Source organism: Hwanghaeella sp. LZ110, assembly GCF_048892525.1.
Taxonomy (GTDB): Bacteria; Pseudomonadota; Alphaproteobacteria; order UBA8366; family Aestuariispiraceae; genus Pacificispira.
On sequence record NZ_JBLZHT010000004.1, the window covers coordinates 401,742 to 458,131 of the forward strand.

At 55.2% G+C, this 56,390-nt stretch carries 56 protein-coding genes and 2 riboswitches (2 of these 58 cut by a window edge); of the genes, 34 read left to right on the top strand and 22 right to left on the bottom strand.

The genetic code is table 11. The features are described from left to right. Positions 1–215 carry the 3' end of a bifunctional riboflavin kinase/FAD synthetase gene (locus ACOSDM_RS10650; protein ID WP_420724494.1) on the top strand. The gene continues 736 nt to the left of window position 1, outside the view, so the window shows 215 of its 951 coding nt (coding positions 737–951); its start codon lies beyond the left edge, outside the window; the stop codon is at positions 213–215. A gap of 109 nt (positions 216–324) precedes the next feature. Here ACOSDM_RS10650 and ACOSDM_RS10655 read toward each other — a convergent pair whose 3' ends face one another. Beyond that, positions 325–588, bottom strand: coding sequence for a DUF6356 family protein (locus tag ACOSDM_RS10655; RefSeq protein WP_420724495.1), 264 nt, complete (start codon positions 586–588; stop codon positions 325–327). A 160-nt stretch (positions 589–748) separates the two neighbouring features. On the opposite strand from ACOSDM_RS10655, the gene ACOSDM_RS10660 reads away from it, so the two are divergent. The 3 genes from ACOSDM_RS10660 (at position 749) to hutG (ending at position 3,285) form a co-directional block, all read left to right on the top strand. After that, complete coding sequence (locus ACOSDM_RS10660) at positions 749–1,216, top strand: Lrp/AsnC family transcriptional regulator (RefSeq protein WP_420724496.1); 468 nt, start codon at positions 749–751, stop codon at positions 1,214–1,216. 48 nt (positions 1,217–1,264) lie between these two features. Beyond that, positions 1,265–1,927 carry a dienelactone hydrolase family protein gene (locus ACOSDM_RS10665; protein ID WP_420724497.1) on the top strand — a complete coding sequence of 221 codons (663 nt, stop codon included), beginning with the start codon at positions 1,265–1,267 and terminating at the stop codon, positions 1,925–1,927. A gap of 563 nt (positions 1,928–2,490) precedes the next feature. Beyond that, a complete protein-coding gene (gene hutG / locus ACOSDM_RS10670) occupies positions 2,491–3,285 on the top strand; it encodes an N-formylglutamate deformylase (protein ID WP_420724498.1) in 795 nt (264 codons plus the stop codon). Between the two features lie 22 nt (positions 3,286–3,307). Here the strand turns inward: hutG and ACOSDM_RS10675 are convergent, their stop codons facing one another. Both ACOSDM_RS10675 and ACOSDM_RS10680 read right to left on the bottom strand, forming a co-directional pair. Further along, positions 3,308–3,589, bottom strand: coding sequence for a TMEM165/GDT1 family protein (locus tag ACOSDM_RS10675; protein ID WP_420724499.1), 282 nt, complete (start codon positions 3,587–3,589; stop codon positions 3,308–3,310). 17 nt (positions 3,590–3,606) lie between these two features. Further along, positions 3,607–3,770, bottom strand: a riboswitch (yybP-ykoY riboswitch). A 37-nt stretch (positions 3,771–3,807) separates the two neighbouring features. Then, positions 3,808–4,161 carry a hypothetical protein gene (locus tag ACOSDM_RS10680; RefSeq protein ID WP_420724500.1) on the bottom strand — a complete coding sequence of 118 codons (354 nt, stop codon included), beginning with the start codon at positions 4,159–4,161 and terminating at the stop codon, positions 3,808–3,810. Positions 4,162–4,196: 35 nt separating this feature from the next. Then, positions 4,197–4,424, bottom strand: a riboswitch (cobalamin riboswitch). Positions 4,425–4,550: 126 nt separating this feature from the next. Between ACOSDM_RS10680 and ACOSDM_RS10685 the strand changes: the two genes are divergently transcribed. Then, the gene (locus tag ACOSDM_RS10685; protein WP_420724501.1) at positions 4,551–4,976 is read left to right on the top strand and encodes a tellurite resistance TerB family protein; all 426 of its coding nucleotides are present in this window, start codon (positions 4,551–4,553) and stop codon (positions 4,974–4,976) included. Between the two features lie 4 nt (positions 4,977–4,980). On the opposite strand, the gene ACOSDM_RS10690 is transcribed toward ACOSDM_RS10685, so the two are convergent. Genes ACOSDM_RS10690 through ACOSDM_RS10700 form a run of 3 tightly spaced genes read right to left on the bottom strand, consistent with a single transcriptional unit; the run spans position 4,981 to position 9,082 of the window. After that, a complete protein-coding gene (locus ACOSDM_RS10690; RefSeq protein WP_420724502.1) occupies positions 4,981–7,131 on the bottom strand; it encodes a hypothetical protein in 2,151 nt (716 codons plus the stop codon). After that, on the bottom strand, positions 7,082–8,404 hold the full coding sequence (gene purB, locus ACOSDM_RS10695) for an adenylosuccinate lyase (RefSeq protein ID WP_420724503.1): 1,323 nt from the start codon (positions 8,402–8,404) through the stop codon (positions 7,082–7,084). Before purB ends, ACOSDM_RS10690 begins: the two co-directional genes overlap by 50 nt. A gap of 36 nt (positions 8,405–8,440) precedes the next feature. After that, positions 8,441–9,082, bottom strand: coding sequence for a 2OG-Fe(II) oxygenase family protein (locus tag ACOSDM_RS10700; protein ID WP_420724504.1), 642 nt, complete (start codon positions 9,080–9,082; stop codon positions 8,441–8,443). Between the two features lie 231 nt (positions 9,083–9,313). On the opposite strand from ACOSDM_RS10700, the gene ACOSDM_RS10705 reads away from it, so the two are divergent. Beyond that, positions 9,314–10,636: an aspartate aminotransferase family protein gene (locus ACOSDM_RS10705; protein ID WP_420724505.1), complete on the top strand. Its 1,323-nt coding sequence runs from the start codon at positions 9,314–9,316 to the stop codon at positions 10,634–10,636. 419 nt (positions 10,637–11,055) lie between these two features. Here ACOSDM_RS10705 and ACOSDM_RS10710 read toward each other — a convergent pair whose 3' ends face one another. Beyond that, on the bottom strand, positions 11,056–11,664 hold the full coding sequence (locus ACOSDM_RS10710; RefSeq protein ID WP_420724506.1) for an HAD family hydrolase: 609 nt from the start codon (positions 11,662–11,664) through the stop codon (positions 11,056–11,058). 141 nt (positions 11,665–11,805) lie between these two features. Beyond that, on the bottom strand, positions 11,806–15,483 hold the full coding sequence (locus ACOSDM_RS10715) for a vitamin B12-dependent ribonucleotide reductase (protein WP_420724507.1): 3,678 nt from the start codon (positions 15,481–15,483) through the stop codon (positions 11,806–11,808). Positions 15,484–15,878: 395 nt separating this feature from the next. On the opposite strand from ACOSDM_RS10715, the gene ACOSDM_RS10720 reads away from it, so the two are divergent. From ACOSDM_RS10720 to ACOSDM_RS10765, 10 genes are all read left to right on the top strand, one after another. Beyond that, positions 15,879–16,241, top strand: coding sequence for an NADH:ubiquinone oxidoreductase subunit NDUFA12 (locus ACOSDM_RS10720; protein ID WP_420724508.1), 363 nt, complete (start codon positions 15,879–15,881; stop codon positions 16,239–16,241). Positions 16,242–16,304: 63 nt separating this feature from the next. After that, positions 16,305–16,799 carry an MlaD family protein gene (locus ACOSDM_RS10725; RefSeq protein WP_420724509.1) on the top strand — a complete coding sequence of 165 codons (495 nt, stop codon included), beginning with the start codon at positions 16,305–16,307 and terminating at the stop codon, positions 16,797–16,799. 32 nt (positions 16,800–16,831) lie between these two features. Beyond that, complete coding sequence (gene mlaD / locus ACOSDM_RS10730; RefSeq protein ID WP_420724510.1) at positions 16,832–17,281, top strand: outer membrane lipid asymmetry maintenance protein MlaD; 450 nt, start codon at positions 16,832–16,834, stop codon at positions 17,279–17,281. Between the two features lie 15 nt (positions 17,282–17,296). Continuing rightward, on the top strand, positions 17,297–18,055 hold the full coding sequence (locus ACOSDM_RS10735) for a class I SAM-dependent methyltransferase (protein ID WP_420724511.1): 759 nt from the start codon (positions 17,297–17,299) through the stop codon (positions 18,053–18,055). Beyond that, the gene (locus tag ACOSDM_RS10740) at positions 18,052–18,420 is read left to right on the top strand and encodes a DUF2155 domain-containing protein (protein ID WP_420724512.1); all 369 of its coding nucleotides are present in this window, start codon (positions 18,052–18,054) and stop codon (positions 18,418–18,420) included. The genes ACOSDM_RS10735 and ACOSDM_RS10740 overlap by 4 nt, the downstream gene beginning before the upstream one ends. Before the next feature lie 293 nt (positions 18,421–18,713). After that, complete coding sequence (locus ACOSDM_RS10745; RefSeq protein WP_420724513.1) at positions 18,714–19,385, top strand: vWA domain-containing protein; 672 nt, start codon at positions 18,714–18,716, stop codon at positions 19,383–19,385. Between the two features lie 12 nt (positions 19,386–19,397). After that, positions 19,398–20,177 carry a PP2C family serine/threonine-protein phosphatase gene (locus tag ACOSDM_RS10750; protein ID WP_420724514.1) on the top strand — a complete coding sequence of 260 codons (780 nt, stop codon included), beginning with the start codon at positions 19,398–19,400 and terminating at the stop codon, positions 20,175–20,177. Then, the gene (locus tag ACOSDM_RS10755; protein ID WP_420724515.1) at positions 20,174–21,994 is read left to right on the top strand and encodes a helix-hairpin-helix domain-containing protein; all 1,821 of its coding nucleotides are present in this window, start codon (positions 20,174–20,176) and stop codon (positions 21,992–21,994) included. The genes ACOSDM_RS10750 and ACOSDM_RS10755 overlap by 4 nt, the downstream gene beginning before the upstream one ends. 24 nt (positions 21,995–22,018) lie before the next feature. Further along, positions 22,019–22,447 (top strand): YeeE/YedE family protein, encoded by a 429-nt coding sequence (locus ACOSDM_RS10760; RefSeq protein ID WP_420724516.1) that lies wholly within the window; start codon positions 22,019–22,021, stop codon positions 22,445–22,447. A 4-nt stretch (positions 22,448–22,451) separates the two neighbouring features. Then, positions 22,452–22,865, top strand: a complete 414-nt coding sequence (locus tag ACOSDM_RS10765; RefSeq protein WP_420724517.1) for a DUF6691 family protein — start codon at positions 22,452–22,454, stop codon at positions 22,863–22,865. 48 nt (positions 22,866–22,913) lie between these two features. Here ACOSDM_RS10765 and ACOSDM_RS10770 read toward each other — a convergent pair whose 3' ends face one another. From ACOSDM_RS10770 to ACOSDM_RS10795, 6 genes are all read right to left on the bottom strand, one after another. After that, positions 22,914–23,378 carry an SRPBCC family protein gene (locus ACOSDM_RS10770; RefSeq protein ID WP_420724518.1) on the bottom strand — a complete coding sequence of 155 codons (465 nt, stop codon included), beginning with the start codon at positions 23,376–23,378 and terminating at the stop codon, positions 22,914–22,916. Beyond that, a complete protein-coding gene (locus tag ACOSDM_RS10775) occupies positions 23,375–23,695 on the bottom strand; it encodes an ArsR/SmtB family transcription factor (protein WP_420724519.1) in 321 nt (106 codons plus the stop codon). The genes ACOSDM_RS10770 and ACOSDM_RS10775 overlap by 4 nt, the downstream gene beginning before the upstream one ends. Before the next feature lie 140 nt (positions 23,696–23,835). Then, positions 23,836–25,281: a TrkH family potassium uptake protein gene (locus tag ACOSDM_RS10780; protein ID WP_420724520.1), complete on the bottom strand. Its 1,446-nt coding sequence runs from the start codon at positions 25,279–25,281 to the stop codon at positions 23,836–23,838. Positions 25,282–25,322: 41 nt separating this feature from the next. After that, positions 25,323–26,939 (bottom strand): malate synthase A, encoded by a 1,617-nt coding sequence (aceB, locus tag ACOSDM_RS10785; protein ID WP_420724521.1) that lies wholly within the window; start codon positions 26,937–26,939, stop codon positions 25,323–25,325. 116 nt (positions 26,940–27,055) lie between these two features. Continuing rightward, positions 27,056–28,009 (bottom strand): DMT family transporter, encoded by a 954-nt coding sequence (locus ACOSDM_RS10790; RefSeq protein ID WP_420724522.1) that lies wholly within the window; start codon positions 28,007–28,009, stop codon positions 27,056–27,058. A 54-nt stretch (positions 28,010–28,063) separates the two neighbouring features. After that, on the bottom strand, positions 28,064–28,432 hold the full coding sequence (locus ACOSDM_RS10795) for a response regulator (protein ID WP_420724523.1): 369 nt from the start codon (positions 28,430–28,432) through the stop codon (positions 28,064–28,066). A 170-nt stretch (positions 28,433–28,602) separates the two neighbouring features. On the opposite strand from ACOSDM_RS10795, the gene ACOSDM_RS10800 reads away from it, so the two are divergent. Beyond that, a complete protein-coding gene (locus ACOSDM_RS10800; RefSeq protein WP_420724524.1) occupies positions 28,603–29,181 on the top strand; it encodes a gamma-glutamylcyclotransferase in 579 nt (192 codons plus the stop codon). Positions 29,182–29,223: 42 nt separating this feature from the next. On the opposite strand, the gene ACOSDM_RS10805 is transcribed toward ACOSDM_RS10800, so the two are convergent. From ACOSDM_RS10805 to pdxH, 3 genes are read right to left on the bottom strand one after another with little or no spacing between them, the layout of a single operon-like run. Further along, positions 29,224–29,985 carry an SDR family NAD(P)-dependent oxidoreductase gene (locus ACOSDM_RS10805; protein ID WP_420724525.1) on the bottom strand — a complete coding sequence of 254 codons (762 nt, stop codon included), beginning with the start codon at positions 29,983–29,985 and terminating at the stop codon, positions 29,224–29,226. Then, positions 29,982–30,938 carry a cation diffusion facilitator family transporter gene (locus ACOSDM_RS10810; protein ID WP_420724526.1) on the bottom strand — a complete coding sequence of 319 codons (957 nt, stop codon included), beginning with the start codon at positions 30,936–30,938 and terminating at the stop codon, positions 29,982–29,984. Before ACOSDM_RS10810 ends, ACOSDM_RS10805 begins: the two co-directional genes overlap by 4 nt. Before the next feature lie 12 nt (positions 30,939–30,950). Then, positions 30,951–31,547, bottom strand: a complete 597-nt coding sequence (pdxH, locus tag ACOSDM_RS10815; RefSeq protein WP_420724527.1) for a pyridoxamine 5'-phosphate oxidase — start codon at positions 31,545–31,547, stop codon at positions 30,951–30,953. 180 nt (positions 31,548–31,727) lie between these two features. Between pdxH and ACOSDM_RS10820 the strand changes: the two genes are divergently transcribed. Continuing rightward, positions 31,728–32,231 carry an RT0821/Lpp0805 family surface protein gene (locus tag ACOSDM_RS10820; RefSeq protein ID WP_420724528.1) on the top strand — a complete coding sequence of 168 codons (504 nt, stop codon included), beginning with the start codon at positions 31,728–31,730 and terminating at the stop codon, positions 32,229–32,231. A 104-nt stretch (positions 32,232–32,335) separates the two neighbouring features. After that, the gene (locus tag ACOSDM_RS10825; protein WP_420724529.1) at positions 32,336–33,280 is read left to right on the top strand and encodes a DnaJ C-terminal domain-containing protein; all 945 of its coding nucleotides are present in this window, start codon (positions 32,336–32,338) and stop codon (positions 33,278–33,280) included. A 3-nt stretch (positions 33,281–33,283) separates the two neighbouring features. On the opposite strand, the gene ACOSDM_RS10830 is transcribed toward ACOSDM_RS10825, so the two are convergent. Next, a complete protein-coding gene (locus tag ACOSDM_RS10830; RefSeq protein WP_420724530.1) occupies positions 33,284–34,705 on the bottom strand; it encodes a YihY family inner membrane protein in 1,422 nt (473 codons plus the stop codon). A gap of 139 nt (positions 34,706–34,844) precedes the next feature. On the opposite strand from ACOSDM_RS10830, the gene fabI reads away from it, so the two are divergent. The 4 genes from fabI to ACOSDM_RS10850 all read left to right on the top strand — a co-directional run bounded on the left by fabI (position 34,845) and on the right by ACOSDM_RS10850 (position 39,616). Beyond that, the gene (gene fabI, locus ACOSDM_RS10835) at positions 34,845–35,687 is read left to right on the top strand and encodes an enoyl-ACP reductase FabI (protein WP_420724531.1); all 843 of its coding nucleotides are present in this window, start codon (positions 34,845–34,847) and stop codon (positions 35,685–35,687) included. Between the two features lie 30 nt (positions 35,688–35,717). Then, the gene (gene aroC, locus ACOSDM_RS10840) at positions 35,718–36,803 is read left to right on the top strand and encodes a chorismate synthase (RefSeq protein ID WP_420724532.1); all 1,086 of its coding nucleotides are present in this window, start codon (positions 35,718–35,720) and stop codon (positions 36,801–36,803) included. Between the two features lie 23 nt (positions 36,804–36,826). Further along, positions 36,827–37,414, top strand: coding sequence for a peroxidase-related enzyme (locus ACOSDM_RS10845; RefSeq protein WP_420724533.1), 588 nt, complete (start codon positions 36,827–36,829; stop codon positions 37,412–37,414). Positions 37,415–37,615: 201 nt separating this feature from the next. Continuing rightward, entirely contained in the window at positions 37,616–39,616 is a 2,001-nt protein-coding gene (locus ACOSDM_RS10850; RefSeq protein WP_420724534.1) for an adenylate/guanylate cyclase domain-containing protein, read from the top strand. A gap of 15 nt (positions 39,617–39,631) precedes the next feature. Here ACOSDM_RS10850 and ACOSDM_RS10855 read toward each other — a convergent pair whose 3' ends face one another. From ACOSDM_RS10855 to ACOSDM_RS10865, 3 genes are all read right to left on the bottom strand, one after another. Further along, on the bottom strand, positions 39,632–40,579 hold the full coding sequence (locus ACOSDM_RS10855) for a DMT family transporter (protein ID WP_420724535.1): 948 nt from the start codon (positions 40,577–40,579) through the stop codon (positions 39,632–39,634). Positions 40,580–40,662: 83 nt separating this feature from the next. Continuing rightward, positions 40,663–42,243, bottom strand: coding sequence for a benzoate-CoA ligase family protein (locus ACOSDM_RS10860; protein WP_420724536.1), 1,581 nt, complete (start codon positions 42,241–42,243; stop codon positions 40,663–40,665). Between the two features lie 38 nt (positions 42,244–42,281). Beyond that, positions 42,282–43,406, bottom strand: a complete 1,125-nt coding sequence (locus ACOSDM_RS10865; protein ID WP_420724537.1) for an FAD-dependent monooxygenase — start codon at positions 43,404–43,406, stop codon at positions 42,282–42,284. 95 nt (positions 43,407–43,501) lie between these two features. Between ACOSDM_RS10865 and ACOSDM_RS10870 the strand changes: the two genes are divergently transcribed. From ACOSDM_RS10870 to choV, 4 genes are all read left to right on the top strand, one after another. Next, on the top strand, positions 43,502–44,242 hold the full coding sequence (locus tag ACOSDM_RS10870) for an IclR family transcriptional regulator (protein ID WP_420724538.1): 741 nt from the start codon (positions 43,502–43,504) through the stop codon (positions 44,240–44,242). A gap of 136 nt (positions 44,243–44,378) precedes the next feature. Then, complete coding sequence (locus ACOSDM_RS10875; protein ID WP_420724539.1) at positions 44,379–45,311, top strand: choline ABC transporter substrate-binding protein; 933 nt, start codon at positions 44,379–44,381, stop codon at positions 45,309–45,311. A gap of 78 nt (positions 45,312–45,389) precedes the next feature. Beyond that, positions 45,390–46,229 carry a choline ABC transporter permease subunit gene (gene choW / locus ACOSDM_RS10880; protein WP_420724540.1) on the top strand — a complete coding sequence of 280 codons (840 nt, stop codon included), beginning with the start codon at positions 45,390–45,392 and terminating at the stop codon, positions 46,227–46,229. Next, positions 46,226–47,245 carry a choline ABC transporter ATP-binding protein gene (gene choV, locus ACOSDM_RS10885; protein WP_420724541.1) on the top strand — a complete coding sequence of 340 codons (1,020 nt, stop codon included), beginning with the start codon at positions 46,226–46,228 and terminating at the stop codon, positions 47,243–47,245. Before choW ends, choV begins: the two co-directional genes overlap by 4 nt. A 25-nt stretch (positions 47,246–47,270) precedes the next feature. On the opposite strand, the gene ACOSDM_RS10890 is transcribed toward choV, so the two are convergent. Next, the gene (locus ACOSDM_RS10890; protein ID WP_420724542.1) at positions 47,271–47,786 is read right to left on the bottom strand and encodes a TetR/AcrR family transcriptional regulator; all 516 of its coding nucleotides are present in this window, start codon (positions 47,784–47,786) and stop codon (positions 47,271–47,273) included. A gap of 510 nt (positions 47,787–48,296) precedes the next feature. Here ACOSDM_RS10890 and ACOSDM_RS10895 point away from each other — a divergent pair. The 7 genes from ACOSDM_RS10895 to ACOSDM_RS10925 all read left to right on the top strand — a co-directional run. Then, positions 48,297–49,313 (top strand): aspartate-semialdehyde dehydrogenase, encoded by a 1,017-nt coding sequence (locus tag ACOSDM_RS10895; RefSeq protein WP_420724543.1) that lies wholly within the window; start codon positions 48,297–48,299, stop codon positions 49,311–49,313. Positions 49,314–49,866: 553 nt separating this feature from the next. Beyond that, positions 49,867–50,907, top strand: coding sequence for a gentisate 1,2-dioxygenase (gene gtdA / locus ACOSDM_RS10900; protein ID WP_420724544.1), 1,041 nt, complete (start codon positions 49,867–49,869; stop codon positions 50,905–50,907). 39 nt (positions 50,908–50,946) lie between these two features. Further along, complete coding sequence (locus ACOSDM_RS10905; RefSeq protein ID WP_420724545.1) at positions 50,947–51,645, top strand: fumarylacetoacetate hydrolase family protein; 699 nt, start codon at positions 50,947–50,949, stop codon at positions 51,643–51,645. A gap of 353 nt (positions 51,646–51,998) precedes the next feature. Then, on the top strand, positions 51,999–53,204 hold the full coding sequence (locus tag ACOSDM_RS10910) for an ABC transporter substrate-binding protein (protein ID WP_420724546.1): 1,206 nt from the start codon (positions 51,999–52,001) through the stop codon (positions 53,202–53,204). A 447-nt stretch (positions 53,205–53,651) separates the two neighbouring features. Beyond that, complete coding sequence (locus tag ACOSDM_RS10915; RefSeq protein ID WP_420724547.1) at positions 53,652–54,854, top strand: ABC transporter substrate-binding protein; 1,203 nt, start codon at positions 53,652–53,654, stop codon at positions 54,852–54,854. A gap of 163 nt (positions 54,855–55,017) precedes the next feature. After that, positions 55,018–55,941 carry a branched-chain amino acid ABC transporter permease gene (locus tag ACOSDM_RS10920; protein WP_420724548.1) on the top strand — a complete coding sequence of 308 codons (924 nt, stop codon included), beginning with the start codon at positions 55,018–55,020 and terminating at the stop codon, positions 55,939–55,941. Between the two features lie 26 nt (positions 55,942–55,967). After that, a protein-coding gene (locus ACOSDM_RS10925) for a branched-chain amino acid ABC transporter permease (protein WP_420724549.1) crosses the window boundary here: on the top strand, positions 55,968–56,390 show its 5' end (the start). Its footprint extends 555 nt past the window's final position; only the first 423 of its 978 coding nucleotides appear in the window; it begins with the start codon at positions 55,968–55,970; its stop codon lies beyond the right edge, outside the window.

Sequence of the window (56,390 nt, forward strand, 5' to 3'; positions counted from 1 at the left end):
GCATGCGTCCCACTGTTGATGGCCTGAGTGAGAAATTCGAAGTGCACTTGTTTGATTTCGACCGCGATCTTTATGGCACGCATATGCGGGTAGCCCTGATTGAATTCATCCGGGGGGAACGTAAGTTCGACGGCCTGGATGCCTTAAAGGCGCAGATTACAAAAGACTGTCACGCGGCCAAAATCATCCTGGACAACCGCGCCGCGGGCGCGTGATAGTTTGGTTTTTTTTACGCTTACGCGGGCGCGTGATAGTTTGGTTTTTTTACGCTCACGCGGGCGCGTGATGCTGTGTTTATCTATGCTCACGCGTGCGCGTGATGCATTAGATCTCCCAGATCAGTTCTGACGGGCCAGACACAACATTCTGGCGATTCTGAGCCTTCACCCGGTTCGTCACCATACGCGTATGAAGCCCGGATATGATCCGACTGCCCGTCCTCTCAAAGGCAAAGGGCAACACCGCATGCACCAGGCAGCAAAGACCTGCCAGCAGCAAAGGGCCCGCAAAACTGAGCGCGGTTCCCATATGCTCTGTATATGTCTCCCCAACAGAGGATGGGTGCTGTGTGAAAGCGGTGCGGATCATCTTTTATCTCCTGTTCTGGCAGAACGATTTGTTTATTCAGAATAGTATCTACGATAATCGCTGGAATTTGTTTCTAAATATACTATTAAAAATGACTTTCTGTTAAATTTTATGCTATTATTTTAATATATAATGTAAAAATTCACCTAGGATGTATATCATGGATGCAATCGATCACCGAATTTTGGCCGCTTTGCAGGAAGATTCTGCGCTTTCTACCGCAGATCTGGCTGACAGGGTCGGCCTGTCCCCGACTCCCTGTTGGCGGCGGGTTCGACAATTGGAAACAGCGGGATACATTCGAAAGCGCGTCGCGCTGCTGGACCGTGACCTGCTGGGGGTTGGCACGACGGTCTTCGTGTCGATCCGCACCAAAACCCATGCGGCGGACTGGTTGACGAAATTTGCTAAAGTCGTTCAATCCATGCCCGAAGTCATTGAGTTCCACCGGATGAGCGGTGACATTGACTATCTGATGAAAGTCGTCGTGCCGGATATCCCCGCCTATGACGCCTTTTACAAGCGCCTGATTTCGGCCATTGATCTGTCAGATGTCTCCTCAAGCTTTGCAATGGAGGAAATCAAGGCAACGACAACGCTGCCCCTGACCTATTTAAAACAAGCCTGATGACCCTATATATAAGTGCAGATAACACAGCGATTAGGGAGAAAGACCATGGGTGATTTAATCAGCTTTACCTGTCCGGACGGGACGGAAGCCAAAGGCTATCTGGCGACAGCAACTGAGCCAAAAGGCAGCGTTGTCGTGCTGCAGGAATGGTGGGGCCTGAACGACCAAATCAAAGGTGTCGCAGATCGTTTCGCCGCAGCGGGCTATACCGCCCTGGCCCCCGACCTGTACGAAGGCCGGGTAACCCAGGATGCGGATGAGGCCAGCCATATGATGACCGGCCTGGACTGGGTTGGGGCGTCCGAACAGGATACCCGTGGCGCGGTTCAGTATTTGAAAGCCAAAACTGGCACAAAAACGGCTGTTATGGGGTTTTGCATGGGCGGTGCCCTGACCATCATCGCGGGCGTAAAGGTTCCTGAATGTGATGCCTGTGTATGCTTCTATGGCATCCCACCGAAAGAAGCCGCCGACCCCGCCAAAATCTCCGTGCCTTTCCAGGCCCATTTCGCCACCAAGGATGATTGGTGCACCCCACAAGCGGTTGAACAATTGCGCAAGGATATGGCCGGCGTGAAAAGCCCGGTTGATATTCACGAATACGACGGTGAACATGGATTTTTCAATGAAACCCGCGAGGTGTTCAATCGCAATGCAGCCGATGTAAGCTGGGAACGCACAATCAGTTTTCTAAACAAGGTTCTGTGACGCACCACAAACGGTATCAGGTGACAGCACCCCACCCGCCTCCGCGGGTATGAGGAGTGGGCAAAGGTTAACCGCAGAGGGCGTAGAGGAACTGGTGCCCTATAACTTTCCACGTCTGACCTTCAACACCACCCTCCCCCTTCGAGACGCTACGCTCCTCTGGGTGAGGGTGCCTTTGGCGTCAACATCGTCACCCCGGACACCGATCCGGGGTCCAGGGCGGCTGGCGCGATTGGTGCCTGTGGCTCTGGATATCAGCAGGGAACTGACAATCCCACCAATCGTCTCATTCTCATCCTGAGGAGGCGCGGCAGCGCCGTCTCGAAGGAGGGGCTGTAAGTTCGGTGCTTACAGAGGGCTCCCCCTTCGAGACGCTACGCTCCTCAGGGTGAGGGTGTCTTTGGCGTCAACATCGTCATCCCGGACACCGATCCGGGGTCCAGGGCGGCAGTCATGGGTGTTGGGGGTCGCGTGCGATATCAGCGAAACACAATACTACTGAGAGTCGAAAAAACACGACGTTAGGACATTGATTTAACGAATAATTCAAGTAATCTCCCGAAATGTCATCAAGCTATCGCCTTCACAGTGGCACAGCGCCGCTTCTCGTCAGTGTTCCCCACTCAGGAACAGCTGTACCCAAAGATATCTCGAATCGACTGACGGATGCGGCCAAGCCGCTGCCAGATACCGACTGGCATGTGGATCGGCTGTATGATTTTGCCGCCGACATGGGGGCCTCTGTGCTTGTCGCGGAATATTCGCGGTACGTCATTGATCTTAATCGACCCCCCGATGATGAAAATCTGTATCCGGGAAAGGCGACAACAGGGTTGGTTCCGGTTGATACTTTCTCAGGCGATGCGATTTATCAGGATGATATTGATCCTGATATGGCCGAAGTCATGGGGCGGATCGATGGGTATTGGATGCCCTATCACACGGCCCTTGCGAAAGAACTGGACCGCATCAAGCAGGAGCATGGTCACGCCGTCTTGTGGGACGCGCATTCTATTGCGTCGCGCGTCCCTCGATTCTTTGAGGGACAGCTGCCCGATTTTAATCTGGGCACCAATATGGACAAAAGTTGCGCGCCAGACCTGGCCCAAGCCGTGCTGGCGCAGGCAAAGGCCGCCACAGGTTTCACTGCCGTGCTGAATGGCCGGTTCAAGGGCGGATACATTACGCGCAATTATGGCATTCCCCGGGATCATGTTCATGCAATCCAGTTGGAATTGAGCCAGATCACCTATATGCAGGAAAGCGCGCCCTGGCCCTACCTGGACGATAGGGCCAACAAGGTGCGCCCCCATTTGCAACGCATGTTGGAAACCTGCCTGACCTGGAAACCTGCCTAGTGTGGTGCGCGGTTATTTGGAATCACCAGGATCCCTGAAAGTGATCATAGATACTCCACAGCCCCATGATTACGAATCCGCAGCCCGCGATCAGTTTCAAGGGGATCATGGTCAATGTGCGTTCGGCGACTGTACCCAGAAACACGGCCAGGGCCGTCGAAACGATAAGGGCGGCAGCGGCGGCACAGAAAACACCCATCGGCGTCATCGCCTTATCCGTGGCGAACAGAACCGTCGCCAACTGGGTCTTATCTCCCAGTTCCGCAAGGAAAACAGTGATAAAAATGGCAATAAAAGGCTGCATGAAACACTCCAAAAGGGGACCGGCGACAAGATGACGACTCCGAACGGCCGGTCCCTCCGAACCCGATCAGAATCGCCATAGGTCTTGCCAAACCGTGACTGGCCGCCTGTGCCATGGCAGTTGCCAAGTATGTTGACACAGGCCCCTATAAGAAGGGCGGCTACTCCCCTACGGAGTGCGTAGGGGATACCCAGCCGGAACCGGATCGTCAATAGCCTTTAGTTACGGGGGCGGCGTCGTCGACCGGATGCCAGTCTTTCCGCAGGATATTGGGCAATTTCCCGCAATAGCGTGGCAAGTCGGCCGGTTTCCCCCTGATCCGCCTGCGCAAAGAGCGGCATTCGTCCAAGAATCGCCGCCGCCCGTGCTGGATCCATGGCATCAGGCAGCGTAATCAACCAGGATAGCACCGCATCTTCTGCCGCCCCAACCGGAAGGGGTGTGCCGCATTGAAACAATCCGGACAGACAATTTTGAGGGTCTAACTTTGTTATTTTTTGAAAGTCTGTCGACTGAACCGTCGAGGTGAAATGTTCTAACGCCGCATAATCAGGATATGCCAGTCCACTCATCGTAACCTCCTCCGGGGCACCCCGCCCGGTCGTTTGGGTTTAATGTGAAGAGCGGCAGGTCTCCTGGCTTGCGGGTCAATGCCGAACCACCCTGCCTTCCCGACAAAAATTTGCCAGTGGCATGAATGGGCGATCGGCTCGCCGCTTACAGTTGCGGGGGCAGCTTCGGCTTTGGCAGCATCAAGATCAATCATGATCCAGACATCCACCGCACCGAATTCCCTTTTGATCCCCTAATGGGAACCGCTCAATGTTCAAACAGATTACCTGAAATTCAAATAACGACTAGAAAAAAAGCGACAGGCTTCCCCCTGCTACCGTCACTTGACCAAGGGGTATAAGCGCGGTCAAACTAGCGTTGCGATCGGGACCTATTATAGGGGGGTAGAATGCTGGACGGATTACGCCAATCATTGGCAGAGCGATATGAACGCCATAAGCATCGCCCATTCCTGGAAGCGTGCATGGCAACCTGTGCCTTGGTGGCGATTGCGGACGGAGAGGTCTCCCTTTCTGAACGGGGTCGACTGGATCAAATTATCGATGCGATTGACCGACTGAGCATTTTTGATGTGCACGAAGCGATTGATCTGTTCAATGAAACGATAGAAGCAATCAAGGCTGATCCCGCTCAGGGGCGCGAAGATGCCCTAAAACCAATCGCCGACTGCCGCAGCGATGCGGGCGATGCCGTACTATTGGTTAAGGTGGCGCTGGCGGTCGGTCAGGTCGACGGCGTGCTGCTGCCCAGCGAACGCGCCCAGTGCGAAATTATCTGCGAGGCATTGGGCCTCACTCTCAGCGACTTCGAATAAGCGGCTAGTTACCGGCTTCAGGCAGGGGCGCCAAAGTCGGCGCCTGTTCCATGGGTTGCTCCTGTGACACAGCAGGCGCACTCTCGGGTATCTGTGCGCCGGTTGGCGCCGCTGCAGCAGGCTGTTCCTGCGCCAGAGACTCGTAATTTGGGGATAACAGCGCCCCATCCCGAATGTCATTGATGACATCAATCAGATCTGCCGATTGATTCGACATCGCGATCGCAACAGCGGCAAGGCCCACCGCTTTGGCTGGATCAACCCCAATCTTATCCGTGACTTCCTGGCCAAAATTTGGATCACCCAATCGACCAGCCGCCGCCGCCACACGGATCAAGGCCTGATACCTAGGGACGTCAAACCCGCCATCTGGTGTACGCGGCAGAACCACACCCGATTGCGGTTCCGGGATGCGCGCCGCCGTGTCATAGGCCCCCAAGAGATCCCCCGCCGCCAATTGTGCCAGAGAAATTGCCAGCAGGGCAGAATTGAACCCCTGATCGCCCTTATTCTCAAAGGCAATGCGATAGGCTGCACTGATGGTTTTCTGGGCGTCTTCAATACGGCCGCGTCTTGCTTCTGCGATTGCGACCTGGACCAGGGCACGCACCTTTGCCAGATCCGTCTCCAAGACCTCTGATAAATCCCGGGCACGGCTGAAAATCGCCTGATCCGCGCTTTCCAGCCCAACCTTGATCTGGGCACTGAGAACGGCATCCAGGGCATCCGGGACATATTCAGGTAAGGTCGGGAAACCAGTCGGATCAAGCGATTCAGCCAATAATGCGCTGGCCCCTTCCGGGTCATTCTCCAGCCCCCGCCCCAATGCCACTGCGGCCATGATCTGGGCCCGCATCCCGATATAGGGAATATAATCTTTCAGCACCAAAGCTTCGGGCAATTTACCCTGATCGATCAAAACGCGCCCCATTCCCAGAAGGGCCTCAGCGCGGGGCACATCCTCGGTGATCTTGAATGCGGTTTCGAAGGCATCTTTCAGGCGTCCAATCTCTGTTTCCCGCGCCACCAGATATGTGATCGCGCGGAACCGGGCGGATTGATCTTCAATGCGGTCAATCTCTTCTTCAGCCAGTCTGAATAAAGGGACTGCCGCATCAATATTACGCCGCCCCAAAGCCGCAGATACCGCGCTTAATGCCTCCGCTCGATAGGCCCCTTCTGGAACCATGCGCACAACGATCATGCCGCCACGCTGATTGCCTGATTCCACCATTTTGGCAGCCAATTGAATAAGGGCTGGCATCCTGGCATCGCTGGGGCCGTTCATGATATCAAGCTGCGCCGTCGCGAAGGATACCTGCGCCCCGGCTGTATCCCCCGCCACAAGCTGTGCCGCCCCGATATCCATCAGCAGATATGCTTGCGACAGGTCTTGTGATTTGGGTAACAGGCTTGCCTCATCAAAAGTCTGGCGCAGAACGGTTGCGACGGCCTGTTTCGTTGCTTCATCATCGCTGGAATTCAAAATGACCGAGGCTATTTCCCGCAATGTTCTGACCCGGTCCTGACGGTCCGCAATCAATTTGGCCGTCGCCGTCGCGGCTTCGGCAGCCCCCATTTGAGCCAGGCGATTGGCGGCTATTCCATATGTATCAGTGACCTTGTCCGAAGGAGGTTGGTCTTTCACCTCTGCAATCGCGCGGTCCATCCACGCGCGTGCCTCGCTGGCGTCCTTCTGAACAATTCGAACATAGTCGGAAATCCATAGAAAGGACCGAGCACGCCAAACGGGATCAGCAATGCGTTGTGCGATCTCTATCGCCTTATCCATTTGCCGCCGGGCCAGATAAGCGCGCACGACCCCGCTTTGGGCCAACCCGACATCTTCCTCAGACTCAAGCGCAGCGACGGCCAGAAACTGAAGCCGCAACAGAGCGTCCGACAAAATGGCCAAGGTTACGGGATCAACCTCGCTGGCGCGATAGGCATCGCGTTGGGGGCTGAAGCTGGGCTTGGCGATATCATCGGCTGGATTGCCAGTTGATTGCGCAAAACCATGCGATCCAGCGACAGACAGAAAGACACCCAGGCCAAACAGCCCTGCAAAGAACACACGGGCTGTGCGACGACTGGGCATCCAGGCGTTAACCGGCGCTGTCTTGTGCAAATACGCGGTCCAGGATCGTGTCCACATGCTTAACGTGGTAGCCCATGTCAAAGAGTGCGTCGATAGCATCATCACTCAAATGCTGCGCCACATCCTTATCAGATTTCAGCAATTCCTGAAATGATGTGCCGTTTTTCCAGCTTTCCATAGCATTGCGCTGTACTGTGCGATAGGCGTCTTCACGGCTCATGCCCGCCTGAGTCAGTTGCAACAGGACGCGCTGGGAATTGTGCAACCCGCCAAGACGATTCAGATTCGCCATCATTTCTTCAGGATAGACCACCAGTTTTTCCACCACACCGGCCAAACGGTTAAGGGCAAAATCCAGCGTTACCGTCGAGTCTGGACCAATCATGCGCTCCACTGAAGAATGGGAAATATCCCGTTCATGCCACAGCGCGATATTCTCCAGCGCTGGCAGAGCATAGGCCCGCACCATACGCGCCAGGCCCGTCATGTTTTCCGTCAGCACCGGATTGCGCTTATGGGGCATAGCCGACGACCCTTTTTGCCCAGGCGAGAAAAACTCCTCCGCCTCGCGCAATTCGGTGCGCTGCAAATGGCGTATTTCAATCGCCAGATTCTCAATCGACCCGGCAATCACCGCCAGGGTCGCAAAGAAAGCCGCATGACGGTCACGCGGGATCACCTGTGTCGACATCGGCTCTGGTGTCAGACCCAGCTTGTCTGCGACATAGGCCTCAATTGAAGGATCAATATTGGCAAAGCTGCCAATCGCACCGGAGATTGCACAGGTCGCAATATCCGCGCGCGCGGCCAGCAGACGCTGTTTGCTGCGTTGAAAGGCGGCGAAATGGCCGGCCAGTTTCACGCCAAATGTGGTTGGTTCCGCATGAATGCCGTGTGAACGACCGATACAGACAGAATTTTTATGCTCAATCGCGCGGGCCTTCAGCGCAGCCAGAACCCGATCCAAATCAGCTAACAGAATATCAGCCGCCTGGGTCAATTGCACCGCCAGGCATGTATCCAGCACGTCAGAAGAGGTCATGCCCTGATGCACAAAGCGGGAGTCTTCCCCAATATGCTCCGATAATTCCGTCAGGAAGGCGATGACATCATGTCTCGTCTCGCGCTCAATCTCATCAATGCGGTCGATGCGCGCCTGCGTATAGGGTTTGTCACCATTCTTCCAAACCGACTCTGCAGCTGACTCCGGAATCACGCCGCGCTGCGCCAGGGCATCGCAGGCATGGGCCTCGATCAAAAACCAGATGTGGAACCGGTTCGACGGCTCCCAAATTGCGGTCATTTCCGGGCGACTGTAACGCGGGATCATATGAATTCCTATTCCTTGAGAAACAACAAGACCGATCTAGGCAGCGGAATCGCCACCATACAGACCAATGTTAAACGCGATGGAGATGCGGGTTCCCTCCCCACGGAAGGGATCGACGAAATGCTGAAGCCAACTTGGAAACATTAGCATAAGGCCAGGGTCAGGCTCAACTTTCAGCTTTTCCCCAAACGGGCTTCCCGGCAGCGGGATCATCTCAACCGCCAGCCGTGGATCCAGAAAAGAAATCGTCCCATTGAAATGCGTATCATCTGGGTCGGGCGTGCCTGTATCGACATAAAACACGCCAGACACCATGGAAGAGTGATGCGTGTGCAGTCGATGAAATCCACCCCGCCGGCTGACATTCGCCCAGGCGGTTACCTGCGCCTTGCCACTGAAGCCCTTGTCATTGTTCAGTTGCTTGATGAAATCGGCCAATCCAGCGCTGATAATGGATTTCAGTGTTTCAATGGACGGGTCCGGCCATTTCATTAAGTCCGTATCGGAATGCCAGCCATTCACCAGCGCACGATCAATCCCATCCGGATAGGCCTGTTCCCGGTCAAGAATGACGCGCCGCAGATCCGACAGCAAATCAGCATCCTGGATCCGGCGTGTCAGGATCGGTGTCGGCCATGCCAGCAGCATGCCATTAGACAGGTTTTGATGCAGCGCCATACCGGGAATCCTGTTTCGCCCTTCAAGGTGCTTTTTTAGCGATAGAGTCGGGTTGCCACAAGCCAGCGAATGGCGACCAACCAGATCGCACAATAGGTCACGACTGCTGTGAGAAAGAATCATCTTGTCTCGGGCAATAAAAAGGGAGTACCAAAATCTGGTCTTTTGAGGGTTCTAAGTGGCTGAAACACTGCCTGCCCTCACGGTAATGACTTTTTTTGGAGGAAACACATGCCCGACGGGATGCAGCAGAACGATCTTAGCGCCTTTTGGATGCCTTTCACCGCCAATCGCCGGTTCAAGGCTGATCCGCGCATTCTGGTCTCAGCCAAGGGCATGTATTACAAAAGTGCAGAGGGCAAGGATATCCTGGACGGCACCGCTGGATTGTGGTGCGTCAATTGCGGTCATGCCAATCCAAAAATTGTGGAGGCCGTGCAACAGCAGGTCGCCCAGCTGGATTTCGCCCCGACCTTCCAATTCGGCCATCCCAAGGCCTTCGAACTGGCCAGCCGCATGCGCGATATGTTCCCAGCCGGTCTGGACCATGTGTTCTTCACCAATTCCGGATCAGAGTCCGCTGATACCGCGTTGAAGATCGCGCTGGCGTATCAGCGCGCCCGCGGTCAGGGTACCCGTACCCGCCTGTTGGGCCGCGAACGGGGCTATCATGGTACCGGCTTTGGCGGTATTTCCGTTGGCGGTATTGTGAAGAACCGGATGTATTTCGGCTCCTTGCTGGCCGGGTCCGACCATGTGCGCCACACGCATGATCTGGAACATAATGCCTATACCAAGGGCGAACCGGAATATGGTGCCCATCTGGCCGATGATCTGGAACGCCTGGTCACGCTGCATGATGCCAGCACGATTGCGGCCTTCATCGTAGAGCCCATGGCGGGCTCAACCGGCGTGCTATTGCCCCCGAAAGGCTACCTGAAGCGCATTCGGGAAATCTGTGACAAGCATGGCATTGTGCTGATTTTTGATGAGGTTATCACCGCCTTTGGGCGTCTGGGTTATGCCACAGCCGCCGAACGCCTGGGCGTTATTCCAGACATCATCACCTGTGCCAAGGGCCTGACCAATGCGACCATCCCGATGGGCGCGGTTGTGACCAACAAGAAGATCCATGACACGATGATGGATTCTGCGGATGCCGCGATTGAGTTATTCCATGGCTATACCTATTCCGGCCACCCGGTAGCTGCCGCCGCCGGTGTTGCGGCGATGGACGTCTATAAGGAAGACGGGTTGTTCGAAAACGCGCTGGCTCTGGAACCCTATCTGGAGAATGCGATTCACGGGCTGAAAGGCCTGCCCAATGTGATCGACATTCGCAATATGGGCCTTGTTGCCGCCGTAGAACTGGCCCCCCGCCCCGGTGCCCCGGGAGAGCGCGGCTATGACGCCATGGTACAGGCTTTCAACAAGGGCCTGATGATCCGCGTCACCGCCGACATCATCGCCCTCTCCCCACCCTTAATTGCTGAAAAATCCCATATCGACGATATGGTCAGCATGCTGGGCGATGTGTTGAAAGACGTCGCGTAGGCACTATTCTTCACCGCTTGAGCGCGCCGCCCTGGATACCCGCTTCCGCGGGTATGACGAGGTCTATCCACCGCCGTCACCCCGGACATCGATCCGGGGTCCAGGGCGGCAGGTGCGATCCATGCCTGTGGCCCTACGCGGATGTGACGAGGGGTAAAGATCAACCGCAAAGGACGCAAAGAAGGCGCGAAGGGCGCTGAGGGACTGGTGCGTCATGGCGTTCCACTTCTGACCTTAAGCACCACTCTCATCCAGAGGAGGCGCATTTGCGCCGTCTCGAAGGAGGGACTGTAAGCGCGGTTCTTACAGAAAGATCACCCTTCGAGACGCTGCGCTCCTCAGGGTGAGAGAGTATTTGTCTAATACATCGTCACCCCGGACATTGATCCGGGGTCCAGGGCGGCAGGTACGCCTGTTTGCTAGTATAGGATCCCGGCCTCTGCCAGATACTGAGCCAATGCATCAGAGTCGGTAAACAAATGCCCCCGAAACCCACAAGCCTTTGCGGCGGCGATGTTTTCGGGGCGGTCATCGATAAAAAGGGTTTGGGCTGGGTCCACTGAAAAGCGCTGGACCACAAGATCATAAATCGCGGGATCCGGCTTAATCACCCCTTCATAGCCCGACACGACACGCCCGTCGAACGCCTCCAGAAACGGATACACTTTGACCGTCGCCTCAAAATTCTCCACCCCATAATTTGATAATGCATAGATCGGAAATCCTGCGGCCTTCAACTTGGCCATGATATCAACAGTGCCATGAATTGGCCCCGAAATCGTCTCCACCCAGCGATCCCGATAGGCCCTGGCCGTTTCCAGATGCTGTGGGCAATCCGCCGCAATTTCCGCCAGTTGGACTTTCCAGGTCTGACCACGATCCATTGCCAGAATACGATCATGGGTCACCGCATTTTCCCGAAAATCCTGAATCGCCGCCGCATCTGGTAGCAGTTTCTTTAGCAAATTGTCTGGATTCCAATCGACCAAAACATTGCCAATATCAAAAAGGACGTATTTGAAGGTCATCGATATAGCCTCAGCTCAGTCACGGAAAAACGCCCCCGACATGTGTCGGGGGCAGTTTAACAGGGAGCACCAGAGCGCAGCCTTACTACCGTGCAAGGCGGCTGCGCCAGAGGGCCCGACGAATAGGGTAGGGCCGGGCCCTTACGAGCACCCGCTTGTCGCGCCACACGTGACGCATTTCATGCAGGTGCCGTTCCGAACGAGGGTCATATTTCCGCAATCCCCACAGGGATCTCCCTCGTACCCTTTCGCGCGCGCCTCGCGGATTTTGTCCAGGCGATCCTCCACGGCAACACGCACATTTCCGTCGACCTTGACGGCGGTCTGCACCGTCCCGGTCTCCACAATTTGAACAGTGCCAGCCTGAGCAGCATCGGCAGGAAGCCCCCTACCCATCTGCGACATGACACTGGTATAGGCCGTCAAATCTGCCTTACGCACGAACCCACGGCTGGTAATACGGTTCAGCGCTTCAAGCGCATGCGCATTGACTTCAGGAAGATTGGCTTCCTTGTCCCCGCCCCCGGTCGTATCGGGCATCATATCTTCCGGCTGAACATGGGCCAGATCATCGCGCCCCAGATAGCTGATCGCAACTTCGCGGAACAGGTAATCCAGGACAGAGGTCGCCATCTTAATGGCCTCGTTGCCTTCGACCATGCCTGACGGTTCGAACCGGGTGAAGGTATAGGCCTCGACGAATTCTTCCAGCGGAACACCATATTGCAGGCCAATCGACACGGCGATGGCGAAGTTGTTCATCAGGGAGCGGAAGGCAGCGCCCTCTTTATGCATGTCGATGAACAATTCACCCAACGTGCCATCTTCATATTCCCCGGTACGCAGATAGACCTTGTGACCGCCAACGATCGCCTTTTGGGTATAGCCCTTGCGGCGATGCGGCAGGCGCTTGCGCTCCACCTGTTTCTCGATGATGCGCTCAACAATCCGCTCGGCAACCAGGGGGATTTGTTCCGCCTTGTTGGCCTCTGCCATTTCGTCGCGCAGGTCCTCATCATCCAACAGAGACGAGGCCAAAGGCTGCGACAGTTTCGATCCATCCCGATAGAGCGCATTCGCCTTGATGCCCAGCGTCCAGCTCAGCTTGTAAGCAGCCTTGCAATCTTCAACCGTTGCCCCATTGGGCATGTTGATGGTTTTGGAAATCGCCCCAGAGATAAAGGGCTGGGCCGCTGCCATCATGCGGATATGGCTGTCGGTGGACAGGTACCGCTTGCCAGTCTTGCCACAGGGATTGGCGCAATCAAAGACGGGCAGATGCTCGGCCTTCAAATGCGGCGCGCCTTCCAGCGTCATCGCGCCACAACAATAGATATTAGCTGCCTCAATGGCTTTGCGAGAGAAACCAAGCGCGGCCAGCATATCAAAGGACATAGAGTCCAATTGGGCTGCGCTGAGCCCCAGAATATCTGTGCAGAACGCCTCCCCCAATGCCCATTTGTTGAAGGCAAATTTGATATCGAACGCATTGGCTAGGGTCGATTCCAGCTTCGCCAGTTCTTCCGGACCAAAACCCTTTTCCCGCAAGGTTTCGTGGTTGATACCCGGCGCATTGACCAAGCTGCCATGCCCAACGGCATAACGTTCGATTTCCCCGATTTGTTGATCGTCATAGCCCATATTGCGAAGGGCTTCCGGAACGGTCCGGTTGATGATCTTGAAATAGCCACCCCCGGCCAGCTTCTTGAATTTCACCAGCGCAAAATCAGGCTCAATCCCGGTCGTATCGCAATCCATCACCAGACCAATAGTCCCGGTGGGCGCGATCACGGTTGCCTGTGCATTGCGATAGCCATGGGCCTCCCCGGCCTTTACGGCGCGATCCCAGGACTCCGCTGCCGCCTTGGCGATACGGGGATCCGGGCAATTGGGAACATCCAGCGGGACGGGCAACACTGCCAACCCCTGATAACCATCGGCCCAACCATGGGCGGCCATGCGGTGATTGCGCATCACGCGCAGCATATCCTGGCTGTTATCCGCATAGCCTGGGAAAGCACCCAGTTCAGCGGCCATTTCAGCAGACGTTTCATAGGAAACACCGGTCATCAAAGCCGTGATGGCCCCACAAAGGGCGCGGCCTTCATCGGAATCATAGGATAGGCCACAAGACATCAGCAGACCGCCAATATTGGCATAGCCCAGGCCCAATGTGCGGTAACGGTAGGAGCGTTCGGCAATGGCAACCGACGGGAATTGCGCCATCAGCACGGAAATTTCCAGGGTCAGCGTCCACAACCGCACCCCATGGGTGAAGCCTTCAATGTCAAAGCTGCGGTCATTGCTGCGGAACTGCATCAAGTTGAAGGATGCCAGATTGCACGCCGTATCATCCAGGAACATGTATTCAGAACAGGGATTGGATGCATTGATCCGACCGGATTGCGGGCAGGTATGCCAATCATTGATCGTAGTATCAAATTGAATGCCGGGATCCGCGCTGGCCCAGGCGGCATGGCCAACCTTTTCCCAAAGGTCTGCCGCCTTGACGGTCTTGTTGACCTTGCCATCGGTGCGATTGATCAGCTTCCAGTCCGCATCGGATTCCACCGCGCGCAGGAAGTCATCGGTGACCCGGACCGTGTTATTCGCATTTTGCCCTGATACGGTGTTATAGGCATCGGAATCCCAATCCGTGTCATAGGTGGGGAACTCAATTGCGGTATAGCCCTGCTGGGCGAACTGGATAACCCGCTGGACATAGTTTTCCGGGATCATCACACGACGGGCAGCGCGAATTTCTTCTTTCAGCGCCTTGTTGCGCTTGGGATCAAACCGCGCATCCCCTGTCAGAACCGCGCCGTCGTCCAGGCGCCCTTCATGACAGGCCGCCATGATCGCGTTCAGATGATGGGCGTGCAGTTTGGAACCCGTGACCAGGGCGGCAACCTTCTGCTCTTCGATCACTTTCCAATCAATGAAGTTTTCGACATCCGGGTGATCGATATCGACAACCACCATCTTTGCTGCACGTCTTGTCGTGCCGCCGGACTTGATCGCGCCCGCGGCCTTGTCCCCGATTTTCAAGAAGCTCATCAGGCCAGAGGATCTCCCGCCCCCTGACAGGGCCTCCGTCTCGCCGCGCAAGCGGGAGAAATTGGTGCCCGTGCCGCTGCCATATTTAAACAGGCGCGCCTCGCGGACCCAAAGATCCATAATGCCATTATCATTCACCAGATCGTCTTCGACCGATTGAATGAAACAGGCATGCGGCTGGGGATGTTCATAGGCGGTCTTGGACCGGGTCAGTTTCCCGGTCTTGTAATCCACATAATGGTGGCCCTGGCTGGGCCCATCGATGCCATAGGCCCAATGCAGCCCGGTATTGAACCATTGCGGGCTGTTGGGTGCCGCCATCTGTTTGGCCAGCATATAGCGCATTTCGTCAAAATAGCTGCGGGCATCTTCCGCGCTGTCGAAATAGCCACCTTTCCAGCCCCAATAGGCCCAGGTACCGGCCAAACGATCAAAAACCTGCGTCGCCTTGGTTTCGCTGCCACTGCGTTCACCTGCTGGCAGGTCCGCCATCGCCGCCTCATCAGGCACACGGCGCCACAGGAAATCAGGAACATCCTTTTCCTTAACAGCCTTTGTCACCGCAGGGACACCTGCCTTGCGGAAGTATTTCTGGGCAATCACGTCCCCTGCCACCTGGCTGAAATGGGACGGAATTTCAATATCCTTCAACTGAAAAACAATCGTACCGTCGGGGTTACGAATTTCAGAATTGGTCTTGCGGAATTGGATCGCCGCATAAGGCGACTCGTTTTTCTTGGTAAACCGTCTTTCAATACGCATCTGAAACCAAACCCCCTTGGCTAACGGGCAATCCGCAAAGCACTTCTTCCAAAAACACAGCATTCCCATGAAACTGGGGAACCCAATGTCCCATTGCTTTTCGGACGACCAACTCTACATGTTGTGAACTGATCAACAGAGTACACCATCTGTTGTCAGACACAATATGCAGTGGGCGATTTTTTTACATTTCTATATCTTGATTTCTGAAAGACTCGCGAGACTCATTGGGATTCCGGGCAAAATTATAATTTTCCATGGATTTAACCATCGCCATAGGCTAACCACTGCACCGTCGGGCTGGACGGATGGGAACGGTTTTGCCATAGTCCCAACCGTCCAGCGACGCGAGAGACATCGGTTAAGCATCAGACACAGACGGGACTTATCCAGCCATGGCGAATGCAATCACCCGGTTGATGACCTGGTTACATGGAGAGCGGGTCGGCGACGATCCACTTGGCAATGTGTATTATCAAGATCGCAAGACGACAGCAGGACGTCGGCGGCGTCGCTGGGTGATTTATTCCAATCCCCAGGATGAGGCATCTACAGTGCCACCCGACATGCATGCCTGGCTGCATTATACGGTCGATGCCTTCCCAGAGCCGAAAAGTGGCCATAAATATGCCTGGGAAAAGGATCACCTTCCAAACCTGACCGGCACGGCGGGGGCTTATCTGCCGCCGGGTCATACTTTAAAGCCGGGCAAACGCCCCGCCGCGACGGGAGATTACGAAGCCTGGTCGCCTGAATAATCGCCGTGCTGCATGGCGCATTGATGCCAATGGCACCGCGCGACGCCTTATAAGGAAGCCTGAATGGCCCGCATGTCCACCGATACCCGGCATATCCTGATTGGGGCCGCCACCTGCGTGGCAATCGCGCTGTTCTTTGTGCTGGGCTATAGCGGGAATCCAGCCAAGAGGGAAGGTAACGGCTATCGGTTGTTTGGCATTTATGAAGATGCCAGTGGTCTTTCCGCAGGCAGCCCCGTCCTGATGGCCGGCCTGCCCGTCGGGTCCGTGCGCACCTTGCTTTTGGATAAGAACACGAATGAAGCCGTGGTCCAGATGACTATAACAAACGGTTACGAAATTCCCGTCGACAGCGAAGCCAAGATTATAAGCAACGGCCTGGCGGGTGGAAAATACATACGCATTGTGCCAGGCGGCGATTTGACCATGCTGCAACCAGGCGAAACATTCCAATATGTGCGCGGGTCGATTGATTTTTTCTCACTATTTGAACGAATCATTAAAATGGGCGAAGCCAAGAAGGCTGAGAAAGAATCTAATGCAAACAGCACAAATTAACCCCTAAGACGACAGCCACGGATGAGAACTCTATGCAACGCAGCCTAATAGAAACCATCATGGGGGCGATCGTGTTGATCGTCGCGGGCCTGTTTCTGTATCTGGCCTATCAAACCACTGATATCGCCCGCGATAGAGATGGTTATACCCTGGTGGGGCGATTTGGCGCGGTCGATGGCCTGACGCTGGGGTCGGATGTGCGTATCGGCGGTGTTAAAGTTGGCACCGTGTCAAAAGAAGAAATAGACCCGGAACTGTATCAGGCGGTCGTTACCCTGACGATCGACGAGGGTGTTCAGATTCCAAAAGACACGACCGCTGCCATTGCCAGTGATGGCCTGTTGGGGGGGCAATTCGTGAAGCTGACCCCAGGCCGGGACAATACGCTGCTGAAAGACGGGGAAGAAATCACGGATACCCAGGACGTTGTGGCCATCGAAGACCTGTTGGGTCGCGCCATATTCCTGATTACCGATCAGTAACTTGAAGGATTGACCATGACCGCTGTTACCCAGACCTGGGATCCCGACCGCTATCGCAAGAATGCGGGTTTCGTGGCAGAACTCGGGATGCCTGTCGTTGACTTGCTGGCACCCAAGCCGGGTGAGCGGATACTGGACCTGGGCTGTGGCGATGGGGCCCTGACGCAAAAGCTTGTGGCGCTTGGTTGTGATGTCAAAGCCGTCGACGCCAGCCCGGATCAGATCCGGAAAGCTGTGGAAGAAGGTCTGGATGCACAGGTCATGAATGGTCAGGACCTGACCTTTGGGCCGGAATTTGATGCAGTTTTCAGCAATGCCGCGCTGCATTGGATGACAGGTGCGGATGCGGTCCTGGCCGGTGTGAAGCGCGCCCTGAAACCCGGCGGGCGCTTTGTGGCGGAATTTGGGGGGGCTGGCAATGTTCAGACCATTCGCACCGCCCTGCGGGTGGCCGTTGCCGCCAGGGGTGTTGATCCCGACAGCGCTGATCCGTGGTATTTTCCGACCCCTGAAAGCTATCGCGCAAAGCTGGAAGCCTGTGGATTCAGCGTCGCCCATATGGAACTGATCCCGCGCCCAACGCCCCTGCCCGGCGACATTGACGGTTGGCTGGCCTCTTTTGGCGAGAGCTTCCTGATGCGCCTGGACATCGCCCAGCGTGATGACGCGATTTCAGAAATCCGGGACTCCCTGCGCCCCATGCTGATGAATGAGGAAGGCATCTGGATCGCCGATTATGTGCGCCTGCGTTTCGCAGCTACGGTGCCGGTATGAGGATCGCCGCGACCATCCTGTTCGGGGCTGTGCTGGTATGGTCCAGCGCCGCCCAGGCCGATCCTAAGCAAATTGCCGTCTTGCAGGGCCTGGACAAGGTCACGGCCCGCACCTCCACCTTTGAAGTTCCCATCGATCAATCAATTGATTTCGGCGCCCTGCGCATCCGTGTGCGCCATTGCGACAAGACCCCACCAGAAGAACGCCCGGAAGCCACCGCCTTTGTTGAAATCGACGAATTGCGCCCCGGCCAGGAACAAAAGGTCCTGTTCACCGGCTGGATGTTCGCCTCCAGCCCCGGTCTGCATGCGGTGGAACACGCCGTTTATGACGTCTGGCTGCTGGACTGCAAGGACCCGTCCTGATCTTTAAAACCCATCGTCATTTTGCAGGATTGCCGTTCTGACCAACGGCATCCTCTGTATCCCTGTTTTCGGATAACCTTATCGATACGAATCTTTAACGAATCTGATTCGTATCAAAAACTCATAAACATTAATCTTTAAAGCTGAAGACTTTATAAGAATTCAGATTTCAATATTTACTGTTCAATATTTAATTAAACTTGTTATGCTGGCACGAAAGTTGCTGTAAAAGCCTTAGAAACGCCTGATTCGACGAATCGATATCGCTGACGACACCGCCAGAGGATGGAGACATGCGCTTAGGTCTGCCGGAATTCGTGCAAAACCCTGAAAACAGATGCCCGGTCATTCTGTTGCTGGATACGTCTGCATCGATGCGCGGTGAACCAATGGCGGAATTAAATGCCGGGCTGCGCGCCTTTCATCATCAGATCATGACCGACGACTTGGCCAGCCTGCGCATCGAACTATCCATCATCGCCTTTGGGGGAGAGGCCCGAATGGTGCAGGATTTCGTGACCATGGAAGAAGACGGCCCGCCGCATTTAGAAGCCGGCGGAGATACACCAATGGGCGCTGCGATGGATTTGGCCCTGCGCATGGTGGACGCCCGCAAGGCCGTCTATCGCGCCAATGGCATTCACTATTACCGCCCCTGGATATTCCTGATCACCGATGGCGCCCCGACCGATGGCGAGGCCTGGCAGCACGCGGCGATGGACATGCAAGAAGCGGATCTGACCGGACGTGCGACATTTTTCACCGTCGGTGTGCAAGGGGCAGATATGGATATCTTGCGGGAAATTGCATCACCCAATCGCCCGCCCCTGATGCTGCGGGGCCTGAAGTTCCGTGACCTGTTCCAATGGCTTTCGGCCAGTGTTCGCCGTGTCTCCCTCAGCCGGATCGATGGGGAGCGTCTGATGCTGCCGCCCGTCACGGGCTGGGCAGAAATTCACCCATAGAGGATCACTGCAATGTCCTGGATGGCCGCGCTGGATTATCGACAAGGCACCGCCCATCGCGCGGCGGGCATCCCCTGTCAGGATTTCGGTCGGCTGGTGCAACTGGATGAAGATACGGTCATCGCAGCCCTGGCGGACGGGGCCGGATCCGCGCGATTCAGCCATTATGGGGCCCGTGCTGCGGTGGATTGCGCCCTGCCCTGGCTGAAGGATCGACTAAGCAAGAATCGGGGCGTTCAGGGTCGACTAACCACTCTGTCGATTGACGTTTTATTCGATGGATTGGTTCAAACAATCCAGAAAGAATTGAACCGGATTGCCCATGAGAACCGTCATGCGCCGCGGGATTATGCCTGCACCCTGACGCTGATCGCGCTGTCTCCCAATGAAATCCACGCCGCCCAGATCGGCGATGGCCTGGTCGTCGCACGGCAACGAGAAGGGGACTATACCCTGTTGATTGCCCCGGATCATGGCGAATATGTAAATGAAACCAGTTTCATCACGGACCTGGATGCTCAGGATCACCTGCATCTGTCCTCGCTTGCCGCGCCGATCCGGTTCGTTGGGGCGGCAACGGATGGTCTGGCCGGTGTTTCTGTCGATAATCGCCAGAACAGCCCCCATGCACCGTTTTTCGCGCCGATGGAGACATTTGCGCGGCAATCCACCTGCGCTGGTGACGTGCACAACGGCATTCGGGATTTTCTGGCCTCTCAGCGGCTGGCAGAGAAAAGCACCGATGATCTCTCCCTGATGCTATGTGGTTGGCAGGGATATGGCAGCGCATGACAGCCCCGATCCCGCGGATAGACTTATTTGATACGGATGGTAGCCCCCTGGCCCTGGGACCCCGCTTGCATGACAGCGGCGAGGCAACACTGTTCCAGCATGGCGATGCCCCCGACCTGTTGATCAAACTGCATCACGCCCCAACAGAGGCCTTGCGCGATAAGCTGGCTCTTCTGCCTGATCTTGCGCCGGTTGATCCGTCATTGGATACACGACACAGAAATTTCGCCTGGCCGGTCTCTACCGTCTATAACAGTGCAGGGGCGGCAGTTGGTGTCATATTGCCGGTTGTGCCGGGCGCGCGCTCTGTCATCGCCATCAGCAACGCAAAATTACGGGCAAAGCGCGCCGCAGAGATGGATTGGCATTATCTGCACGCCGTCGCCGCAAATATCGCCTTTCTGTTTGAACGGCTGCACGATCAGGGCATCATCATCGGGGATGTGAAGCCTGAAAACATTCTAATTGATGACCGGGCGCTAGCAACCCTGATCGATTGTGATTCCGTTCAGATCGTGGGGCCGGATGGCACGCCTTATCTGTGTACGGTTGGCAGTGAAGGCTTCACCGCACCGGAATGGATCGGTCGCCGTTTTACGGAAGGGCCCAGAGACATCGCATCCGACCGGTTTGGCCTGGCAGTGGTCCTGTACCAATTGCTGACCGGCGCGCATCCCTGGACCGGTGAGTGGATGGGATCGGGAGAGCCGCCCAGTCGGGACCAATTGATCCGCAGCGGTGACTGGCCGTTCAAGCCTGGGGCTCGCCTGCGCCCTGTGCCCGGCATGCTGTCCCTGGATGCGTTGGCCCCCGGCGTCGCGTCCTTGTTTCGACAGGCATTCATTGCCGGGGCCAAAGACCCCAATGATCGCCCCAGTGCTGCAGAGTGGCATGGGGCCCTGTGTACCGCCCTGGCAGAGTTGGATGTGTGTGAGACGCACAGCCACCATCACTATGATGAAAGCCTGTCGGCCTGCCCCTGGTGCATCCGTGTGAAGGCAGGCCTGCCAGATTTATTTCCCAAGCCCGATACACCGCGCGACCCGTTTGCCCCGCTGATCCTGGCGTTTGAGCGAGCCTTAGCGCGGGGCGACACCCGAATGGCGGTTGACTTATGGCGTGGCAATCCGGTTCTGGCGCGATGCGAGGATCTGAAGCGCCTGATCCCCCAAATGCGCCAACTTGACGCCGCCATCACAGCCCTGGATCAATGGATTGAAGCCTATGCCCGCGTCCCACAGGATATCGGCGAATTGGCCAGTCTGGTGGAAGATTTTCCAATCCTCAGCGACCCTAGCCTGTTTGGTCACGAGGAAATAGACGGTCAGCCTATTGCAGAAACGGTCAAGTCGATAGCGGATGCAGCGGTAACGATCCCGCCAACGCCCTATCAGACAATTGAAATCACAACACAACCAGCACAGTCTGTGACAGCGATCCGCCCCTCCCCTGTGGCGGCCCCGGCGCAATCACTCGATCCTTTAATCAACGATTGCGTGGTAAGCTATACAATCGAAAATGGATGGCGTGGATTGCGACCAGCGCGATTGATCCTGGCCGTTGAAAAGTCCTGTGTGATTCCATCCCTAACTTTATCTGATGAAGAAACCGGCGACTGCGTGCTGCACATTCCGGCGCAACGATTGCGCGGCGCAACCAGCCTACCCTTCGATACGCCTGATGGTCGGATTACACTTATTTTGCACACCACACAGGACAGCGATAAGCGGCACATCAAAATAAACGGGCCGTCCCGGCGCGCCCGGACCCTGGGCATCACAGGCGCAGTCCTGCCGCTTTCAACGCAAATGGCCTAGCACGATTTATTGGAGTATCCGGATATGGAACACTTTACGCCTGTTACTGCGCTTGCCGGTGGCGCGCTGATCGGACTGTCAGCGACCCTTTTTTATCTGGGGCTGGGGCGCGTTGCAGGGATCAGCGGAATACTGGGCGGGCTGCTCACCAGCAGCCCGGAGCGGGGCTTCAGGCTGTGCTTTATTCTGGGTCTGATCGGGGGCGCAGCGGCGCTGTATTGGGGATTTCAACGCCCTCCCGCTGTCATCACTCAGGTATCCTGGCCCTGGCTAATCGTGGCTGGCTTGCTGGTTGGCTATGGCACGCGATTGGGATCAGGCTGTACCAGCGGTCATGGCGTTTGTGGCCTGGCCCGGGGCAGCCTGCGGTCCTTGATCGCAACAGGCACCTTTTTCGCAATCGCCCTGATCACGGTTTACATGATGCGCCATGTTCTGGGTTGGGGGGGCTGAGGTCATGAGAACCCTGATCACGGCAACAGTGTCTGGCATCCTGTTTGGGGCGGGTCTGGCGCTGTCTGGTATGATGAACCCGGCAAAGGTTATCGGCTTTCTGGACCTGTTCGGCGATTGGGACCCCAGCCTGGCCTTTGTCATGGCGGGCGCGATGATCGTGGCGATGATTGGGTATCGGATTGGGCGCCATCGATCCCAGCCGGCCTTTGACAGCACCTTTCACCTGCCAACCCGCACCGCCATAGATCGACATCTGATCCTTGGGGCGGTGTTGTTCGGACTGGGTTGGGGGATTGCCGGTCTGTGCCCGGGCCCAGCGCTTGCCGCCCTGGTCACGGGATCTACAGATATTCTGATCTTCACAGCCGCCATGATGCTGGGCATATACGGCTTCCGCGTGATCGGACCGCACTAACAAGCCCGGAACGACCCCCGCCAACGCGCTGGCGAGAGTCGAAGAGGATCATGCTGCCTTTGAACAGGCCAACATATCGAAACCAGTGCCAGTTTCCAGATAGGATTTAAGGCTGGAGAGCACCAGCGGCCAGCCCTTACTGACCCCCTCTGCCATGCCGCTGCCCGCTTCCAGTTCGATATGCGAAACACTTAACCGCACGCCATTTTCATGCGGGTCGATCTCGAATATCACACGGCTATAGCTTTCCGGATTATCGGCTTCCGATGCGCCCGCCCAGGTGATGACCAGCCGGTTTGGCGGAGTCACTTCGACGACTTCTCCAACGACTTGAACGGAGCGCGCATCATTGTCGCGAATATGCGCCCATTTCGATCCAGGTGTCCAATCCGAGACATTTTCATGCCCCCAATATTGCCGCGCTATTTCTGGGTTGGTAATCGCATCAAACACTTTTTCCGGTGTTGAGGTGATATAGGTCACATAAACAAAGCTGGTCTTTTCCCTGGTCATTCGTTTTTCCCTTCAAGCTGTGTTTTCAGGTCATGTAACAAACCAAGTCTCTGATGTTCGAATTTCCGGACCCATCTTTCATAGACTTCATACAGGGGTACCGGGTTGATAAAGTGATGTTTCTCCCGACCCCGCCGTTGGCTGCTCACCAGATTGGCATCTTCCAGTATTCCCAGATGTTGCGTCGCCGACTGGCGGGTCATGTCCAGCCTCTGGCATAACTGCCCAAGTGTCTGGCCATTGTTTTCACACAACATATCCAACAACAGTCTGCGAGTAGGATCGGCTAGTGCTTTAAAAACCTTATCCGTATGCATCAGCCGTTCTTACCTTCCGTCTTGCATAAAAATAATATGCAGGCATTTACCTGCATGTCAACAAACAATTTGAAGATGCAATACCAGCCGCAGCTGGATGTCATACTTTCGACAATGATGAAAAGATCCATGCACCCGGATCAATTGCGCCAGAAATCGCGATCAAATGCGACCAGCAGGGCCAATACTTCCAACCGCCCGGCCAACATCGCCACGACCAGCACCGCCTTCGCTGCATCGGGCAAGGATGCGAAATTCCCTGCCGGTCCAACAATTGGTCCCAGTCCTGGGCCAACATTGGTAATGGCTGTCAGGCTGGCGGTATAGGCGGTGACAAGATCCAGCCCCAACAGGCCCAGTATAATCGTAACAAACCCAATCGTGGCAATGAACACCGCCAGAAATGCCAAAACCGACATCGCAACGTCATTGGTCAGAACCTTGCCATTATAGTGGATCGGGATCACGCGATTGGGGCTGAACAGGCGCTTCACATGGGCGCGCACCACCAACAGCACGACCTGGAACCGATAGACTTTTATTGCCCCAGATGTTGATCCACTGCAGCCCCCAACAAACATCGCGAACAAGAAAATCGCCATCGCGCCGGGCCCCCAGACGCTATAATCCTCTGTCGCGAATCCTGTCGTTGTCACAACCGATGTTAGATTAAAGGAGGTCAGCGTTAAGGCCTGTCCAAAGGATATATCCCGCACGCTTTGCAGCCAAAACGCCATGCCAACGCATAAGACGACCAGAAAGCCGATGAACCCCCGGACCTGCTGATCCTTAAACAGAGCCTTTGGACGACCATAAATGGTTTGGATATACAAAACGAAGGGCAAGGCCCCTAAAATCATGAAAATCGTCGCCACCCAGTGCAGACGCAAATCCGTAAAATAGGCAAAGGACGCATCATGGGTCGAATATCCGCCCGTCGAAAGAGTCGCCATAGCATGGGTGATCGCATCAAACCCATTCATGCCAAATTCAAAGAACAAGGCAGCACACAGGGCCGTCAGGATCACATAGACCGATAACAGCGTCACAATCGTCTTAAGGGCAGAGGCGACCTTTTCCGGAGAAATATCGGAGCTTTCGATTTTAAAGAGCTGCATACCCCCGACCCGCAGCAAAGGAAGGATCAAGACCGCCACGGCAATGATCCCGATCCCACCGATCCATTGCAGGATCGCCCGCCACAACAATATACCGGGCGGCATGGTATCCAGCCCGACCAACACGGTGGAGCCCGTCGTTGTCACCCCCGACACAGATTCAAACAGGGCATCAACCGGCTCGATGGACAGGCTGAGAAAGGGAATCGCCCCCAGGACTGAAACCGCCAGCCAGCCAAAGATCGTTGCCAGAAAGGCCTGACGAAGATCCAGGGTCAGCGACATAGAACTTAGGGTGGAGAGCACCAGCGCCAATCCAATGAAAACCGCCAGTGCGCCAGACATGGCAAATGGCACCCAGTCGCGATTGTGGACCATCAAATCCGCAATGGCGGGCATCATCAGCAAAACGCCGACCAGTCCAGAAATCCAGCCCAGAATATGGGCGACGGGGCGAACATCAATCATGATAAGAGTCCAGAATTACCGCGAAGGGCACATTAACCAGACTATCCGCCCGCGCTCAACACCATCTCATAAGCCGGCAGCGTTAGGAAGGTTGGAAAATCTTCCGCCAGGGCCATTTTCTCGAACAGAGACGCCGCCTGTTCCAACTGAGTGCCCGAAAGATCACCGCCTGCATCTGCACGCATCGCATCTACTTCCTGTGCAATCATTTTTGAAATCACCGCGCGGCTTAATACTGTGCCTTCAACTGTCTTCGCCCCATGTTGCGCCCATTGCCATAACTGCGCGCGAGAAATTTCTGCCGTCGCCGCATCCTCCATCAGGTTGAACAATGGCACACAGCCATTCCCGCCCAGCCAGGCTTCGGTATAGCGGATGCCGACCTGGATGTTCATGCGCACACCGGCCTCTGTCACATCCCCATCCGGGACGGACAGAAGGTCTTTTGCCTCAACCGTCACATCATCGCGCTGACGATCAATCTGGTTGGGGGTTTTCATCACCGCATTAAACGCATCCAGGGCGATTGGCACCAAACCAGGATGGGCGACCCAGCTGCCATCATGCCCATCATTTGCTTCACGCTCTTTATCGGCCTTAACCTTTGCAAAAGCCTCCGCATTCGCAGCCTCGTCCCCTTTCACGGGAATCTGCGCGGCCATGCCTCCGATACAGGGGGCGCCGCGCTTGTGACAGGTTTTGACCGCCAGTAGTGAATAGGCGCGCATATTATGGACTGTCATGGTTACCTGCACGCGGTCGGGCATGACAAAATCCGGATTGCGACGAAACTTCTTGATGATGGAGAAGATATAATCCCACCGTCCGCAATTCAGCCCGGCAGAATGGTCCCGCAATTCATACAGGATTTCATCCATCTCAAAGGCTGCCAGGATTGTTTCAATCAGCACTGTTGCCTTGATCGTCCCGTTCGGAACGCCCAGCAGGGATTGGGCCTCAACGAAAATATCATTCCACAGTCGTGCCTCCAGGTGGCTTTCCATCTTGGGCAGATAGAAATAGGGGCCAGTGCCCCGCTTGGCCAATTCCGCATGATTGTGAAAGAAATACAGGGCAAAATCGACAATCCCACCTGATGCCGGCTGTCCATCCACCAGAATATGCTTTTCTTCTAGATGCCAGCCGCGGGGCCGCACCAGCAGAACCGCAGTCTTATCCTTCAGTGCATAGTGCTTGCCGGAATTCGGATCGGTGAAATCAATTTTGCGAGCCGCTGCATCGCGCAGATTGACCTGTCCCCCGATCATATTATCCCAGGTCGGGCAGTTCGAATCTTCCAGGTCCGCCATGAAGACATAGGCACCAGAATTCAGCGCATTGATCACCATCTTGCGATCCGTCGGCCCGGTGATTTCGACACGCCGGTCTGTCAGGTCCTCAGGTAGGGGCGCGATTTTCCAATCACCGGCCCGGATATCAGCAGTTTCAGGTAAGAAATCTGGCAGCTTCCCCGAATCGATCTCGGCCTGACGGGCCTCGCGGGCGACCAGCAGCTCACGCCGACGAGCGCCAAACTTACGCTCCAATATTGCTATAAAACCCAAGGCCTCCGCTGACAGAATTTCACCATAACCCGGTTTCATTTCGCCGGTCAGTTTGACGCCGGCTGAGGCGGTGGTAAGGCTTGATTGGGTCATAAAGCTCCCCCAAAGCGGATATGGAAACAAGGGTAAACCTACCGTCTGGCGGTACACTTTCCAAGTCCTGATGCACCATGCCCAGACAGGCCGATCACATTCAAGGCTGGATGCCCCTAAGACGGCACAGGGGGAATTCTGGTCCTGGACCGACCAAACCGGATGCCAAGCGCCAATACCATCCCCCCACTGACCAGTGCCAACCCCAAAAGATGCCGTGTGGTGGGGACCTCTCCCAATATCGGATAAGCGAACAGAGCGGAAAACCCGGGCACCAGTGCCGCGAACAAAGCAGCGCGTCCCGCCCCCAACACGGCAACCGTCTTGGTATAACAAATCAAGGCCAGCACTGCTGCGACAAGCCCCTGCGCAACCCCCTGCAGCAGCAATTCTTCAATGGGTGCCTGCAATAAGGCGGTTCCCTGCATCATCAGGTAGATCGGCCCGAATAAAACCAAAGACAAGACCGATACCAGCGCGGTCGCATGCAAGGGATCTGCCCCCCATTTCCGGCTGAAAACCGTATAGACAGCCCATAACATACCGCCGCTGGCAAACAGGATATGACCCAGCCACAGCATGGAAAATCCATCCCCCGCCATGGCACCAGCCGACCCGATGACAACCACGCCCGACAGAACAATCGCCAACCCGACAAGCCGCTTCCTATTCGGGCGGTCTTTCAACAGCAACCAGCCCCCCAATGTGGAACAGGTCAACATGACGCTGGGAATGATCAATCCACCATGCCCAGCCGGGGCATAGGAAAACCCGATAATCGTCACCAGGGCATAGGGAGCCCCTGCGCCAACCGCCAGAACAAGCGCCCTGCCCCAGCCCAGTCCGCCATGGCCGCGCCGCAGGACAAGGGGCAACATGATCAGCCCCGACACCAGAAATCGCAGCATGGCGACATCCACCGCCAACAGATTTTGCTGAACACCAAACCGGGAAAGGACCGGCCAAGTTCCCCAGATGATCGCTGTGGCCAATCCGAAAGATATCCCTTTCCAAGGAACGCCCGCCTCCGTTTGAGACAAGGCAATCGGATCAACGCCAGGGGATGTCATGAAACAAGGACTCCAAAAACGGCGGAAGGCACCAGATAAAACGGCAAAAACACGTCAGGACTTAAGCAATGTCGCAATCTTTTCCAACAATCGACCCTGATTGATCGGCTTGTTTTCATAAGCAGAACAACCAGCCTCAAAGGCTTCATCGCGATCCTGGGCGGAGGTATAGGCGGACAGCGCCAGGATTGGAATTTCTGTTCCCGCGGGATGGGCACGGATCGCCCGCACGACATCCCATCCAGAAACGCCAGTCATGCTGAGGTCTGTTATAATCAGATCGAACATTTCATCTGAAACGGCCATTTCGACCCCGGCATTTCCAGACGAGGCACAAACCACTGTGTAATTGTGACCTTGCAGGAGGGTCTGAACCAGCATTAATGTCGGCGCGTCATCATCAATCAAAAGAATCTTTGCCATTTGGGAGCCCTTCGTTCCGCACCTTAGCATCAGGTCTGGTTCGCACTATTCCGGCACTTTTGTCGCAAACATGCGGCTTTATAACAAGCCCGATAACCTCAGTGGGTTGACGTAACCCGTTATGACCCATCTGATCAGGTGCTTTTGCATATCGTAAAGAGAGGTCAGTTATGTGGTCGGAAGCGACCGACGAGGGAACAATCTGGGTATATGGCTACGGCTCCCTTATGTGGCGCCCTGGCTTCCCTCATCAGGAAGCCATAAAGGCGGTCCTGCCAGATTATTCCCGCAGCTTTTGCATCTGGTCAGAGCATCATCGCGGAACGCGCGACTGTCGCGGTCTGGTGCTGGGCCTGGCGCCACAGCCAGGCGCACAATGCGAGGGCATGGCTTTTCGAATTGACCCGAAAGACTGGCCTGAAACCTCTGTTTACCTGGAAGAGCGCGAATTGCGCGGGTATGCCTATCGACCAGACCATCTGCCAATCAGCCTGATCGATAATCGCACGGTTCTGGCCCATTGTTTTGTGGCCGATCCTAAACATCCCCATTTTGCAGGTGTCATTGCACCAGATGATGCCGCACGCATTATCCTGAATGCGCGGGGAGAGGCAGGCCTGAACCGGGACTACCTGATCAACACGATCCGCGCATTACAAAAGCACGGCTATCAGGATTTGCATTTACAGGACCTGCTTCAGCGGGTTCTGCGCCTGACCGGGGAACTGGACGCGGGCGCGGGAATATAATCTCTGAAACAATACGCGCGCCGCCACGATCTTCGCGTCAGTTCAATACAAATGTTGACCGCCGGTCACAAAGACTTCGGTGCCTGTGACATAGCTGAAATCTGAATTGCTGAGCTGGAACACACAGGCAGCGACTTCTTGCGCCTTGCCCATTCGCTGCATCGGGATGCGCGCGATCAGGGGTTCATATTCTTCCCCGATCATCTCTGTTTCAATCTCTCCTGGCGCAACAGCGTTCACGCGCACGCCCAACTGCGCAAACTCTACGCATAATTCGCGCGTCAGGGCGGACAAAGCTGCTTTTGAAGTCGAATAGGCGGATCCGGCGAAGGGGTGAATGGCATGTCCTGCAATGGAGGTGATGTTTACAATCGACGCCCCATTGCCCTGCCGTGATCCCCGCCCCAGGGCACGGGCAAATCCCCGACACAGGGTCAGGGGGGTGAAGAAATTCAACTCGAACACTTCGCGCCAACGGTCCAAATCCCCGTTCAAGCATCCAAGTCTTTCCTTGAAGGCCGCCTTGGGCGATACAGCGGCATTGTTGACCAGCGCGTGGACCGGCTCGTCCCCCAGAATTTCATTGGCCTTTTTCACAAAAGCCTCGACATCGCCCTTATCGCTGAGGTCTGTCGGGATATGATGGGTCCAGTTAGGATCCGCGCGACAATGGTCGGGAATGCCTTCACGAGAGCAAGTGATGATCCGCCACCCTTCGTCTGAGAAGCGCTGGACGGTAGCATGTCCAATACCCCGGCTTGCGCCAGTCAGGATCACAGTGCGGCGGTGTTGGGACTCGCTCATGGCTTTACAGTCTCGCTCTCTGAGGGTGTATCGGGTGCCGGTGATGCCGGGTCCTGATGGACGAAAACTTCTGCGCCGGGGAAGGCCTCCATGACCTCCTTTTCCACCGCATCGGCTGTCGTATGGGCACGATTGAGCGATAGATGCCCGTTAAAGTCCAGATGCATCTGAATAAAAGTATCAGGGCCCGACTTGCGGCTGCGCAGATCGTGAACGCCCAATACGTCCGGATAGGCCAGGGCGATGGCACGAATGCGTTCGCGGTCTTCATCCGGTAATTCATGATCCATCAACATCTGGAAGGACTCTGTGCCCACCTGCCATGCGCCATAGGCGATGAAGGCCGCAATCGCGATGCCAAACAATGGATCGACCAAAGGAAAATCAAATGTGCCCGCCACGACCAGAGCGGCAATCACCCCCAGATTTGCGTACAGATCTGCCTTGTAATGCGCGGAATCTGCGGTGACCGCTACGGAACTGGAGCGCGTGATCACATAGCGCTGAAACAAGACCAGTGCCAAGGTCGCGAAGATTGAAAACACCATGACAGCGATGCCGATGGTAGTTTCCTGTATCGGCTTTGGTGTGAACAGGCGATCAATTGCTTCAACCAGCAGCAACAGCGCCGACCCGGCGATAAACCCTGATTGCGCCAGCGCAGCCAGGGGTTCCGCCTTACCATGTCCAAACCGATGTTCGGAATCGGCGGGCACCATGGCCTGTCGAACCGCAAACAGAGTTATCAACGATGCAACAAGATCCAGCATGGAATCGATCAGGCTGGATAGCATCGCAACGGAATCCGTCAACACCCAGGCCCCCACCTTGGTGGCGATCAACAGGCTTGCCGTCGCCGCCGAGGCATAGGTGGCGTAGCGCAACAGCTTTTGCTGTTTCGAATGCCCCCTGCCGAGGTATTTTACCGGATCTGGTGTCGCTGGGTCGCTCATCGCCAATTAATTCTAGGGGAACAACCGCGTGATCGTCCAGGATTCTTCCGGGGTCTCGCGGGTGAATGTTTGGCGATCATGCAGCCGGAATGCCCCATCCTTCCAGAATTCAATATAGCGTGGGCTGACACGAAAACCGGACCAATGGGCCGGTCTTGGAACCGAACCAATCGCATATTTTGCCGCGTATTTCGCGACTCGCTTTTCCAGTTCAAACCGACCGTCACAGGGGCGCGATTGTTCACTGGCCCAAGCCCCGATTTGGCTTTGCTTCGCGCGGGACGCAAAATACTCGTCTGCTTCAGCATCTGTCACTGGAGAGATCGGGCCTTCGATTCGAATTTGCCGACGCAGGCTTTTCCAATGGAACAGCAGCGCGGCATTGGGGTTTTCCGCAAGCTGAACCCCCTTCTTGCTTCCCAGATTGGTGTAAAACACGAAACCGTCCGCATCATAGCCTTTCAGAAGGACCATGCGCACGGACGGACGCCCCTGTGCATCTGCAGTCGCCAAAGCCATGCCGTTGGGGTCGTTGGGCTCAGTGGTTTCAGCCTCTGCCATCCAGTCTGCAAACAGTTTTAAAGGATCAGTCTCTTTAAATTCGGTCATGTCATCGCCATAATTATGATGTGTAGTACCTATATAGAGGGCGGGATGCACAGTCTCAACGGGCGTGAAGGGCTTTACGGTCGGTCACGACGGAAATATGGATGTCAAACGTCTTAATCATGATGTCATATCAGGCAGACCCGTTGGGTTGGACATTCTATAGCGAGGAGATTTTAGATTATGATTAATACTAAGCGACTGCTCCCCAAACGGATTGCAAGTCAGGCCATAGCACTGGCGCTGGTAAGCGTGATCGGGTTGAGCGCTTGCTCTGGCGCGGGTCAGAAAGAAACCATCGGCGGCGCGAGCGGTGCTGTCTTGGGTGGAGTTCTTGGCTCCCAGGTTGGTAAGGGTAAAGGACAACTTGTCGCGGTCGGTCTGGGTGCCGTACTGGGCGCATTGGCGGGTTCTTCCATTGGTCGATCTCTGGACGAGGTGGATAAGATGAAGATCAACAACACAACCCAGCGCGCCCTGGAAACCCAACCGGATCAACAGGCTTCGACCTGGTCCAACCCGAATACCGGGAATTCCGGTGCGGTAACGCCCCAAAAGACCTATCAGAACACAGATGGCCAGTATTGCCGCGAATTCACACAGACCGTGGATATCGGCGGCGAGTCGCAACAGGCCTATGGCACAGCCTGTCGTCAGCCAGACGGAACTTGGAAAATCGTCAGTTAAGTCTTATATCCTTTCTGCTCTCGGAACGATTCTTGCTTGCCTTCGGGCGTAGGACCGGAATGGTGTGCCGGTGCGCGCGTTGCATGTGAAGGAGTCTGTGAAAAATGGCAGTCGGGACAGGTATGAAAGATCCCTATGATGTACTCGGTGTGAAGCGCACAGCAAGCGCCGATGAAATTAAACAGGCATATCGTAAACTGGCGAAGGAATTTCATCCGGATTTGAATCCGAATGATCCCATCGTCGAACAACGTTTCAAGGAAGTTTCCAGCGCCCACAGCATTTTGGGCGATAAGGAAAAGCGTGCCAAATTTGACCGTGGTGAAATCGGTGCCGATGGGGCCCCGCGCGGTGGCTTTGGCGCTGGCGGGTACGGCCCATCTGGTGCACGTGGACGTGGTCCGGGTGGGGGATTCGCGGGCGGCTTTGGCGGTGCGGCAGCGGAAGATATCTTTGCCGACCTGTTCGGTCGCAACCGCGGGCGCACCCGCACCATGGAGATGAAGGGCAAGGATGTCAGCTATTCGCTGCGCGTGTCCTTTTTAGATGCCGCTAAAGGCACGACACGCAGGATCAACCTGTATGATGGGAAAAGCCTGGATGTCCGCATTCCGGCAGGAACCGAAGATGGTCAGACATTGCGCCTGAAACAACAGGGCATGCCTGGTATGGGTGGCGGTCCGGCAGGCGATGCCTTTATCGAAATCCAGGTTGATACGCATCCATTCTTTGAACGCGACGGGAACGATATTTTTCTGGATGTCCCAATCACCCTGGCTGAGGCAGTGCTGGGTGGAAAGATCACTGTTCCGACGGTCCATGGTAATGTATCGGTCACCGCGCCCGCAGGATCGAACAGTGGAACCAGCTTGCGCCTGCGGGGCAAGGGCATTCAACCCGCTGGTGGCGCTGTCGCTGGCGACCAGTTCGCAAAGTTAATCGTCGTCCTGCCCGACAAGCCCGACAAGGCACTGGTCGATTTCGTCAAGGAGTGGTCGAAAGACTATGACTATGACGTGCGCAAACGCGTTGGCCTGGACAAACCCTGATTATCACCCGCTCTGCGATAAGGCCCCCAGTCCAATCAGTGCCAGGACTTTGGCGTTAAAGCTTGCCTTTGATTCCCCTGGGGGCCCTTCATCCTCCTCTTCAGAGGGCAACGCATCATGCTGTGGTGATTTTGATGTCAGGAAACTGCGCAGATCGGTGCTCATCACCTCATCCCGCGCCTTGCTGAAATCATCCAATATCTCGGTCAATTGATGCCCCCAATCCGTATTCAACTGGCCGCGTGGCATGCGACCGGACAGGTCCAGCTCTAAATCCTGATACAAGGTCGCCAGATCGACCTGGGACAGATCGCGGCTTAACACCCAATTATGACCATCGGCCCTGGCAATGTAGTTCAGGCTTTTCAATTTACGTGTGGCCCAACCCTGCGCCTGAGGGCCAACCTTGGCCAGCCGCGCCAGCCTGCGTTCTGACAGGGTGGTGCCATCCGTCGCAGCGGCCCGTTGCAGGGCGCTTAGAACAGACAGGGCAGCGGCCAATCGATGCAACGGGGATAGACCTTCCCGACGCGGATTGCGTTGACCGTGGCGCCATTCCGGCAATCCGGCAGTCACTTCTGCCCCGAACAGGACCACCATCCAACTGAGATAAACCCAGATCAGAAAGATCGGGATCGTCGCCATCGCGCCATAAATCGTCTCATAGGTTGGGAAGGCGGTGATATAGATGCCAAATCCCCGCTTCAGCAAATCCAGCAGCACACCAGCGACCAGCCCCCCGATCAGGGCATCACGGCGGCGAACGGGATAGTTGGGCATCACCAGATACAACACCGATAAGCCGGCTGTTTGCAGCAGGAAGGGAAAAACCATCGCCAATTGTGCCAGATTGCCTGTGACTGATTCGACATTGCTGGCCCGCGCCAGGGCGAATAAATACCCAGACAGCGACAACGACGCCCCAAACAGCATGGGGGCCAGGGTCAGTACCGCCCAGAATACCATCAGGCGGGAAACAACGCCCCGCGTCTGTTTGGTCTGCCAGATCATGTTCATCGTGTTTGATATTGTCATCAACAACATGATGGCGCTGAGTGCCAGAAACACAATTCCAACCGCGGTCAGGCGTCCCGTCTGGGCGGTGAATTTTTCAAGATACCCCTGCACTTCATCGCCAACCGATGGAATGAAATTGCTGAAAAGATAGCTCTGAACCTCAGTTTTCAGCGAATCATATGCGGGAAAGGCGGAAAAAATAGCAAAGCTGACCGCCAATAACGGCACCATCGCCAGAAGCGATGTAAAGGTCAGGGCCGCTGCGCGTTGTTGACACCCATCGATATTGAACCGGATGCCTGCATACACAAAAAACTGGAAAAAATGCTTCAGCACCTTGCCCAGACTGGCTTTAGGTGGGGCTTTCTTCTCTGGCATTGTGCTGTTGTTCCCTGTTACATCATTCATACTGCTTTCCCATCTGGTTGTAAGTTAGTATAGCGGGACTGAGTAAAGTTTCGATAGGGGCTTCGCTTTGACGGATTGAGACGTCGGGTCTAGAGTGCGGCTCTTTGCGATGAACAGTGATTTTTGGAGATTATAGGGCATGGGCCAAGTTGAATCCCTCATGGCGGGCAAAAAGGGCGTCATCTTAGGTGTCGCGAACGAAAAATCGATCGCGTGGGGCATTGCAAAGGCTTGTGCTGCGGCAGGAGCTGAATTGGCCTTTACCTATCAGGGCGAAGCGCTGGAAAAACGCGTGCGACCGCTGGCCGACAGTTTGGGGTCCAAGATTGTCCTGCCCTGTGATGTGACCAGCGAAGACAGCATGGATGCGGTATTTGAAACCCTGAAATCTGAATTTGGCGAATTGGATTTCATGGTCCATGGCATTGCCTTTTCCGATAAGGATGAGTTGAAAGGCCAGTACCTGCAGACCAGTCGTGCAAACTTCCTGCGCACCATGGATATTTCCTGCTATTCGCTGACGGCCCTGGCGCAGCGCGCGGTCCCACTGATGGCAAAGGGCGGATCGATCCTGACACTGACCTATTACGGTGCTGAACGGGTGATGCCCCATTACAATGTCATGGGCGTTGCAAAGGCGGCATTGGAAGCGTCCGTGCGCTATCTGGCATCTGATATGGGCCCGACGGGTATCCGCGTGAATGCGATTTCCGCTGGTCCGATCAAGACTCTGGCAGCCAGCGGTATTGGTGACTTCCGATATATCCTGAAATGGAATGAACTGAATTCGCCCCTGCGTCGGAATGTGACGATTGATGAGGTTGGGAATTCCGGTCTGTATTTCCTGTCCGACCTGTCTTCCGGTGTGACGGGTGAGGTGCATCATGTCGACAGCGGATATCACACGGTCGGGATGGTCGCGGTGGATCAGGCCCCGGCTGTGACGGAACTGTTGACCGGCCTGAATAAGAAAGCGGGCTGACCAGTCCGCTCGACTCACTAAGGCGGGCGCATGTCTGATAATACCTTTGGCACATTGTTTCGGGTGACAACCTTCGGGGAAAGCCATGGTCCCGCCATTGGCTGTGTCGTCGATGGCTGCCCGCCCCTTGTCCCAATGTCAGAGGCTGACTTGCAGCCCTATCTGGACAAGCGTCGCCCTGGCCAGTCTCGCTACACCACCCAGCGTCAGGAAGCCGATCAGGTGAAAATCCTGTCAGGCGTCTTTGACGGGGTAACGACCGGAACACCGATTGGTTTGCTGATCGAAAACACGGATCAACGGTCCAAAGATTACTCGGACATCGCACAGAAATTCCGCCCTGGTCATGCCGATTTCACCTATTGGGAAAAATACGGCATTCGCGACTATCGGGGGGGTGGACGCTCCTCAGCGCGGGAAACAGCCATGCGGGTTGCCGCCGGTGGCGTCGCCCGTAAGGTGTTGAGCCATATTCTGGGGGATGAATTCACCCTGCGCGCCGCCCTGGTTCAAATGGGTCCGCATCAGATCGATCGGGATCGCTGGGTTTGGGATGAGGTTGATAACAATCCGTTCTTCTGTCCCGATCCCGTCGCCGCCCAGGACTGGGCGAGCTATCTGGATGGTATCCGTAAGGCCGGGTCTTCCTGTGGCGCGGTCGTTGAGGTTGTGGCAGAGGGCATCCCGGTCGGCTGGGGTGCACCGGTCTATGGCAAGCTGGATTCCGATCTGGCATCAGCCCTGATGTCGATTAATGCGGTCAAAGGGGTTGAGATTGGCGCTGGATTCGGGGCTGCCGCCTTAACGGGCGAAGAAAATGCCGATGAGATCCGAATGGGTAATGACGGCAAGCCCCGCTTCCGGGCCAATAATGCGGGCGGCATTCTGGGTGGAATTTCCACCGGACAGCCGATCATTGCACGTTTTGCCGTCAAACCGACCAGTTCAATCCTGCAACCGCGCGACACCATCACCACAAGCGGTGAGGAAGCAGAAATCATCACCAAGGGTCGCCACGACCCCTGTGTTGGAATACGGGCTGTTCCCGTTGGGGAAGCCATGGTCGCGTGCACCCTGTTGGATCATTTGATGCGCCATCGCGCGCAATGTGGGTAACCCCCTTCCTGAAAGAGGCTGACATGACCAAATCTGAAAAGATCCACGCCCTGCCGGTGCCGGATGAGGCGACGCTTGACCCGGATTTGCAGAAGTATTTTGCAATTTGTCGCGAAAAGCTGGGCCTGTTACCCAATGTCCTGAAGGCATATAGCTTCCGACCCGCGCGCCTGCGGAAATTTATCGACAGCTATAATGAAATCATGCTGTCCGAAGGACCATTAAGCAAACTGGAGCGGGAAATGATTGCGGTCACGGTATCGTGCCGAAATCGGTGCCTGTATTGTCTGGTCGCCCATGGACAGGCGGTGCGTGCCCTGTCCGGGGACCCTGTATTAGGGGAAATGCTGGTGATGAATTACCGCATGGCGGAGTTAAGCGACCGCCACCGGGCCATGCTGGATTTCGTGTGGGACCTGACCGATGACCCTGAAAAAATCAATGAGGCCGCGCGCCAATCCCTGCGGGATGCCGGGTTCAGCGATGAAGGCATTTGGGACATTGCGGAGACGGCGGCGTTCTTCAATTACACGAACCGCATGGCCCATGCGGTCGAAATGATGCCGAACGAAGCCTATCACGGGATGAACCGGACTCCCAAGGATGGCTGACTCCGTATCCCGATGAGTATGCCCGATCACGGTGCCAGTCATGCCGTGCTATCTTGTTAACCATTCCTTCAAACTATTGTTTCATCCTGTTGTTCAGAATCCGGTATAGTACTGGTTCGTGGCGCAGGCCTTTGGGGGAGGATCTGTTCCAAGGGTGAATATGGGGCGCTATAACAGGCGGAAATTTGGGGCGGACATTCTATGTCAGGTGGCAGATCGGTCTCTTTTGAGGTCTACTACCTCCAGTATGGTCGATGGCAGATTCATCATCGCTATCCGCTGAGCGAGCGGGAGGCTGCGATTGATGAGGCCAAGCGTCTGGATACACAGGGACATTTCGATGCCGCCTGTGTTGTTCGTGAAAGCTTTGACAAAGCCTCTGGCACCGCATCAGAATCCGTCATTTATCACAGCCCGAAGCTGAAGACCAAACCTCCGGTAACCAGCATTACGGCTGGCGCAGATGGGTCAGCCAGCCCGACCGCCGGCAGGAACACGACTAAAGCCGTGTTACGCAACGCGCCCAGTGGCTCCGCAGCGGCCAACGCTGCCGCTTTGGCTAAGCAGCGCGTCGCCGGTCAAAAAACAGACAATGCGAAAAAAGCCACCGGGAAAGAACCCGAATTGCGTCGCCCCCCAAAGGCCAATGAGGTTCAGGGGGATTCGGATTGGTCGGCTGCCATACCGAAGTTGATGATCGGTTTCCTGCTGGCCTGTCTGGTCGGTACCGGTGCTGGAATTGGCGCATTTTATGTCCTTAAGGGACTGACAATGGCCGGCCTGTCCTTTGGCTCCAAGACTGGCCAGATCCTTCTGGTGGGGGCCTGGCTGGCAGGGTGGATCGTAACCTTTGTGCCAATCTTGCGCCGTATCATGCGGAATATGCAGACGTCTTCGGCTCCGCAACAGCACCCAGAAACAGCCCCGACAATTGCTGAAAAGGCCAGTCCTGAAGCAGCCGCCCTGGCGGCGAAGGCATTGGAGGATGCCGCCGCACAATATGAAGAGGCGATTGCCCCTGAACAGGAAAGCTTGGACACGGTTCCCCCTTACGACGCGATACAAGAAGCCGATCTACACTCTATCGACCAGATTGATCAGGAAGCCCAGGAACCGGATTTGGAAGATGAGGCGGATGATCTCGAAGAAGACAGCGAAACAGTGCCCACACCGCCGCCGACCCAGGAACCGACCGGTCCTGGCCCATTGAGGAGCGCCTTACAGGAAATTGTAAACGATGCGAAGGCCGCATCGGCCAATACGCTGGATAAGGATCATTTTCTGCGATTCGGGGTCATCCTGTTCCTGGCGGGTGCAGCCGAAACGCTGGCGCGTCGCTTTAAGGTCGCAGCGAAAGAAGTTCGCAATATCCTGTGTGAACAGATCGAAGCGATGGGCGCGCCAACCGCGATGGCTAAGGGGTTCGCTGCAAATATTGACGAATATCTTTTGGATAAGCGGTTCTTTGAAATGTATTCACTGGGACGCGGCAGCGCGCTGAACCAGGGGCGCGATCCCAATGCGAGCTCTGGTTTCGCCGACGCCCTGAAAATGTGGAAGACCCCAAAAGCCGCGCCGGGTCAGAATACTGAGGCGAAAAACGATCCAAAGCACTATGATGACCCGTCTGAAGGACCGGGATCCTATGGCTTTGTATCGGTCTTATTCACCGATATCGTCGGTTCAACCAAAAATCAGCAGCAAAAAGGGGACGAATGGCTGATGAATGTGGTGCGCGCCCATAATGATATCGTGCGCGAGGCAATCACAAAATATGGCGGTCGAGAGATCAAGCATACGGGCGATGGCATCATGGCCTCCTTCCCCGCCGTTGTGAATTCGGTCGAAGCAGCGCTGTTGATGCAGGATGGTATCGCTAAATTCAGCACGATGATGAGCGATCTGGCGTTTGAGATATCCGTTGGCATCAGTGCCGGTGAACCCATTCATGAAAGCGGCGATTTGTTTGGAACGCCTGTAAACATGGCGGCGCGCGTCCTGTCCAAGGCCGGCCCCAGGCAAACGGCGGTCAGCAGCATCGTCCGGGATCTTTGCCAGGGTAAGAACTTCACATTCGAAGAGCTGGGTCAGTTCAATCTAAAGGGATTTGATCAACCGCAGGCCATCTATCAGGTGATCGACCGGCGCAAATCCGCACGTCCAGTGACCTCCGCCCCCGCGATGGATACTGTTCGCCAATGATCTGATTGCCCTGTTTTAGGGTTGTCCCAGGGGCGCTTTGAACTTTTCGGACAGATAAATGCCGATCAATACCAGAACCAAGGCGACCCCGTGATATATTTCAAAGGACTCGTTCAGGACGACAACGGCCATGCCGGCTGCGAAAATTGGAACCAGATTCATAAACACGCCCGCCCGGCTGGGCCCGACACGGTCCACCCCCTGAATGAAGAAAAGCTGCGCCAGGAAGGATGGAAAGATCGTGATCAATCCAACCACCAACCAGCCAAAGGGCGTGGGCCATTGCGACGCCCCCAGCATATATTCTATCCCGGCAAATGGGATGGACAGGACGAAAGCACTGGCGGCCATAACGGCAAACAGGCTGAGTGGTGAAACCGCGGGGCGGTTGCGCAGCGCGATTGTATAGCCAGCATACAGAATACTGGCGCAGATCATCAGAAGATCACCCCGTTTGAATTCCAGGTGCAACAGACGGTCCAGGCTGCCCGCGCTGGCAATGATGATGACCCCGCTGACCGTCAGGATCACCCCTAACAACTGAAGCCGGGTGATCCGGGTGCGATAGACCAGAAACGCCCCCATCGCGACGAAAACGGGCATGGATCCTTGCAGAATCCCAATATTCAGCCCGCTGGTCGAATGTGCCGCCAGATAGAATAATCCATTAAAGGCAGAATATCCCAGGGCCCCCGCGATCGACAGGAAGACCAGGTTCTTGCGCAGGACCGGCCAGTCGCGTTTCAGATGGTGCCGCATGAAAATGCCACATAACAGCATCACGCCTGCCCATCGCCCAAGCACAACCAACATGGGCGAAACCTGCCCTACTGCTAATTGCCCCATAATGGCATTCCCGGCCCAGCACAGCATGGTGAATATCAGGAACAGATACGCCTCCGCATTTCTGCGTTGCAGCAGCGCGGCAGAGCCTGTCACGGAATCTGAATGCTGATCACTCACGGTATCACTCTCATTTTACAGCCATGGGCACTGGTTTGACCACACGGCACCCTGCTTTGCAATGAGGCGGCCCGGATCAGACCTTATGCTTCCATTTCGTTGAAAAGGCGTTTACAGGCCTGACGATCAATCTTATCCGTCCCGGTCTTGGGCAAAGTATCCAGATACAGAAACTGTCTGGGATATTTGTATGGCAGCAGGGTCGTCTTCACATAATCCTTTAATTCCGAAGACAAAGCATCATCCCCCGTAATACCGGGACCGGGTGCCACCGCGGCAACAAGGGTTGTTCGGCCATCTGCCAAGGTCAGACCCAGCACAGTGCATTCCGTTACCTTTGGATGCTCGTTCAGGCATAATTCGACCTCCAGCGGATAGACCCATTGTCCGCTGACCTTGATCAGGTCATCGGCGCGCCCACGGAAGAAGTAAAAGCCATCCTGGTCCACAACAAAGCGATCGCCGGTCCAGATCCAATCCCCGCGCATTGTCTCTGCGGTCTTGTCAGGGCGGTTCCAATAGCAGGGCGCGTCCGAATCACCCCGGATCCAAAGGATGCCTTCTTCCCCCGGACCAACGGACTGTCCGTCCCGATCCGTCAGCTTCAATTCATATCCAGGCACACGCTTGCCAGCAGAGCCCAGCTTCTTCTGATCCAGCGTATTGGACAGATAGATATGCAGCACCTCCGTTGAGCCCAGCCCTTCCATGATCTCATGACCAAAGCGCGACTTCCAGGCGGTGAAGACGTCGCCGGACAGGACTTCGGCTGCCGATATGCACAGTCTTACGCTAGACAGATCCGCCGTTGCCGCAGAGGGATGCTTGATCAGGGCCGTATACACCGTGGGCAGAGCAAAAAATAACGTCGGGCGACAGGTCTTGATCAGGGCAAACATACGCTCCGGGGTTGGGCGATCCGGCAGCAGCGCCGTGGTTGCGCCGGCGGCAAAGGGGAACGTGACCGAATTTCCGAATCCATAGGCAAAGAATATCTTTGGGACAGAAAAGCAGATATCACTCTCCTGGATCTGCAAGACCCGCTTGGCATAGCTTTCCACCGTATAGGCCATATCGTGATGCAGATGCACGACGCCCTTGGGTTTTCCAGTGGACCCCGATGAATACATCCAGAAGGCCATATCATCGCGGGATGTATCGGCCTGCGGCAGATCGGGGGATTGTTTGGATATCCAGGCCCTCCCCTCATCCGAATCCAACGCAATCAAATGTTTTGGGGACGATTGGGAAAACAGGCCCAGATGTTCTCCATGGGTCAGGGCGACCGTCGCAGCAGAATTCTCCAGAAAGAAAGCAATCTGATCCGCGGGAGACAGCGTGTTAATCAACAATGGCACCAGCCCGGCCCGCAGCGCCCCAAAGATGGCGGCGATGTAATCTGGACTGTCATTCAGAACCAGGACCAGCCTGTCCCCGCGCGTCAGTCCCAGATCCAGCAATCCATTGCCAATGCGACACGCCTGGGCGCAGATTTCCGCATAGGTCAGGCTTTCCCGTTCCGTCACAACGGCAACCTTACCCCCGCGCCCTGCTGCCAGATTATCAAACAGAATGGCGGACGCATTGTAGTGCTGCGGTACAGAAAATTGAATTTCCCGTGCGCCGGGCGTGTCATTGGGAACCGGATCAACAATCTGGGTCATTGGGGTCTATCCTCACAAACAATCGGGATTTTACAGGCTCAGGCGGCGCGATGGGCGTCCAAGCCTGCCATGAATTTCGGGGCCAGCTTGCGCAGGCGATCATCGTCAATGCGCCCTGCCCGCCGGATGTAGCTATCCGCCATATCCCAGGGAGAAAGCTCCATATGTTTGGCAAAATCCTCGTACCAAAGGGCGCTACGGTTGGCCGCGACGACAATCTTTTCAACAATCGGCTTGCGGGCGGCCTGATAGGCAGGTAGCGCCTTTGAAACGTCACCATTTGCGTCGGTCATGGCACGAACAAGCGCAATCCCGTCCTCCATCGCCAGGCGGGTACCAGACCCGATGGAAAAATGCGCGGTATGCAGGGAATCGCCCAACAAGACCTTGTTGCCATCATACCATGTGTCATTCCACAGCTTGGGGAAGTTCCGCCACAGTGACTTGTTTGCAACCAGGGGCGCGCCCTCCAGCACATCGGCGAATAGTTGTTCGCAGGTGACCCGGCTTTCTTCCTCAGACATATCGGCAAAACCTGCCGCCGCCCATGTTGCCTCATCCGTTTCAACAATGAATGTGCTCATATCCGGCGCATAGCGATAGTGGTGGGCATTGAATCGCCCCTTCGTCGTTTCACGGAAGCTTTGGGTCAGGGTATCAAAGGGTCGCCGTGCCCCGAACCAAACAAACTTGTTCGACAAGGGCTCTAAAACCGTCCCAAAAGACCCCGACTGGCGCACGATGGAATTCACCCCATCGGACCCGATTATCAGATCATAGTCCTGATAGGCACTGATATCCTTTAAGGGAGTGCCAAATTGCGGTATCAGACCAACGGACCGGGCGCGTTCTGTCAGCAATTGCAATAGCTTTAAACGACCAATCGCGGCAAAGCCAACACCGTCGATGGCAATGCGCGTGCCCGCATGATCCAGCGTCAGATCCTGCCACATTTCCATATGGGGCACAATCGCCGCATGCGTTTCTGGATCGTCACTTTGCAGGAAATCCAGCGCTGTATCTGAGAAAACGACCCCGAACCCCCAGGTCACATTTTCTGGATTCTGTTCGACAATATCGATCCGCGCATCGGTAAATGCCCGGCGCAGCAGATAGCCAACATACAGGCCAGCAGGCCCCCCTCCGATAACGGCGATGCGCATCCAGCGTCTCCTTATCATCCCAAACTAAACATTTTTATTATTCACCAATGTACATTATATTTACCAATAGACAATAATGGAATCAGGGGATGGATATGGTTTCGGAATCTGAGGAACGCCGGGGAATTGGATCTGTTGATATCGCAATGACCGTTCTGCGGGTCTTTGCCGCCGCATCGGAACCGCTGACCCTGAAAGAAGTTGGCGCGCGGACCGGCATGTCGACTAGCAAGCTGCACCGCTATCTATCCAGTCTGGTCGCGCAGGGAATGCTGCGACAACGGGAGCGTTCCGGACGGTATGATCTGGGGCCCTTTGCGTCGGCCTTGGGGATTTCCGCCTTGGCACGAAATGATTTCGTCAACGAAACGGCCGCTATCCTGCCTGATTTGGTAGACAAGGTTGGGGCAACCGCGATGCTGTCGGTCCTGGGAGCCAGCGGGTCCACCATCGTGCGATGGCAGCGTGGCCGCAATCATGTCATAACAACATTGGGTCTGGGCACGGTGCTGCCCTTGCTGACATCAGCGACAGGTCAGGTTTTCCTGGCATTTAGCGCAGATGCGTTAACCCAGCCGCTTTTGCCGAAGGAACAGCGGTCCACAGCACCGATGCTAAAGGATCGCATTCAAAAACAAGGCTATGCCATGGCAGGAGGGAATTTCATCCCCGGCCTGTATGCCATTGCCGCCCCGGTTACCAATTGGCAGAATGAAGCGGAAGCTGTCGTGACCCTGATTTCCACAGATCCCGACTTAACCAACCCTGCCGGCCCCGCCCTTTCATCCCTGAAAGCTGCATGCCAGCAGGTATCTTTGGCTCAGCCAAAGGGCTGATACGCCATTCGAAACGAGGGTTCCTGAGAAATAAGTTGCGGTTTTTGGTCTAAAGTAGAACCCTATCGCTTCAATTTCGAAGATTGTCAGTCTGGCGGAATCCAGCCGGACGGCATAAAAACAGGAGAGACAGCATATGAATTTCTTGAAAACCACGATGACCGCAGTCGCGGCGCTTGCTGTAAGCAGTAACATTGCCTTTGCACAATGCGACGAAGTGCGGTTCTCGGATGTCGGCTGGACCGACATTACATCAACAACTGCCGCATCCAAGACCGTGCTGAAAGCACTGGGATATGACGTAGAAGTCAAATTGTTATCGATCCCGGTGACCTATGCCTCGATGAAAGCCGGTGACATTGATGTGTTCCTGGGCAACTGGATGCCGACGATGGAAGCAGATATCGCCCCCTATCGTGACGATGGCAGCATCGAAACACCCCGCGAGAACCTGGAAGGCGCCAAATATACGCTGGCGACCAACAAGGCCGGTGCCGATCTGGGGATCAAAGACTTTGCCGACATCGCCAAACATAAGGACGCCCTGGACGGAACGATCTATGGGATTGAACCTGGCAATGATGGCAACCGTCTGATCATGGACATGATTGAAAAAGATGCCTTTGGCCTGAAAGGGTTCGAGATCAAGGAAAGTTCCGAACAAGGCATGTTGGCCCAGGTCGACCGCCTGTCAAAACGCGACGAGCCGATCGTATTCTTGGGCTGGGAACCCCATCCAATGAACGCAAATTACGATATGAGCTATCTGACAGGGGGTGATGACTATTTCGGCCCCAATCTGGGCGGCGCGACGGTTTATACCAATGTCCGCAAGGGCTATATTCAGGAATGCCCGAATGTTGGTGCCTTCCTGAACAACCTGAAATTCTCTTTGGCCATGGAAAATGAAATCATGGCGGCGATCCTGAACGATGGGAAAGATCCGGATGATGCAGCCGCTGCCTGGTTGAAAGCCAATCCTGGCGTTCTGGATGCCTGGCTTGCCGGCGTCACTACCAAAGACGGTGGCGATGCGATGGCGGCTGTGAAGTCCAGCCTGGGCCTGTAAGAAATACCCCCTCCCACCATCCAGTGGGAGGGGTTTTTACTTCCCCACCCGCCACCCTGATCAGAGGAATGGCCCCCTATGGAATGGATAAGCGAAACAAAAATCCCTGTTGGTCAGACAGCGAAGACCGTCTTTGATTGGCTACAAACCCATGGCGGATGGTTCTTTGATGGCCTGTCTGTTGCAATGGAAACGCTGATCGAAAGCCTGCTTTGGGTCATGCAGACGCCACCTCCCCTGGTCATCGTTGGCATCGTGGTCGCCCTGACATGGCTGGTGCATCGCAACTGGAAGATAACCCTGTTCGTGCTGTTGGGTTTCCTGTTCATCCTGAATCAGGGCTATTGGGAAGAAACCACGGAAAGCCTGACACTGGTTCTGTCCGCCTGTGTCGTCTGCATGGCGATTGGGGTCCCGATTGGCATTGCCAGTGCCCATCGCCCCCGGCTGTATCAAGCCATGCGCCCGGTGCTGGACCTGATGCAAACCCTGCCTACTTTCGTTTATCTGATCCCCGCCATTGTATTTTTTGGAATTGGCATGGTGCCGGGATTAATCGCAACCGTGATTTTCGTTATCCCCGCCCCCATTCGACTGACGCATTTGGGGATTTCAAATACGCCAACCCCGTTGCTGGAGGCCGCCCGGGCCTTTGGCGCAACGCCCAGCCAAACACTGTGGAAGGTGGAACTGCCCTATGCCCTGCCACAAATCATGGCGGGTCTGAACCAGACCATCATGCTGTCCCTGTCTATGGTCGTGATCGCAGCCCTGGTTGGGGCCGACGGCCTGGGCGTGCCGGTCGTCAGGGCGTTGAATTCCGTGAACACGTCGCTGGGCTTTGAAAGCGGATTTATCATTGTCGTGGTGGCGATCATGCTGGACCGTATTCTGCGCATCGAAAGGCGTGACAAATGAGCGATGCCGTAATTTTTGATAATGTCTCCATCGTCTTTGGGAAACAGCCAGCCGCCGCCCTGCCCGCCATGGATGCAGGCCAGACACGCGGTGAAATACAGGCAGAAACCGGCCAAGTGCTGGGCGTCCACAATTGCAATCTGACTGTGGCACAAGGGGAAATCCTTGTCCTGATGGGTCTGTCCGGGTCAGGCAAATCCACCTTGTTGCGGGCGGTGAACGGCCTTAATCCTGTGGTGCGGGGATCGGTTTCCATCGATGGCGGCGACGGGATGGTCAATATTACACAGGCCGATCCTGCAACCCTGCGCAAAATGCGTCTTTCCTGCATCGCGATGGTGTTTCAGCAATTCGCCCTGCTGCCGTGGCGCAATGTTGTGGACAATGTCGCCCTGGGATTGGAACTGGCCGGGATGGACCGGGATCAGCGCGAAGCACAGGCCCGCAAGCAATTGGATCTGGTCGGCCTGACCGATTGGGCCGATCGAAAAGTTGGCGAATTGTCAGGCGGCATGCAACAGCGAGTCGGCCTGGCCCGTGCCTTTGCCACCGATGCGCCAATTTTGTTGATGGATGAGCCTTTTTCGGCCTTGGATCCATTAATCCGGACCCGGTTGCAGGATGAATTACTGGACCTGCAGGCTCGCCTAAAACGGACTATCATCTTTGTCAGCCATGACCTGGACGAGGCCTTTAAACTGGGCGGCCGCATCGCAATCATGGAAGGCGGGCGCATCGTTCAATGCGGTACACCGCAGGAAATCATCCGCGCCCCAGCCAATGACTATGTGGCTGACTTTGTCGCCCATATGAATCCGCTGGGCGTTCTGTGCGCGCAGGATGTCATGGTGGATGGCACAGCCCCGGCCGATGCGCCAGAAGTTGCCCATGATCTGACCGTGAACGAAGTCATCAAGATCAGCCGGACAACCGAAGTCCCCATTCGGGTGCTGCAAGATGGGAAACCGGTCGGTATCATTACATCCAATGATATTCTGGACAATCTGGCCAAGTAGGCGACACCCTTTTGGGGCCTAATATCTAGACATAACGCAGCCGCAGGTCGCTGATCACGTCATTTAAAGGTCCGATATTCTCATTGGCACGCGCAAGCAGGATCGCCCCCTCAAGGGAGGACAGGATAAGGCGCGCTTCCTGCTTTTTCTGGGTGGTTGCCTCAAGCAGTTCAATATTGACCCGGAAAAAATCAGCCACGATCACGCGCACAGACCTTGGGATATCGGCACCTTCTGCCGCCAGAATACCGCACAGACACATCTTGCCGTCATCCTGATAGGAATTTCGAAATAATTCACCGTAAGCGGCGATCCTGTCAGACACGGTTCCCGGTTGCCGCAGCACCGCACCGGCCTGTTCCAAGAAATGCGCGGCATACCGTTCCGCCAGAACCCGAACCAGATCATCCTTGTTCGGAAAGTGCTTTAGGATCTCTGCACGCTCCATGTCCAGACTGGCCGCAACATCTTCGATGTGAAAACCGTTAAAGCCATGCTGACGCACGATCGCTTCCGCAGCATCCAGAATATCTGTTCGCATATCAGGCTCTTGCAAACGCCCCATATTCCATACCTCCCACTCGATACTTTTTATTCAAGGCGTGCCTGGATGGACGCACGCGCGCCGTGCCGATGCTGCACAGGCAATGTATTCCAAAACCTCAAACACACTCTATACGCATTCTTGTCGCAACGACACTCTTACACAGTGCGACATATTCAGAATCCTGCAATCCATTCTAGGATGATCTGAAAAATCCCTTGCGACATCTTGGGCACATGGCTAGTGTTGCGCCGAATTTGGTTGAAACTGAAACCAAACTGATACGCAACTGGGGTATCCGATGCGCGCAAACGCTGCGACCACAATCATGGCCGACAAAGCCAAAACTGGTAAAACCACCACCGGAGTCTAGCGAGACCCCGCGCATCCGACTATAGCAAAACTGCTTCATCGGGCCGGGTTCTCCCCGGCCCTTACCGTATCTGGGCCGGAATGCCCTGCCCCGCTTCAAACCAAAAAGACGAACAGAAAAGAAGGAATATAGAAATGGGTTACAAAGTAGCCGTTGTTGGCGCAACGGGAAATGTCGGACAGGAAATCCTGAAGATCATGTCCGAACGTGGATTTCCCGCCGACGATATCATCGCCCTGGCCTCGGAATCTTCCGTAGGCAAACAGGTATCTTATGGTGATACTGAGACCCTGAAAGTCCAGGCCCTGAAGCATTTTGACTTCAAGGGCACAGATTTCGTTCTCTCCTCTCCTGGCGCAACAGTCAGTGCGGAATATTCTCCAAAGGCAGCGCGGGCAGGCGCTGTTGTCATCGACAACACGTCACATTTCCGCATGGATCCGGACGTACCGCTGGTCGTGCCAGAGGTGAACCCGCACGCCCTGAAAGATTTTGGCAAAAAGAACATCATCGCGAACCCGAACTGCTCCACCATCCAATTGGTGGTCGCCTTGAAGCCGGTCCACGATCTGGCCGGGATCAAGCGCGTTGTGGTGTCGACCTATCAATCAGTCTCTGGATCTGGCAAGGCCGGGATGGATGAATTGTTCAACCAGACCCGCGGCGTCTTTGTGAATGACCCGATGGAACGCAATAAGTTCACCAAGCAGATCGCCTTCAACGTCATCCCCCATATCGATGTCTTCATGGATGATGGTGGGACCAAAGAAGAATGGAAGATGACCGTTGAGACGAAGAAGATCCTGGATCCCAAGATCAAACTGCACGCAACCTGTGTGCGGGTTCCCGTCTTCATCGGCCATGCCGAAGCGGTGAATATGGAACTGGAAAAAGACGTCAGCGTCGAAGAAATCCGCAAGGCATTGTCCAAGGCGGAAGGCTGTATCGTCGTCGACCATCGCGCCGATGAAGGCTACGTCACCCCGGTCGAATGCGCCGGAGAAGACGCCGTCTACATCTCTCGTATTCGCGATGATGCGACACAGGACAACACCGTGTCCATGTGGGTTGTGTCAGATAACCTGCGCAAAGGGGCTGCCCTGAACACCGTCCAGATCGCCGAGCGCATGATCAAGGACGGCTTGGTCTGACCAGACGTGAACCAAGGGGGGGGTGATGTAAACTATCGCCCCCCTGAGGAGCGCAGCGTCTCGAACCGCATTTCCGGTCCCTCCATCCGCGTCACACCCGTGCAGGTGGGTGTTCAGAGCCACAAGCGCCAATAACGCCGGCCACCCTGGACCCCGGATCAAGTCCGGGGTGACAATGGTGCAGATAATTGCCTCCTCACCCTGAAGAGCAAAGCATCTCGAACCGCATTTCCGGTCCCTCCATCCGCGTCACACCCGCGCAGATGGGTGTTCAGAGCCACAAGCGCCAATAACGCCGGCCGCCCTGGACCCCGGATCAGGTCCGGGGTGACAATGGTGCAGATAATTACCCCCTCACCCTGAAGAGCAAAGCGTCTCGAAGGGTCTGGCTGCTGTTGGCACCGGACGTGCAGCCCTCCTTTGAGACGCTGTTGGCCCGCCAACACTGCTCCTCGCCACATCCCTGGTGGCGAAACTGCTTTTCCCAATTGTGGGACTTGCTGTTTTCGGTCGGATCGGAAACCATTGCGACCTGTAAGCACAGGAGACCAGAATGTCTGACAGCAAACCCATTACCGCCGATCGGCAAGCTTTCTATGATGAGATTCGCCCGCTTAACATGACCCCCTTGTGGGAGGTCTTGCATGCCCTGGTGCCAAAAGCGCCGGCGACCCGCGTCACCCCTGTGCGATGGCGATATGAGGATGTGCGCCCCTATCTGATGAGCAGTGGAGAATTGATCACTGCAAAGGAAGCAGAGCGGCGGGTCCTTATCCTGGAAAATCCAGGCTGTCCGGGGGAAAGCTCTGCGACCGGGACCTTGTATGCGGGCCTGCAACTGATTCTGCCGGGGGAAATCGCGCCGTGCCACCGACATACCCAATCGGCCCTGCGCTTCATTGTTGAAGGAGATGGTGCCTATACTGCCGTGGATGGCGAACGCGCCATTATGAAAGAATTTGATCTGATCCTGACGCCCAGTTGGCAATGGCATGATCACGGCAATCACAGCGACGGCCCCATGGTGTGGCTGGACGGTTTGGACATTCCGACATTGCGCTTCTTTGATTCCGGCTTTGCCCAGCAAGGCAATGACGAGTACCAACTGGATCGACGCCCGCCTGGCTTCAGCCGCGCACAATTTGGGCGAAACATGCTGCCCGTTGGCTATGACGCGCCGAAATCCAGCCCGGTTTTCCACTATCCCTATGCCGAATACCGGCAGGCACTGGAGGATATGAAAGACTCTACGGAATGGGATCCCCATCAAGGCCTAAAGCTGGAATTCATCAATCCTGCAACCGGGGGGCCGATGATGCCAACCATCTCCGGCTTCGTGCAATTGCTGCCTAAAGGGTTCAAAACCGAACCCTACCGCGCGACAGACGCGACGGTGGTGACGGTAGTAGAAGGGACCGGATCTGTTCAGATTGGCGACACAAGGTATGACCTGAAACCACGCGACACATTTGTTATCCCAAGCTGGCATACCGTCACCTATAACCCGGCAGAAGATCTGACCTTATTCGCATTTTCCGACAAGGGTATGCAGCAGAACCTGAATATCTGGCGCGAAGAACGCATCACTGGATAATCCCATTCACGCATTCCCTTTTCAGTCAGGAGTTCCAGAATGACCAACTATGCCTTTCCCGTACCGCCTGTAACGTCGGTGCCGGTCCAGGGTTCAGACGCCCAGTTTCCGGTCCGCAACATCTATTGCGTCGGGCGGAACTATTGGGCGCATCGTGAAGAAATGGGCGTGACCGATCGCGATCCCCCATTCTTTTTCACCAAATGCCGCGACGCCATTGTCTATTGCGCGCCCGGGGCAACAGCGGAAATTCCCTACCCACCGGAAACATCGAACTATCATCATGAAATCGAACTGGTCGTCGCCATCGGAAAGGAAGGCAGCAACATTTCCAAAGACGAGGCTGTGTCCTATATCTTTGGCTATGCGATCGGCCTGGACATGACCCGCCGCGACCTGCAAAGCCAGGCCAAGGATAAAGGTCGCCCCTGGGACAACGGTAAGAGCTTCCAGTATGCCGCCCCGATGGGGGAAATCGTCCCAATCGCAAAGACCGGGGAGATCGTTGATGGGCGCATCGCCCTGTCGGTCAATGGAAAGATACGCCAGGAAGCGCCGATGGATGGGATGATTACCTCTGTCAGTGAAACCATCGCCGATCTGTCGCGGTTTCACACATTATATCCAGGCGACCTGATCATGACAGGGACGCCCGCCGGGGTCGGGGCCGTCGTTGCAGGCGATATCCTAGAAGGATCTGCCGAAAAGGTCGGTGCCTTGCGGGTAAAAATCGTCTGAGAATGAACCGTCCCCCTGCGTTAAAGTGAACTGCGCCGCGCACGTTAGGGATATCGTGCGCGGCGTCCTCATCTTCACGCTTAGGGGGTATCGAGACTGCATCATAGCGCATTTTTCGACATTGCACGCCCGCAAAGATGCATTATAGTGCAGCGACGCGCGGCATGGACCAAAGTTTCCGGAAGAGAGGCAGTCTAGCGCTTGACCCTGAGCAGTCTTGTACGCTCTGATAGCGGCGATTGCACAAGGAGCATGGCCTTTCGGATGGTTTAAGCCACTCAGGCTCCGCGTAAATTTTTAGAACACACGACCTCCGCTTACCTTAAGGGTGGTCATACCAGGGAGACAAAGGAATGAAAAACACATTACTGGCAGCGGCATTCGGCGCTGCGCTGGCTACAGCACCGGCCTTTGGACCGGCCTATGGCGCGTCACACAGTGATCCTGTGAAGATCGGGTTTGTCACCACGCTGACAACGCCTGCTGCTGTTATCGGCAATGACATGAAAGCCGGTTTCGACCTGGCTATTGAACATATTGGCGGCGAAATGGGTGGCCGCAAGGTTGAGGTCATCTATGAAGATGACGGATTCAAGCCGGAAACCGGCAAGCAAGCCGCCGACAAGTTGGTCACCCAGGACAAGGTTGATTTTGTAACCGGCTATATCTGGTCCAACGTATTGCTGGCTTCTGCCAAGTCCGTTCTGGATACGGAAACCTTCCTGATCAGCGCGAATGCGGGCCCGTCTCAATTGGCTGGCAAGGCTTGCGACAAGAACTTCTTCTCCGTGTCCTGGCAGAATGACCAGACCCCGATGGCATTGGGCGAAGCATTGAACGCCGATGGCATAAAATCCGTTTACATCATGGCCCCGAACTATGCCGCAGGCAAAGACATGGTTGCCGGTGTGGAGCGTACCTTTAAAGGGGAAATCAAAGGCAAGGATCTGACCAAATGGGGTGCGGATGCACAGCTCGACTTCTCCGCTGAATTGGCAAAAGCCAAGGCTTCGGGCGCGGATGCGATCTGGGTTTTCTATCCGGGTAAAGCCGGTGGTGCCTTTATCTCCCAGTACACCCAGGCGGGCCTTGCTGATTCGATGAAACTCTACAGCGTGTTCACCGTGGATGCGATTTCTCTGCCCAGACTGAAAGAAGCAGGCCTGACGGGCGTTCTTGGATCAATGGCGACCCAGCACTGGTCACCGGATATGGACAATGAGGCCAACAAAAAGTTTGTTGGCGATTTCCTTGCCAAAAACGGCACATATCCATCCTACTACGCCCAGCAGGCTTATGATGCCGTCATGCTGATCAAATCTGCTGTCGATGCTGTTGGTGGTGATCTGACCGACAAGGATGCGGTTCGCGCAGCCCTGGAAAAGGCTGATTTCAATTCCACTCGTGGCAATTTCAAGTTTGGTAGCAACCATTTCCCAATTCAGAATTTCTATCTGCGGGAAGCTGTTACCGATGCAGAAGGTCGCTGGACGACAAAGATCAAATCCACTGTTTATACCGATCACCAGGATACTTACGCTGCTGATTGCAAGATGTAAAATTCCGAGATTTGCCGAAACGGGGCGGGTCAGAAATGGCCCGCCCCGTTTTCTTTTGCATTGGCTTTCGGCCCATTAGACTTGATCAAGAAATCGAAAACCACGCTAGCCTTTTCGTGATGCGATCTTTGAGTAAAATTTCACGAATTTTCGAAAATAATTAATTTTTACGAAATTAATGCTTGCGCAAGTTTTAGTGAAACGTTTAGCTTCAACTCAATGATAACGACAAATAATGCATCATATCTCATTGAACAAAGTTGCACACAGGGAATGATGCATTATAGTGCAGGGAATTCTGGTGAGTTATAGATGAATCTGTCTTAAAAGTATCCCGACCGGCATCAACTGTTAACTGGGATACATCCACTGAGATTTGTGAATTCATCTGATTGTGACGAGGAAACTGCTCAATGCTGAAGGCTCCACAATGAGGAGTGCATGGAAATGAAGAAGGCATTAAAAGCAGCGGTTTTCGGACTGTTTCTAACGGCGACGCCTTGGGTTGGTGCAGCATCCGCTGCAGACAGCGCCCCCGTTAAAATTGGTTTCGTAACAACACTGACGACCCCCGCCGCAGTTATCGGCACCGACATGAAAAATGGCTTTGATCTGGCCCTTGAGCATATTGGTAGTGAGATGGGGGGCCGCAAAGTCGACGTTTTTATGGAAGATGATGGCTTTAAACCAGAAACCGGCAAACAGGCCGCAGATAAGTTGGTCACTCAGGAAAAGGTAGATTTTGTAACCGGCTTCATCTGGTCTCACGTGTTACTGGCATCGGTTAAATCTGTTTTGGATAGCGATACGTTCTTAATCAGCGCGAATGCAGGCCCGTCTCAATTGGCAGGAAAAGGCTGTAATAAGAACTTCTTCTCTATCTCCTGGGCAAATGACCAGATCCCCATGGCGATGGGAGAAGCATTGAATCAGGAAGATGTTAAGTCTGTCTATATCATGGCGCCAAACTATGCGTCCGGAAAAGACATGATGGCTGCTGTTGAATTGACCTATAAAGGGGAGATCAAAGGGCGGGATATGACCAAATGGGGGTCGGAAACGCAGCTCGATTTCTCCGCCGAACTGTCTAAGGCCAAAGCCTCTGGCGCAGAAGCCCTGTGGGCCTTCTATCCTGGCAAGGCAGGCGGCGCATTCGTCTCTCAATTCATGCAAGCAGGCCTGGCTGACACGATGAAGCTCTACACCGTCTATACGTTGGACGGTATTTCCCTGCCAAAAATGCAAGAGGCCGGCTTAACTGCCGCCCTAGGGTCTCGTGGCACACAAAACTGGTCACCAGATATGGACAATGCTGCAAACCAGAAGTTCGTGAGCGATTTTCTGGCAAAACATGGCACCTACCCTTCTTTCTATGCCCAACAGGCCTATGATGCTGTCATGTTGATCAAATCCGCAGTTGATGCAGTGGATGGTGATCTCTCCAACAAGAACGCCGTGCGGGCTGCGCTGGAGAAGGCAGACTTCGCGTCAACCCGTGGCAAGTTCAAGTTCGGTAATAACCATTTCCCGATCCAGGATTTCTATCTTCGGGAAGTGGTTGCGGATTCAGAAGGCCGGTGGACCACAAAAATCGTTTCTAGGATTTTTACGGACCATCAAGATCCTCACGCCGTTGACTGCAAGATGTAATACACTATGACAAGCGGCGGCGTGGCGTGCTTAGGGAATGGGCCATCACGCCGCCGTTTTAAAATGAATGTGCGTCGCGTATAAGAAATGGCAATGAACATGCTGCAACGGGTGATCCGGTAAAAGCAGCAGTCTTTTAATTAGTGATGAACCGGGGATGGGCATGGATAGCGCACTACTGATCACACAGTTGTTGAATGGGATGCAGCTGGGCATTTTGCTGTTTCTGCTGGCCGCTGGCCTGACGCTGATTTTCGGCATTATGGATTTTATCAATCTGGCCCATGGCTCTTTCTATATGGTTGGGGCCTATTTAAGCGGGACCCTGGTGGTCCTGTTGGACAGTTTTGTGCTGGGCGTGTTGCTGGCGATCCCCCTGACCATGGCGGTTGGCTATGTCACGGAGATTTTGATCGCGCGCTCGCTGTATCTGCGGGATCATCTGGACCATGTTCTGGCAACATTCGGCATCATCCTGATATTTGATACTGTCACGCATCTGATCTGGGGCGCTGAGGGTATGGTCATTCCCCTGCCCGCATGGCTGAACGGTCAAATCACCCTCACGGAAACAATCCAACTGCCTAGTTATCGTATCGCGATTATCTCTGTCGGTCTGCTGGTCGCCATTGGTTTGTATTATGTTGTCAGCAAGACACGCCTTGGCATGTTGATCCGCGCCGGTGCCTCCAATCGCACCATGGTGCAGGCGCTGGGCGTCGATATTAAAGTATTGTTCAGTCTGGTCTTTGCCGCTGGCGCGGCTATCGCCGGCTTGGCCGGGATGATGATTTCCCCCATTACCGGGGCCTCTATCGGGATGGGCAATGACATTATCATTGTCGCCTTTGTCGTGATCATCATTGGCGGAATTGGGTCAATCAAAGGGGCCTTCGTCGGGGCCTTGATCGTTGGCATGATCGACACTTTGGGACGGTCCTATCTGGATCAACTTTTAAAGCTGTTCATGCAGACAGGAACCGCGGAAACGGCCGCCCCGGCGATTTCCGCAATGCTGATCTATATTCTAATGGCTATCATTTTGGCGGTGCGTCCTCAGGGCCTTTTCCCGCCTAAGGTCCGATAAAACGCAAGCAAGCATAAGGGATGGGCATGCGCACTTCCAATTTTCTGACTCCCAAATGGCTTTTCAGTATCGCGATACTGCTGCTGTTGGCTATGACACCAATCCTGGCGGATATTTTCGATCAGGCTTTCTATCTCAGTATCGCAACACGGATTCTGATCCTGACCATCGCCGCGATCAGCCTGAATTTTATTCTGGGCTATGGCGGCATGATCAGCCTGGGACATGCGGCCTTTATCGGCATTGGCGCCTATTGTGTCGGCATTCCCATTTATCATGACTATAGTTCAGGATGGTTGCATATCTTTCTGGCCGTCAGCGTCAGTGCGGTTTTTGCCCTGATTACCGGGGCAATCAGCCTGCGCACCAAGGGCGTTCATTTCATCATGATCACCATGGCCTTCGCTCAGATGGCGTTCTTTCTATTCCTGTCATTGGATGAATATGGT

Bases quoted from the DNA above. Each gene is read 5' to 3' on its own strand.
- ACOSDM_RS10655 (WP_420724495.1), bottom strand. From the start codon at position 588: ATGATCCGCACCGCTTTCACACAGCACCCATCCTCTGTTGGGGAGACA.
- ACOSDM_RS10660 (WP_420724496.1), top strand. From the start codon at position 749: ATGGATGCAATCGATCACCGAATTTTGGCCGCTTTGCAGGAAGATTCT.
- ACOSDM_RS10665 (WP_420724497.1), top strand. From the start codon at position 1,265: ATGGGTGATTTAATCAGCTTTACCTGTCCGGACGGGACGGAAGCCAAA.
- hutG (WP_420724498.1), top strand. From the start codon at position 2,491: ATGTCATCAAGCTATCGCCTTCACAGTGGCACAGCGCCGCTTCTCGTC.
- ACOSDM_RS10675 (WP_420724499.1), bottom strand. From the start codon at position 3,589: ATGCAGCCTTTTATTGCCATTTTTATCACTGTTTTCCTTGCGGAACTG.
- ACOSDM_RS10680 (WP_420724500.1), bottom strand. From the start codon at position 4,161: ATGAGTGGACTGGCATATCCTGATTATGCGGCGTTAGAACATTTCACC.
- ACOSDM_RS10685 (WP_420724501.1), top strand. From the start codon at position 4,551: ATGCTGGACGGATTACGCCAATCATTGGCAGAGCGATATGAACGCCAT.
- ACOSDM_RS10690 (WP_420724502.1), bottom strand. From the start codon at position 7,131: ATGTGGACACGATCCTGGACCGCGTATTTGCACAAGACAGCGCCGGTT.
- purB (WP_420724503.1), bottom strand. From the start codon at position 8,404: ATGATCCCGCGTTACAGTCGCCCGGAAATGACCGCAATTTGGGAGCCG.
- ACOSDM_RS10700 (WP_420724504.1), bottom strand. From the start codon at position 9,082: ATGGCGCTGCATCAAAACCTGTCTAATGGCATGCTGCTGGCATGGCCG.
- ACOSDM_RS10705 (WP_420724505.1), top strand. From the start codon at position 9,314: ATGCCCGACGGGATGCAGCAGAACGATCTTAGCGCCTTTTGGATGCCT.
- ACOSDM_RS10710 (WP_420724506.1), bottom strand. From the start codon at position 11,664: ATGACCTTCAAATACGTCCTTTTTGATATTGGCAATGTTTTGGTCGAT.
- ACOSDM_RS10715 (WP_420724507.1), bottom strand. From the start codon at position 15,483: ATGCGTATTGAAAGACGGTTTACCAAGAAAAACGAGTCGCCTTATGCG.
- ACOSDM_RS10720 (WP_420724508.1), top strand. From the start codon at position 15,879: ATGGCGAATGCAATCACCCGGTTGATGACCTGGTTACATGGAGAGCGG.
- ACOSDM_RS10725 (WP_420724509.1), top strand. From the start codon at position 16,305: ATGGCCCGCATGTCCACCGATACCCGGCATATCCTGATTGGGGCCGCC.
- mlaD (WP_420724510.1), top strand. From the start codon at position 16,832: ATGCAACGCAGCCTAATAGAAACCATCATGGGGGCGATCGTGTTGATC.
- ACOSDM_RS10735 (WP_420724511.1), top strand. From the start codon at position 17,297: ATGACCGCTGTTACCCAGACCTGGGATCCCGACCGCTATCGCAAGAAT.
- ACOSDM_RS10740 (WP_420724512.1), top strand. From the start codon at position 18,052: ATGAGGATCGCCGCGACCATCCTGTTCGGGGCTGTGCTGGTATGGTCC.
- ACOSDM_RS10745 (WP_420724513.1), top strand. From the start codon at position 18,714: ATGCGCTTAGGTCTGCCGGAATTCGTGCAAAACCCTGAAAACAGATGC.
- ACOSDM_RS10750 (WP_420724514.1), top strand. From the start codon at position 19,398: ATGTCCTGGATGGCCGCGCTGGATTATCGACAAGGCACCGCCCATCGC.
- ACOSDM_RS10755 (WP_420724515.1), top strand. From the start codon at position 20,174: ATGACAGCCCCGATCCCGCGGATAGACTTATTTGATACGGATGGTAGC.
- ACOSDM_RS10760 (WP_420724516.1), top strand. From the start codon at position 22,019: ATGGAACACTTTACGCCTGTTACTGCGCTTGCCGGTGGCGCGCTGATC.
- ACOSDM_RS10765 (WP_420724517.1), top strand. From the start codon at position 22,452: ATGAGAACCCTGATCACGGCAACAGTGTCTGGCATCCTGTTTGGGGCG.
- ACOSDM_RS10770 (WP_420724518.1), bottom strand. From the start codon at position 23,378: ATGACCAGGGAAAAGACCAGCTTTGTTTATGTGACCTATATCACCTCA.
- ACOSDM_RS10775 (WP_420724519.1), bottom strand. From the start codon at position 23,695: ATGCATACGGATAAGGTTTTTAAAGCACTAGCCGATCCTACTCGCAGA.
- ACOSDM_RS10780 (WP_420724520.1), bottom strand. From the start codon at position 25,281: ATGATTGATGTTCGCCCCGTCGCCCATATTCTGGGCTGGATTTCTGGA.
- aceB (WP_420724521.1), bottom strand. From the start codon at position 26,939: ATGACCCAATCAAGCCTTACCACCGCCTCAGCCGGCGTCAAACTGACC.
- ACOSDM_RS10790 (WP_420724522.1), bottom strand. From the start codon at position 28,009: ATGACATCCCCTGGCGTTGATCCGATTGCCTTGTCTCAAACGGAGGCG.
- ACOSDM_RS10795 (WP_420724523.1), bottom strand. From the start codon at position 28,432: ATGGCAAAGATTCTTTTGATTGATGATGACGCGCCGACATTAATGCTG.
- ACOSDM_RS10800 (WP_420724524.1), top strand. From the start codon at position 28,603: ATGTGGTCGGAAGCGACCGACGAGGGAACAATCTGGGTATATGGCTAC.
- ACOSDM_RS10805 (WP_420724525.1), bottom strand. From the start codon at position 29,985: ATGAGCGAGTCCCAACACCGCCGCACTGTGATCCTGACTGGCGCAAGC.
- ACOSDM_RS10810 (WP_420724526.1), bottom strand. From the start codon at position 30,938: ATGAGCGACCCAGCGACACCAGATCCGGTAAAATACCTCGGCAGGGGG.
- pdxH (WP_420724527.1), bottom strand. From the start codon at position 31,547: ATGACCGAATTTAAAGAGACTGATCCTTTAAAACTGTTTGCAGACTGG.
- ACOSDM_RS10820 (WP_420724528.1), top strand. From the start codon at position 31,728: ATGATTAATACTAAGCGACTGCTCCCCAAACGGATTGCAAGTCAGGCC.
- ACOSDM_RS10825 (WP_420724529.1), top strand. From the start codon at position 32,336: ATGGCAGTCGGGACAGGTATGAAAGATCCCTATGATGTACTCGGTGTG.
- ACOSDM_RS10830 (WP_420724530.1), bottom strand. From the start codon at position 34,705: ATGAATGATGTAACAGGGAACAACAGCACAATGCCAGAGAAGAAAGCC.
- fabI (WP_420724531.1), top strand. From the start codon at position 34,845: ATGGGCCAAGTTGAATCCCTCATGGCGGGCAAAAAGGGCGTCATCTTA.
- aroC (WP_420724532.1), top strand. From the start codon at position 35,718: ATGTCTGATAATACCTTTGGCACATTGTTTCGGGTGACAACCTTCGGG.
- ACOSDM_RS10845 (WP_420724533.1), top strand. From the start codon at position 36,827: ATGACCAAATCTGAAAAGATCCACGCCCTGCCGGTGCCGGATGAGGCG.
- ACOSDM_RS10850 (WP_420724534.1), top strand. From the start codon at position 37,616: ATGTCAGGTGGCAGATCGGTCTCTTTTGAGGTCTACTACCTCCAGTAT.
- ACOSDM_RS10860 (WP_420724536.1), bottom strand. From the start codon at position 42,243: ATGACCCAGATTGTTGATCCGGTTCCCAATGACACGCCCGGCGCACGG.
- ACOSDM_RS10865 (WP_420724537.1), bottom strand. From the start codon at position 43,406: ATGCGCATCGCCGTTATCGGAGGGGGGCCTGCTGGCCTGTATGTTGGC.
- ACOSDM_RS10870 (WP_420724538.1), top strand. From the start codon at position 43,502: ATGGTTTCGGAATCTGAGGAACGCCGGGGAATTGGATCTGTTGATATC.
- ACOSDM_RS10875 (WP_420724539.1), top strand. From the start codon at position 44,379: ATGAATTTCTTGAAAACCACGATGACCGCAGTCGCGGCGCTTGCTGTA.
- choW (WP_420724540.1), top strand. From the start codon at position 45,390: ATGGAATGGATAAGCGAAACAAAAATCCCTGTTGGTCAGACAGCGAAG.
- choV (WP_420724541.1), top strand. From the start codon at position 46,226: ATGAGCGATGCCGTAATTTTTGATAATGTCTCCATCGTCTTTGGGAAA.
- ACOSDM_RS10890 (WP_420724542.1), bottom strand. From the start codon at position 47,786: ATGCGAACAGATATTCTGGATGCTGCGGAAGCGATCGTGCGTCAGCAT.
- ACOSDM_RS10895 (WP_420724543.1), top strand. From the start codon at position 48,297: ATGGGTTACAAAGTAGCCGTTGTTGGCGCAACGGGAAATGTCGGACAG.
- gtdA (WP_420724544.1), top strand. From the start codon at position 49,867: ATGTCTGACAGCAAACCCATTACCGCCGATCGGCAAGCTTTCTATGAT.
- ACOSDM_RS10905 (WP_420724545.1), top strand. From the start codon at position 50,947: ATGACCAACTATGCCTTTCCCGTACCGCCTGTAACGTCGGTGCCGGTC.
- ACOSDM_RS10910 (WP_420724546.1), top strand. From the start codon at position 51,999: ATGAAAAACACATTACTGGCAGCGGCATTCGGCGCTGCGCTGGCTACA.
- ACOSDM_RS10915 (WP_420724547.1), top strand. From the start codon at position 53,652: ATGAAGAAGGCATTAAAAGCAGCGGTTTTCGGACTGTTTCTAACGGCG.
- ACOSDM_RS10920 (WP_420724548.1), top strand. From the start codon at position 55,018: ATGGATAGCGCACTACTGATCACACAGTTGTTGAATGGGATGCAGCTG.